At 67.8% G+C, this 57,671-nt stretch carries 40 protein-coding genes and 5 pseudogenes (2 of these 45 cut by a window edge); 27 read left to right on the forward strand and 18 right to left on the reverse strand.

The genetic code is table 11. The annotated features are described in order from the left end of the window. Together KXC43_RS42895 and KXC43_RS42900 are read left to right on the forward strand one after the other, a co-directional pair. A protein-coding gene (locus tag KXC43_RS42895; protein WP_221382025.1) for a serine/threonine-protein kinase crosses the window boundary here: on the forward strand, window positions 1-508 show its 3' end. Its footprint begins 1,277 nt before the window's first position; only the last 508 of its 1,785 coding nucleotides appear in the window; its start codon lies off the left edge, out of view; it ends in the stop codon at window positions 506-508. After that, the gene (locus KXC43_RS42900) at window positions 505-2,679 is read left to right on the forward strand and encodes an AAA family ATPase (protein WP_221382026.1); all 2,175 of its coding nucleotides are present in this window, start codon (window positions 505-507) and stop codon (window positions 2,677-2,679) included. The genes KXC43_RS42895 and KXC43_RS42900 overlap by 4 nt, the downstream gene beginning before the upstream one ends. Window positions 2,680-2,689: 10 nt before the next feature. On the opposite strand, the gene KXC43_RS42905 is transcribed toward KXC43_RS42900, so the two are convergent. From KXC43_RS42905 to KXC43_RS42915, 3 genes are all read right to left on the reverse strand, one after another. Next, window positions 2,690-3,247: a hypothetical protein gene (locus KXC43_RS42905; protein ID WP_221382027.1), complete on the reverse strand. Its 558-nt coding sequence runs from the start codon at window positions 3,245-3,247 to the stop codon at window positions 2,690-2,692. Between the two features lie 13 nt (window positions 3,248-3,260). Beyond that, window positions 3,261-6,791, reverse strand: a complete 3,531-nt coding sequence (locus tag KXC43_RS42910; RefSeq protein WP_221382028.1) for a hypothetical protein — start codon at window positions 6,789-6,791, stop codon at window positions 3,261-3,263. Between the two features lie 935 nt (window positions 6,792-7,726). Then, a complete protein-coding gene (locus tag KXC43_RS42915) occupies window positions 7,727-8,476 on the reverse strand; it encodes an AfsR/SARP family transcriptional regulator (RefSeq protein WP_221382029.1) in 750 nt (249 codons plus the stop codon). A gap of 194 nt (window positions 8,477-8,670) precedes the next feature. Here KXC43_RS42915 and KXC43_RS42920 point away from each other — a divergent pair, with 194 nt between their 5' ends. The 4 genes and pseudogenes from KXC43_RS42920 to fxsT all read left to right on the forward strand — a co-directional run bounded on the left by KXC43_RS42920 (window position 8,671) and on the right by fxsT (window position 15,353). Then, entirely contained in the window at window positions 8,671-9,171 is a 501-nt protein-coding gene (locus tag KXC43_RS42920; RefSeq protein WP_221382030.1) for a hypothetical protein, read from the forward strand. A gap of 37 nt (window positions 9,172-9,208) precedes the next feature. Next, a pseudogene (locus tag KXC43_RS42925) lies at window positions 9,209-9,715 on the forward strand (IS5 family transposase); the annotation flags it as partial. A 383-nt stretch (window positions 9,716-10,098) separates the two neighbouring features. Beyond that, window positions 10,099-11,538, forward strand: coding sequence for a VMAP-C domain-containing protein (locus tag KXC43_RS42930; RefSeq protein ID WP_221382031.1), 1,440 nt, complete (start codon window positions 10,099-10,101; stop codon window positions 11,536-11,538). Further along, window positions 11,466-15,353, forward strand: coding sequence for an FxSxx-COOH system tetratricopeptide repeat protein (gene fxsT, locus KXC43_RS42935; RefSeq protein ID WP_304523168.1), 3,888 nt, complete (start codon window positions 11,466-11,468; stop codon window positions 15,351-15,353). Before KXC43_RS42930 ends, fxsT begins: the two co-directional genes overlap by 73 nt. Before the next feature lie 4 nt (window positions 15,354-15,357). Here fxsT and KXC43_RS42940 read toward each other — a convergent pair whose 3' ends face one another. Next, window positions 15,358-17,175: an HEXXH motif domain-containing protein gene (locus tag KXC43_RS42940; protein ID WP_221382033.1), complete on the reverse strand. Its 1,818-nt coding sequence runs from the start codon at window positions 17,173-17,175 to the stop codon at window positions 15,358-15,360. A gap of 23 nt (window positions 17,176-17,198) precedes the next feature. Beyond that, entirely contained in the window at window positions 17,199-17,375 is a 177-nt protein-coding gene (locus KXC43_RS42945; RefSeq protein WP_221382034.1) for an FxSxx-COOH-like cyclophane-containing RiPP peptide, read from the reverse strand. 137 nt (window positions 17,376-17,512) lie between these two features. Here KXC43_RS42945 and KXC43_RS42950 point away from each other — a divergent pair, with 137 nt between their 5' ends. Next, entirely contained in the window at window positions 17,513-18,568 is a 1,056-nt protein-coding gene (locus KXC43_RS42950; RefSeq protein WP_221382035.1) for an alpha/beta fold hydrolase, read from the forward strand. A gap of 630 nt (window positions 18,569-19,198) precedes the next feature. Here the strand turns inward: KXC43_RS42950 and folP are convergent. Then, window positions 19,199-19,617: pseudogene (folP, locus tag KXC43_RS42955) on the reverse strand (dihydropteroate synthase); the annotation flags it as partial. 393 nt (window positions 19,618-20,010) lie between these two features. Between folP and KXC43_RS42960 the strand changes: the two are divergent. The 3 genes and pseudogenes from KXC43_RS42960 to KXC43_RS53650 all read left to right on the forward strand — a co-directional run. Then, window positions 20,011-20,229: a hypothetical protein gene (locus tag KXC43_RS42960; RefSeq protein ID WP_221382036.1), complete on the forward strand. Its 219-nt coding sequence runs from the start codon at window positions 20,011-20,013 to the stop codon at window positions 20,227-20,229. 147 nt (window positions 20,230-20,376) lie between these two features. Then, window positions 20,377-20,712, forward strand: a pseudogene (locus tag KXC43_RS42965) (hypothetical protein). Between the two features lie 199 nt (window positions 20,713-20,911). Continuing rightward, window positions 20,912-21,181 (forward strand): annotated as a pseudogene (locus KXC43_RS53650) (ATP-binding protein); the annotation flags it as partial. Between the two features lie 472 nt (window positions 21,182-21,653). On the opposite strand, the pseudogene KXC43_RS42970 reads toward KXC43_RS53650, so the two are convergent. Continuing rightward, a pseudogene (locus tag KXC43_RS42970) lies at window positions 21,654-22,745 on the reverse strand (IS630 family transposase). A gap of 513 nt (window positions 22,746-23,258) precedes the next feature. Between KXC43_RS42970 and KXC43_RS42975 the strand changes: the two are divergent. Further along, window positions 23,259-24,350 carry an IS630 family transposase gene (locus tag KXC43_RS42975; RefSeq protein ID WP_308129517.1) on the forward strand — a complete coding sequence of 364 codons (1,092 nt, stop codon included), beginning with the start codon at window positions 23,259-23,261 and terminating at the stop codon, window positions 24,348-24,350. A gap of 804 nt (window positions 24,351-25,154) precedes the next feature. On the opposite strand, the gene KXC43_RS53010 is transcribed toward KXC43_RS42975, so the two are convergent. From KXC43_RS53010 to KXC43_RS42990, 3 genes are all read right to left on the reverse strand, one after another. Next, on the reverse strand, window positions 25,155-32,042 hold the full coding sequence (locus KXC43_RS53010; protein ID WP_221382037.1) for a polymorphic toxin-type HINT domain-containing protein: 6,888 nt from the start codon (window positions 32,040-32,042) through the stop codon (window positions 25,155-25,157). Window positions 32,043-32,088: 46 nt separating this feature from the next. Continuing rightward, entirely contained in the window at window positions 32,089-36,438 is a 4,350-nt protein-coding gene (locus tag KXC43_RS42985; RefSeq protein ID WP_221382038.1) for an NIDO-like domain-containing protein, read from the reverse strand. An 829-nt stretch (window positions 36,439-37,267) separates the two neighbouring features. After that, a protein-coding gene (locus KXC43_RS42990; protein WP_221382070.1) for an IS5 family transposase occupies window positions 37,268-38,061 on the reverse strand; the annotation gives its coding sequence in 2 pieces (ribosomal slippage) (window positions 37,268-37,731 and window positions 37,731-38,061; 795 coding nt in all). Window positions 38,062-38,234: 173 nt separating this feature from the next. On the opposite strand from KXC43_RS42990, the gene KXC43_RS42995 reads away from it, so the two are divergent. The 3 genes from KXC43_RS42995 to KXC43_RS43005 are packed head-to-tail and all read left to right on the forward strand — an operon-like array spanning window position 38,235 to window position 40,239. Then, window positions 38,235-38,936 carry an IS5 family transposase gene (locus tag KXC43_RS42995; protein ID WP_255645790.1) on the forward strand — a complete coding sequence of 234 codons (702 nt, stop codon included), beginning with the start codon at window positions 38,235-38,237 and terminating at the stop codon, window positions 38,934-38,936. Then, window positions 38,897-39,187 (forward strand): AbrB/MazE/SpoVT family DNA-binding domain-containing protein, encoded by a 291-nt coding sequence (locus KXC43_RS43000; RefSeq protein WP_221382039.1) that lies wholly within the window; start codon window positions 38,897-38,899, stop codon window positions 39,185-39,187. Before KXC43_RS42995 ends, KXC43_RS43000 begins: the two co-directional genes overlap by 40 nt. Then, on the forward strand, window positions 39,184-40,239 hold the full coding sequence (locus KXC43_RS43005) for a tyrosine-type recombinase/integrase (RefSeq protein ID WP_255645791.1): 1,056 nt from the start codon (window positions 39,184-39,186) through the stop codon (window positions 40,237-40,239). Before KXC43_RS43000 ends, KXC43_RS43005 begins: the two co-directional genes overlap by 4 nt. An 826-nt stretch (window positions 40,240-41,065) precedes the next feature. Here the strand turns inward: KXC43_RS43005 and KXC43_RS51895 are convergent. The 3 genes from KXC43_RS51895 to KXC43_RS51905 form a co-directional block, all read right to left on the reverse strand. Further along, on the reverse strand, window positions 41,066-41,293 hold the full coding sequence (locus KXC43_RS51895; RefSeq protein ID WP_255645792.1) for a hypothetical protein: 228 nt from the start codon (window positions 41,291-41,293) through the stop codon (window positions 41,066-41,068). Window positions 41,294-41,430: 137 nt separating this feature from the next. Further along, window positions 41,431-42,102 (reverse strand): site-specific integrase, encoded by a 672-nt coding sequence (locus tag KXC43_RS51900; RefSeq protein ID WP_255645793.1) that lies wholly within the window; start codon window positions 42,100-42,102, stop codon window positions 41,431-41,433. Beyond that, window positions 42,095-42,544, reverse strand: a complete 450-nt coding sequence (locus KXC43_RS51905) for a hypothetical protein (RefSeq protein ID WP_255645794.1) — start codon at window positions 42,542-42,544, stop codon at window positions 42,095-42,097. The genes KXC43_RS51900 and KXC43_RS51905 overlap by 8 nt, the downstream gene beginning before the upstream one ends. Window positions 42,545-43,235: 691 nt before the next feature. Here KXC43_RS51905 and KXC43_RS43020 point away from each other — a divergent pair. Then, window positions 43,236-44,027, forward strand: a complete 792-nt coding sequence (locus KXC43_RS43020; protein WP_221382040.1) for an HNH endonuclease — start codon at window positions 43,236-43,238, stop codon at window positions 44,025-44,027. A 409-nt stretch (window positions 44,028-44,436) separates the two neighbouring features. On the opposite strand, the gene KXC43_RS43025 is transcribed toward KXC43_RS43020, so the two are convergent. Then, window positions 44,437-46,671 carry a PEP/pyruvate-binding domain-containing protein gene (locus KXC43_RS43025; RefSeq protein ID WP_221382041.1) on the reverse strand — a complete coding sequence of 745 codons (2,235 nt, stop codon included), beginning with the start codon at window positions 46,669-46,671 and terminating at the stop codon, window positions 44,437-44,439. Window positions 46,672-46,773: 102 nt separating this feature from the next. On the opposite strand from KXC43_RS43025, the gene KXC43_RS43030 reads away from it, so the two are divergent. Beyond that, window positions 46,774-47,112, forward strand: coding sequence for a PadR family transcriptional regulator (locus KXC43_RS43030; protein ID WP_221382073.1), 339 nt, complete (start codon window positions 46,774-46,776; stop codon window positions 47,110-47,112). Beyond that, entirely contained in the window at window positions 47,094-47,774 is a 681-nt protein-coding gene (locus KXC43_RS43035) for a permease prefix domain 1-containing protein (RefSeq protein ID WP_221382042.1), read from the forward strand. Before KXC43_RS43030 ends, KXC43_RS43035 begins: the two co-directional genes overlap by 19 nt. 174 nt (window positions 47,775-47,948) lie before the next feature. Here the strand turns inward: KXC43_RS43035 and KXC43_RS43040 are convergent, their stop codons facing one another. Next, window positions 47,949-48,296, reverse strand: a complete 348-nt coding sequence (locus tag KXC43_RS43040) for an ArsR/SmtB family transcription factor (RefSeq protein ID WP_221382043.1) — start codon at window positions 48,294-48,296, stop codon at window positions 47,949-47,951. A 63-nt stretch (window positions 48,297-48,359) separates the two neighbouring features. Between KXC43_RS43040 and KXC43_RS43045 the strand changes: the two genes are divergently transcribed. The 10 genes from KXC43_RS43045 (at window position 48,360) to KXC43_RS43090 (ending at window position 54,414) form a co-directional block, all read left to right on the forward strand. Further along, the gene (locus KXC43_RS43045; protein WP_221382044.1) at window positions 48,360-49,424 is read left to right on the forward strand and encodes a flavin-containing monooxygenase; all 1,065 of its coding nucleotides are present in this window, start codon (window positions 48,360-48,362) and stop codon (window positions 49,422-49,424) included. A gap of 104 nt (window positions 49,425-49,528) precedes the next feature. Further along, complete coding sequence (locus tag KXC43_RS43050) at window positions 49,529-49,837, forward strand: hypothetical protein (protein WP_255645795.1); 309 nt, start codon at window positions 49,529-49,531, stop codon at window positions 49,835-49,837. Next, complete coding sequence (locus KXC43_RS43055) at window positions 49,834-50,394, forward strand: bleomycin resistance protein (RefSeq protein WP_221382046.1); 561 nt, start codon at window positions 49,834-49,836, stop codon at window positions 50,392-50,394. The genes KXC43_RS43050 and KXC43_RS43055 overlap by 4 nt, the downstream gene beginning before the upstream one ends. 392 nt (window positions 50,395-50,786) lie before the next feature. After that, window positions 50,787-51,602, forward strand: coding sequence for a hypothetical protein (locus KXC43_RS43060; protein ID WP_221382047.1), 816 nt, complete (start codon window positions 50,787-50,789; stop codon window positions 51,600-51,602). Window positions 51,603-51,712: 110 nt separating this feature from the next. Then, a complete protein-coding gene (locus tag KXC43_RS43065) occupies window positions 51,713-52,060 on the forward strand; it encodes a hypothetical protein (protein WP_221382048.1) in 348 nt (115 codons plus the stop codon). Continuing rightward, entirely contained in the window at window positions 52,057-52,929 is an 873-nt protein-coding gene (locus KXC43_RS43070) for a MerR family transcriptional regulator (RefSeq protein WP_221382049.1), read from the forward strand. The genes KXC43_RS43065 and KXC43_RS43070 overlap by 4 nt, the downstream gene beginning before the upstream one ends. Beyond that, complete coding sequence (locus KXC43_RS43075; RefSeq protein WP_221382050.1) at window positions 52,910-53,257, forward strand: rhodanese-like domain-containing protein; 348 nt, start codon at window positions 52,910-52,912, stop codon at window positions 53,255-53,257. Before KXC43_RS43070 ends, KXC43_RS43075 begins: the two co-directional genes overlap by 20 nt. Beyond that, window positions 53,254-53,700 carry a MerR family transcriptional regulator gene (locus KXC43_RS43080; RefSeq protein ID WP_308129518.1) on the forward strand — a complete coding sequence of 149 codons (447 nt, stop codon included), beginning with the start codon at window positions 53,254-53,256 and terminating at the stop codon, window positions 53,698-53,700. Before KXC43_RS43075 ends, KXC43_RS43080 begins: the two co-directional genes overlap by 4 nt. Further along, window positions 53,697-54,017: a mercuric ion transporter MerT gene (gene merT, locus KXC43_RS43085; RefSeq protein ID WP_221382051.1), complete on the forward strand. Its 321-nt coding sequence runs from the start codon at window positions 53,697-53,699 to the stop codon at window positions 54,015-54,017. Before KXC43_RS43080 ends, merT begins: the two co-directional genes overlap by 4 nt. 64 nt (window positions 54,018-54,081) lie before the next feature. Beyond that, window positions 54,082-54,414, forward strand: coding sequence for a YnfA family protein (locus KXC43_RS43090; RefSeq protein WP_221382052.1), 333 nt, complete (start codon window positions 54,082-54,084; stop codon window positions 54,412-54,414). Between the two features lie 79 nt (window positions 54,415-54,493). Here KXC43_RS43090 and KXC43_RS43095 read toward each other — a convergent pair whose 3' ends face one another. The 3 genes in view from KXC43_RS43095 to KXC43_RS43105 are tightly spaced (at most 4 nt apart) and all read right to left on the reverse strand, a layout consistent with a single transcriptional unit that may run on beyond the window. Next, complete coding sequence (locus tag KXC43_RS43095; RefSeq protein WP_221382053.1) at window positions 54,494-56,008, reverse strand: NAD(P)-binding domain-containing protein; 1,515 nt, start codon at window positions 56,006-56,008, stop codon at window positions 54,494-54,496. Further along, the gene (locus tag KXC43_RS43100) at window positions 56,005-57,282 is read right to left on the reverse strand and encodes an MFS transporter (RefSeq protein ID WP_221382054.1); all 1,278 of its coding nucleotides are present in this window, start codon (window positions 57,280-57,282) and stop codon (window positions 56,005-56,007) included. The genes KXC43_RS43095 and KXC43_RS43100 overlap by 4 nt, the downstream gene beginning before the upstream one ends. Window positions 57,283-57,286: 4 nt before the next feature. Further along, window positions 57,287-57,671, reverse strand: the end of a protein-coding gene (locus KXC43_RS43105) for an FAD-dependent oxidoreductase (RefSeq protein ID WP_221382055.1). The gene runs 1,031 nt beyond the window's last position; the window shows 385 of its 1,416 coding nt (coding positions 1,032-1,416); its start codon lies beyond the right edge, outside the window — the gene reads right to left on this strand; it ends in the stop codon at window positions 57,287-57,289.

Here is a 57,671-nt window from a genome sequence, read left to right on the forward strand (position 1 = left end):
GACTGCGGGCACCGGCCGGCAACCCTTCGAGACGCCGGAGCTCCCGTACGCACCGCCGTGCCGTCACGTCACCGTGCCCCACCAGGCCGATGGGTTCGCCACCGTCACGGTCGACCGTACGGGCCGGGTGCTGCCGTTCGCCGTGCCCGGCGCCGCGGCGGCCGACGACCCGGACCTGACCGCCGCCGTGGCCAACGCGCTGGCCGCCCTGGGTGGACCGGCCACCTCCGACCCGGACGGGCTCGGCGTCGACCTGCTCGCGGTGACGGCCCTGCAGGCGTGGGCGCGCTGGCTACCCGGGTTCGCCGCCGCCTCCGTCCCGTTCCTGCTGGCCACGATGGTGCGGCGGCCCGCCGCCGTACGGATCACCGGCGGCAACGTGGACGTGCGTCTGCCGGCCCGGCCGCACGACATCGTGCTGCGGCTGGCCGGATACCTCGACCCGCTCGACACGTACACCGTGCTGGGCGGGCGGACGATCCGGTTCGTAGTGGAGGACGACGGATGAGCGACGAACCGTACGCCACCAGCGCCGAACATCTGGCCGACGAGCTGCGCCGGGTCGAGCTGCTGGTGCGGGCCCAGGTCGAACGCTGGCGCACCGCCCTGGCCGATCTGCGGCCGGCCACCGGCTGGGGCACCGGCATCCTGGACGACGAGGAGCTGGTGAACTATCTGGCGCACTCGTTCACCGAGCCGATGGACGACGACAGCCCGCCCGAGGCCCACGCCCACATGCTGGCGGGCACCGCGATCGCCGCGCAGATCATGATCCGTCGCCCGGCCGACGGCGTCGAGCTGCGCGTGGACCATTTGCACAAGGCGTTCGACCTCAACCGTACGGACCTGGACGTGATCTTGATCTGCCTGCTCGCCGAGTTGGACGCCCGCTACCGGCGGGTGCTGGCGTACCTGGCCGACGAGGAGTGGCGCAAGGTCCCGCCGGTCGGCGTGCTGGCCGAGATCCTGCGCCCCGGGGCCGGCGGGCTGGCGGCGTTCCGGGCCCGGTTCGCGCCGGGGAGCCCGCTGATCCGGCACCGGCTGGTCGCCCTGGGCGAGCCCGCCGAGGGTGGCCTGTCGACCCGGGCGGTGCTGCTGGACGGCCGGATCGCCGCCTACCTGGGCGGCCAGGACCACCTCGACTCCCGCCTGGCCCCGCTGGTGACAGTCGTTCTCCCCAGCCCTTCCACCCCGCCTTCCACTCCGGCCTCACCTACCCCTCCGGCCCCGCCTTTTCCTCAGGCCGGTGACGACGCGTCGGGGCGCGTCGCCATGCTGGTCGAGGTCCTCGGGCGGCATCCCGTCGGCGCGACGGTGGCGCTGCTCGGACCGCCCGGCAGCGGCCGCGGTTTCCTGGCCCGGGCTGTGGCCACCGAGCTGGACGTTCCGCTGCTGCGGGTGGACCTGCGCGCGCAGCCGCCCGATCGCCAACTGGCCCGCGACGTCTATCGGGAGGCCCGGCTGCGCGGCGCCGCCGTGCTGTGGCGGGGCGGCGAGGCCGTGGCCGGCACGTCCGCCGACGACGACCGCCTGTGGGCCGACCTGCTGGCGCGCGCCGCCACCCACACCGCGCCCACTTTTGTCGACCACGCCCAGCCGTGGGACCCGCCGCCGCGGCACGAGGACGCGGGACCGTACCTGCGGATGTCCTGCCCCGCGCCGGATCTGACCGCACGTGAGGCGCACTGGGCCCACCACCTGGACGGCCTCACCTCGGCCGATCCCGCCCAGCTCGCCGCCACCTATCTGCTCGGGCCGGCCCAGATCGCCCAGGCCGTACGGGTCGCGCGCGATCAGGCCGCCCCAGCCGACTCGACCGCGGACGACCTGCGGGAAGCCTGCCGCCGCCTGTCGTCGCGCCGCCTGATGAGCATCGCCAAACCCAGCGGCGCCCCGACCGGCATGACCCTGGCCGAAATCGTCCTGCCCGACGACAAGAAACGGGAGCTGTTCGCGCTGCGCGACCGCATCCGGAACCGGCCCCGGGTGGACCGCCTCCTGGGCCCGGGCGCGAAAGGCACGCGGGGCCTGGTCGCGATGTTCTGCGGTTCCTCCGGCACGGGCAAGACCCTCGCCGCCGGCCTCATCGCCCGCGACTTGGGCCGCGACCTGCTGCGGGTGGACCTGTCCCAAATGGTCAGCAAGTGGGTCGGCGAGACCGAGAAAAACCTGGACCGGGTGTTGGCCGAAGCGCAGGACTCCCCCGCCATCCTGTTCTTCGACGAGGCCGAGGCGGTCTTCGGCAAACGCGGCACGGTGTCGGAGGCCCGGGACCGGTACGCCATGCAGGAGACCAGTTTCCTGCTCCAGCGCATCGAGGAGTACGAGGGCGTGGTCATCCTGGCCACCAACCTGCGCCAGAACCTGGACGAGGCCTTCAGCCGCCGCATCACCACGGTGATCGACTTTCCGTCGGCCGACGAGGACTGCCGCCGCCGCTTGTGGGGTCTGGCGCTGAGCCGCGTCCCCCACGACTTGACCCCGGCCGAAATCGCCACCGCGGCCGAAAGCTATCGCCTGTCCGCCGCCGCCATCTGCGAGGTCGTCGTGACGGCGTCGTTCGTCGCCCTGGCCCGCGACCCCGCCACCACCCACCTGACCACGGAGGACGTAGACGAGGCCGTACGAACCGAACTCCAGCGCCAGGGCCTCCCAGCCGCCCCGGGCCTAAGGCCGTAACAGCACACGTTCAGAACTTGTCAGGCAGCGCCAGCCTCGCCATGTTCTCGCCCACGAGCGTGCGCTGCCATCCCTCAACGGCCCGCCACTCGACCAGCCACAGCAGATACTCAACTGGCCCGATCCCACTCGGCAGCGGAGTGGTCGCGCCGTCCTCGCGCAACACCATCGAGCCGACCTCACCACACGTGTCAAGCAGGCACACCGCGCCCGTCATGTCCTCCGTCGCGATGTCAAACTGCCGGCGCTCGGTCAACAGCTCGGCCACCGGGATCTCATGCTCCTCGTCCCAGCGGTAAAGGCCGAACAGCGAGACGACGCCCGCATATCCGGACAGCAGATCCGGCCCGTCGGGGTGGTAACGCCAGTGCAGGTCGAAGCCGCCGGTCACGCCATAGATCTCGGACACGAAACCGGGTGATCGGTAGGACTCCAGGCCGGGCTGCCGGTGAAGCCAGTCGTCCCAGTCGGCGAAGTCGTCGTCGTCCCAAACCGGGTGTTCGGAAAAGGTCACGTCGAAGCGCTTGTCGCGGTCCATCCGGCCGATCACGTCGCGGAGACCGGTCATGGCGCTCGCCAGGTCATTCGTCGTCGGCATCGCTCTTCTCCCCGATGGTGATCTTCTTGGCCAGGAGAAGGCTGACGATCGACGCTATGCCTTCGTCCAACTTTCCCTCGGTCGGACGCTTGCGGCCCATGTAGACGGCAGTCATCCGATTGACGAAGTCGTCCAGGCCGGCGAAGTCACCGCCGTCGTCGTGTTCGTCCTCGACGGCCATCGCAAACCGCTGGGGCACGTGGCGGTCAAGCAAACCTTGACGCCGCAGATCATTGAGGTCCGGCCTCGCCGTGGCTGCCAGCGGCGGCGGCTTGATGTTGTCCAGACTGAAGCCGGACAGCGGGTCGGCCCTCCTCCACTTCTTGCCCTGGTAGCGCATCGTTCCGCGTTCGATCTCGATCCGGCGAGGGAAATTCTCGACAATGTCGCCTTTGTGAAACTCCACCCGTGCCGAGTAATAGAGCACTTCCTCCTGGGCGATCCTTTCCTTGCTGTCCGACTCGATCTCCTGCTCCATCTCTGCGTTGTGCTTCTTGCGGAGCGGCACAGTGTTGAACGGATCTCCGGGGCCGTGCAGCTTCTCGCTGACGAGGTGACCGGCGACCCAGTAACCCACGCCCCAAACTCCGCGCTTCTTGTTCACCATCATCCGGTCGATCGACACGACGTGGTCCCAGCCGAGCATCCGACCGCGCGGTGCACTGCCTTTCTTACCCTCGTCAGACAACGGCTCGGCGGTGACCTTGGACGCTTTGGCCCCCGACGTGGGCTTGATCTCCGTCTCCGGAAGCTCAATCACACGCAGCGCGATCTGAATGGTCTGTAGCTCCGGCCACAGCGCCTCCTCCCAGCTCTCCGCCTCGTCGTCCTTGGCCTTGAGCTCGGACTTATCTCCCTCCGCCTTCTTGGCCGCGGCCATGGCGGCGCTCGCCGCGGCCAGCGTTACGGCGAGCTTGGTGTCGGCGCTGCCGATGGCGGTCTCGGCGCGCTTCCTGCGCTCGCCCTCCTCGCCCTTGTCCTTGAGTTTCGCGGCCGAGACCCGGTATTCGTCGAGTTTCTGGCGTACCGGACCCTTGTGATCGCTGGCCATCATGATCTCGGGCTTGTCGCCGACCACCTCGATCCACAGTTGGTGGTGTTCGCCCTCGGCCGACCAGCGGACGGTCTCGCCGATCGTCCCGTCGTACTTCTCGCCCTTCGGATCCTTCTTCTTCCGCAGTCCGAGCGATTCGAGCAGCGCCTTGCCCTTCTCGATCAGCCACACCACGGCCTTCTCGACCATGCCGAGCACCCATTCCCGCATGCTCTTGACCTTCTCGGCGACGATCTTGGGTAGGTCGCGGAACCGGGTGTAGTCGGCGATGAACGCGATCACCGGCCGGACCATCCCGGCCAGGGCCTTCTCGACGGCCGCGGCGAAGCCGGTGGTGTTGCCGGCCAGCAGATCCACCACGCCGTCGACCACGGTCTCGATCAGGCTGAAGATCGAGGCGGCGTTCTCGAAGATCCAGCGCAGCACTTTATAGATGGCCTCGATCGCCTGCAGGATGGCGCCGGCCGGATTGAACAGCAGCAGGATCCGCGCGGCGATCTGACTGACGATGGCGCCGGTCATGAACTCCACGGCGCTGCGTATCACCTCGTCCACGATGTTCTTCGGGTCGAGCTTCTCCTTGATCATTTCGACGATGCCATCCGGGCCCTTGTCGATGAAAGTGGACAGCATCGACCAGACCTTCTCGGCCAGGGCGACGTTTTTCGCGCCGACGTGCTTGACCAGGATCTTGCGAATGTTGGCCCAGGTGATGCCCATCAGCTGCAGGAAGAACGTGGCCACGCTGCGCAGCGTCACCTCGGTCGGGATCGCGATGTCCTTCACGTTGCCGAGCAGCCATTGCACGAAGCCGCGCAGCAGATGGCCACCCAGGTGGTCGAAGAACGCGCCGAACCCGTCGGCCAGACCCTTCAACAGGTTGCCGGCGAAGCCCAGCGGGTCGTCGGCGATCTGGCCGGCGACCTTCTTGATCTTCGCGACGACCGCCCAGAACGACGCCGGCGGGATGCCGACCAGTTCCAGCAGCCCGTCGATGATGAACTTGATCGGGTCGTCGAGGAACCGCGTGACCGCGCCGATGATGCGGTCCAGCAGGCTGGACGCCTTGCGACGGGCCTCGGCGATCTCGGCCCGGGCCTCGTCGACGGCCTCGGTCGAGCTGCGCTTCAGATCCTTGACGAACGCGGTTCGGGTCGCCTCGACGTCCTCGTGCAGCCGGTCCAGCTGACCGTCGAACGCGGCCCGCTGCCCGGCCGCCCACTCCTGCAGCGACGCCGGCAGCTCGTCGAAGATCGTCTTGATGTCAGTCCGCGCGGTCTCGATGATCGTGTTGCAGGCCGCGATGATCGTGTTGACCTCGCTCGACAGATCCTCGAGCTGCCGTACGACGCCGTCGGCGAACTTGGTCTCGGCGGTTGTGTAGTCCCGTTCCACCCAGCCCGGCAGTCCGGTGAGGAAGTCGCCGACACCCACGAAGAAGCCACCGACGCCGCTGTGCCGTTTGCTGATCCGGTCGCTGACCACCTTCAGGTCGCTCTTGAAGGCCGTCGAGAGCAGGACCTTGGCGGCGTCCCACTTGGCCATCGCCGTGCTCGGCAGGTCCTTCAGTTGCGGCATGACCTTCGTACGGGCGTCTTTGAAGATTTGGTTGGCACGCTCGGACGCCGCCGCGCGCATCGACTCCTCGGAGCCGACCATGCCGCGCTGCCGAGTCGTGGCGCCGGTCGCCGTGCCGACCCGGGACGTCTCCAGCGCGGTCACCGCCTGCACCTGCAGCGCGGCCATGTCCGCCTCGGCCTTGGCCAGCGATTCGCGCTGCTGGGCCAGGATGCGGGCCGGACCGTCCGCCGCCAACTGGTCGAACTCGCCCTGGGCGGCGCGGGCCTCGGCGACCGGCCCGGTCTGCACGAGCGAGGCCGGCTCGGTGGTCATGCCGGCCGACTTGATCCGCTCGGCGGTGGCGGTCGCGTCCTCGGTCAGCGACACATTCTTGGCCGGTACGGCATCCGGCACGGCCGCCGTGGCCTCGATCGGCGCGGTCGCGACGACGGCGGGCTGCGGCGGCAGCTCCGTGCCCGGCGGCGGCGCGGCCGGCTGCGCCGTCTGCTCCATCGCCTCGTAGCTGCCCTCGACGCGGCTCGTCTCGCCCTGGATGCTCTCGTTGAGCGCGCTCCCGGCCTCCTTCGCCGCCTCCTCCGGTTTGGCCTCGACCAGCGCGTCCTCGTCGGGCGGCCGCTTGGACCGGATGACCTCCCGGATCCGCTTCCCCAGCGCGACGATCTCGGGGCTGGGCGGTTCCCGCACCGCGCCGATCAACTGCTGCTGCGCCTTGGCGACCCCCTCGGCGGGCGGCGGCACGACGGCCTCCCGGGCGTCGCCGACCTGCGCGGCCGCGGGCGGCAACGCACCGTGCGCCCGCGCGGTCCCGGAGGCACGCTTGATGACCGCCTGCGTACGGCGAACCGCCGCCGGCGACGGCCCGGCGGGCGGCTCCGGCATGAGCAGCCCGGCACGTTTCGGCCCGGACGCCGAGGGCCTCTCCCCCTCCGCAGCAGCAGGCCCGGCCATACCCACGCCGGCGTCTCCCCGGCCACCGCGGGCCGGCTTACCGTCTGATCCCTTCGCCGCCGCGCCCGAGGATCGCGCACCGCCACCGGACCGCGCGCTCGGCTTATCAACGGGCTGCACCCCATCACGACCACCAACCAGGGCGCTCGCCGCGATCGCTCCCGAGCCCGCGCCAGCCGTTCCCGCCCCTGCTCCAGCCATTCGCCCGCCCGCACCAGCCGCTCCCACACCCGCGCCAGCCGCACCCGCGCCAGCCGTTCCGGCCACTGCTCCAGCCGTTCGCGCGCCCGCGCCAGCCTTTCCTGCTCCAGCAGCTACCGCACCCGCGCCAGCCGTTCCCGCGCCTGCACCAGCTGTTCCCGACCCTGCACCAGCGGTTCGCGCGCCCGCGCCAGCAGTTCCCGTGCCCGCACCCGCAGCGACAACCCCGGCCCACGAACTCGTCCCCGCAGCCGGGCGGGGAGCCCCACCCGCCGCCGAAAGGGCACCCTTCTCAGCCGCACCCGAGTGAATTGCCCCCGGGCCGGGCTCCGCACGCCTCACAGCAGCAGCGCCGGCGCCGGCGAACCGAGCCGCCCCCGCACCGCCCGACTTGGCCGATGCGATCACCACGCGCGGCACTGGCAGGACGGGCGCGACCCCGGCCCGCCCACTCGCCCTCGAGGCGGCGGCGGGACTAAGGCGTACGGGAGCCCCCGAAGCCCCCGACGACGAGGCCGCGCGCCGGGACCGGGCCTGTGCCCCACCGGTCTGGCGGCGCTGCGGAGCCCGCGCGGCCCGGCCCGGTTCCGGCGCGACCTCCCGGGCCGCCCCGGTCCGCGCCCGGTCGAGCGTCTTCTCGGATCCCACCTACGGCCTCCGCAACGTCAGCGCCGGGCCAGCTCCCGATCGAACGACAACAGCGCGGGGTGCGCGGCGGCAAAGGACGCCGCGGCGCCCGGCCCGAAGGTCTTGTGCAGCAGCCGGCGGTATTGGTCGGCCTGCCAGCGGGCCCGACCCCAGCTGCCTTCTTCGGCGAGGGCGCGGATGAGGGCGATCTGGCTGCGTTCGCGCAGCGGGTCGGTGGCCACCAGGCGCATCGCGTAGTCGATGGCCCGCGTGAAGTTGCCGCCACGGCGCAGGTGGTCGACCAGGGCTTCGAGGAAGCGGATCTGGAGCTGCCCCAGACGCTCGCGTTCCACGATGACCCAGTCCTCGTACCACCCGGGCAGCAGCTCGCGGGACAGCGATTCGGGGCCGAGGCCGGTGGCCGGCGGTGGGCTGCCGTCGAGGAATTCCCAACCGGACTGTTCGAGCACGATTACGTCGACGTGAACATGATCGTTCAGGGCCAAGGTCGAGCCGCTGCACGTGATGACGGGCGGAGATCCGGCGCCGTTCAAACGCCACAGGATCGAACGCAGGTTGGCCGACGCGCGCGCCTCCGCCTTCTGGGGCCACAGCGTCCCGGCGATCACCGCCCGGCGCACCGGCCGGCGGCGGAGCGCCAGCAACGCGATGAGGCGCTGCGCGAGCTCGTTGACCTCGACAGCCGTATGGCCCACGCGCAGGCAGAAACCGTCGAGCAGATCGAGACGGAGGGTCTCCGGGTCGTCGTACGGCACAGATGCGGTCATGAGGCACCTCCCGCGCCGCATTATCCGGCCGATCGCGTTACGCGCCCGTCACCGATGCGTCGCTTTACCGCCCCACTGACCTAGATCCGACACTGCCCCGAGTTGCACCTCCGGCCCGCCGCCAGCGATTCGCACGTGCTGACTTGTCCCCGCGGCGGTGTGGTCGACAGGGTGACGCGGTGTCGTGTTACCCCATGGTCGACCTGGCCGCGATCGCCGAGAACTACGCGCAGTTGACCGGCGTGCTCACCGGTCTTGCCTTCACCGCGCTGGTGCTGATCCTGACCCTGGCCACCTCGCGCGAGCACACAACGAACAACACCGACAACGGAGCGCCGTTGTGCCTGTTCATCGCGTTTTTCGCGTTGCTCCTGGCGACATTGCTGTATTCAGTCATGACTGGTGAAGACATGAGGCAGGCCCGAGGCCGGGCCGCCACCGTCGAACTCATCAACGGCCTCGTCTTAGGCCTGGCGGTCATAGCTCTTCTGCAGGGTGTCTTCCTGCTCATGCGCGACGCCGACATGGATCCCGCCGCCGTGATGCTGGCCCGAATTGTGACGGTAGTCGTCGTCCCGACCGTGGCCATGTACTTCGTGGCGGTCGGCGCCTCCGACACGGTCTCGGCGCGGGCGGCATCGAACGGTCGACGCGACGATCGTACGGGCCCACCAGGACGCTGCCGGGGCTCGTAAAGGGGGCTGAGCCCGGTCGAGTCGCGGGGTAGCGCAAGGAATCGGCCGCTCGCGGGGCGGCCTGACCACCAAACTGCATCTGCTCGCTGAGGGACGCGGCCGGAGTCTGGTCAGCCGGATCACACCGGGTCAGGCTGCCGATACCAAGGAACTGGTGGCGCTGCTCGACGCTGTCAGCGTCGCCCGGCCGGCCGGTAACGGCCGGCCCCGTAAACGTCTCGATCACCTGATTGCGGACAAGGCCTACGGATCGCGCGCCAATCGCCGGTCTCTGCGGGCGCGCCGGATCCCGCACACCATCCCGGAACGCGACGACGTCATTGCGGGGCGGGCCCGCCGGGGTTCCCGCGGCGGGCGGCCACCGATCTTCGACCCGGTCAGGTACAAGGACCGCAACCAGGTCGAGCGGGCCTTCAACCGGCTCAAGCAGTTCCGGGCCGTCGCCACCCGCTACGACAAACTCAAAGACCGCTACCACGCCACGGTCACCATCGCCTCGATCATGATCTGGCTCCGAGCTAAACCCGACCGCGCCCGCGCATGATCCGTCAGATTCGCTCTAGTGTCCGGGCCGCTTCCCGCGGCGCGGACAACCGATGTCGGCGACGGGATGCCGGGCAGTGCGCTTCGATCGGCAGGGCTTCTGATGGCAGAGGCGAACAGTCTGGAAACGCCCGAATGAGGCCTGAGAGGCCCTGATCTTTGACAAGATGGTTCGCGCCCCTGGGGTGCGACGTGGCGCAGTCTCAAACGTCCGACACGCCTTGATAGTGGTTGGAGGTGCCCGTCCAGAACAGGCAGAGGGTAGCCTGATGCGGCCGGGCACACCGGCATCCATCCGTCATACACTCGACCTGTGAGTAGATGAAGACTGAGCAGACCAGCGGTGACCTGGCCCGGCACCGGATCCAAACGGTGCTCGTCGGGGTGCTCGAACGCACCCGGCTCGTACGGACGCAGTCCAGCCGGCAGTTTCTTATCGAGCAGCTCCAGGACCGTGTCGGCCACTTCCCCTTGCGCGAGCACTCCGAGCTTCGGTTGCAGACAGTCGAGCTGGTCCGCGCCTGCAGCAAACTCATCGACGGAGTCCCGGCCCTGGTCGAGGCCGTCGAGTATCTGGAGCCGGGCACCGAGGAGGTCGACCAGCTGCGGCGCCTGCGTGACGAGTGGGAGGCGGCCGACGTCCTGAACGAGGACGACTGGACGACGTTGCGGTCCCTTCTGCAGAATCTGACGCCGACCAACCTCACTGTCCTTTATCAGCGCGCCACCGAGCACCGGTCACCGGGACCGCCCTCGTGGTGTGCCGACGCCTGGCAGGCTTTCGTTCATCTTGCCGGGCAGAATGCCGGGCCGGACGGTCTGCAGCCGAGCATGAACTTCCTGGTGCTGCTCGAGGATCAGGTGGATGAGAAGGCAGCGCGGTGGATCCGGCTGCGGAACGGCCGGCTGGCCACCGGGCAAGGTCTGACCCAGCAACTGGAGGAACGGCGGGCCTATCTCGCGCGCGGGGGCGAGCAACCGACGGCATCCACGGCCTACCTCGTCGTCCAGGTCGAGCCACATCTGGATCCGACCGGCAGCGAAGAGATGTATGCCCTGTCGTACTTCCGTCAGTGGTACGGCGCCGATTCCTGGTATTCACGACGGGGGGAGACCAGTCTGGTTCACCTCCGCGACCTGGAACGCGAGGTGGAGCAGCTAATCGAGCAGATGGAGATCGACTGGTCGGACCGGACGGGCACCGTGTTCGTCGAGTTCGTGCTGCCCTGGGAGTTGCTCAACGTCGGAGTGGATCGCTGGCGCAAGGAGACCGGCTCCGCGCGGCCGATCGCACTGTCGATGGACTATCCGGTGGTGGTCCGCAGCCTTGAACGGCTTCGCACCCAGCGCTGGCATCGCGCCTGGCACCAACGTTGGCGCCAACTCTTGAAGGCTCCCGCGCACAGCAAGGTCTATTGGAGCCATCCCAGCGGGAAAGATTACTTCACGCGGCTCGAGTCCGAACTGAAAGCAGATGACCGTGTTGTCTCGCTCGTGCTGAGCGAGCCGCCGGCGCAGCGGGGCGAGACCGGCCAGCAGGAGATCGAGGCGGCCCTTCGTGCCGGGCTGCCGGTGATCATCTGGCATCGGGGCGACTGCACCAGCGCGGAGTTCCGGGAAGCGGTTACCAGCCTGGTGAGTGATGGTGGTATCGGCCGCCTGCCGCTTCGCGCGAATGAGCTACGGCACGAGGCATTACGACTCGAGCCTGCCCAGCGGGACGGCCACATCGGCCACCATCTGACGATTCTCTGGGACGACCCGCAGCGCAGGCCCGATGCTCTGGGCGCCCCCACCGATCGAGGGATCGGGGAGAGCTGGTGACCAGAGGTGATACCGCGGCCACCTGGCGGGCGATCTCGCAGGCGCTACGGCCGCTGTCCGGGTCCTCTCCCGTCGGTGCAGCCAGGTGGGAGGTGGCCGTGCTGCTCGACGCGGGGCCCTCGATGGCGGTCTGGCAGGACATCGTCGACGGCGTGGTGCAGGTACTCCGCAACCATGAGGACCTCGGCGGCGTCGACGTGGTGCCATTCGACCCCTCCGCAGCGAATCCGGCCGACCCGGTCCAGCCGTTCCTGGGCCCCGGCCGGATCGTCCTCGTATTGACCGACGGCACTGGACCGGCCTGGCATGCGGGGACCATGCTGCCGCTGCTGAGTGCCTGGGGCCGTCAGTCACCGATCGCCATCCTCGACCTGCTCCCGCAACTCCAGTGGTATCGGACCGGGATCCGGCCACGACGGCTACAGATGTGGTTACCCACGACCGGGCCCGCTTCCGCCAATGCCGACTTCTCGTGGGAGATGCACAGTCCGGTACCGGCGGTGTTCGACGAGCCGGTGGGCGACGACCCGGTGCCGGTGCCGGTTCTCGAGCTTGATTCTCGATGGCTGGCAGCCTGGGTCAGTCTGCTCATTGGTGGTGCGTCCCGGCTGCCCGCCCTGCTGGCCACCGACTCTGTGCCGGAGGACGTGGCACTGCCAGGGCCGATGCTGGACGCCAACGCTCGGACGCGGGTCCGTGAGTTCACCGCGTGGGCGACGCCGACTGCCGTCGCGCTGGCCACACAGCTCGCTGCGGCTCCGCTCAACCTGGCGCTGATGCGGTCGGTGCAGCGCGCCCTGATACCGGACTCGCAGACCTCGCATCTGTCCGAGATTCTCAGCAGCGAGCTGCTCTATCCGGTGTCCTCTTCGGGCGGAGTTGCCGAGAGCGCCGGGATCGCCTATGAGTTCCACCAGGGCGTCCGGGAGGAACTGCTCGCGGCCGGACGCCGGGCGGACGCGGTCCGGGTGTTGCGGGTGGTCGGCGATCAGCTGGGGCCGACCATCCCGGTGGTCCGAGGGCTGAGCCGGATGCTCGATGATCCCGACGCCACGCCGATCTGGCCGGTGACTCCGGAGACCGCGCCCTTCGTCCGGGTCGAACAGGCCGTGCTCCACGCTCTTTCCGGGCGTTACCTTGCGCGGGCTCGCCATTTGCACGAAGCGTTGGGCGTCGAGTCGGACGCGCCGCCGGGGAGCGCTGCGGCGAGCGTGTCCTTTGCGACAATGAGTACGGCAGCGGGTACCACTGATCGCACATCCGAAGGAGCAGCCGTGTCGTCGAGCAGGGTGGCGGATGTGACCACGTCACAGCGGACTCCCGCCAGAGCACCTGTCATCTGGGGAAGCGTTCCGCCTCGCAACCCCAACTTCACCGGCCGGGAGACTCTGCTGGCGAACCTGCACGACCAGATGCGGGTCGGCACGACTGCAGTACTGCCCCACGCTCTGCAGGGCATGGGCGGCGTCGGGAAGTCACAGCTCGCAGTGGAATACGTGTATCGCCACCAGGACAAGTACGACGTCATCTGGTGGATTCCGTCCGAGCGTCCGGCTCAGATCGGTAACGCCCTGACCGAGCTTGCCCAGCGGCTGCAGCTACCGGTGGGCCTGGAAGCGAACGCCGCGGTGCCGGCCGTCCGGGAGGCCCTGCGACTCGGCCAGCCGTACGCCAACTGGCTTTTGATCTTCGACAATGCGGAGAGCCCGGAGGCGGTGCAGCGGTACTTCCCCAACGGTGGGCCCGGGCACATCATGGTCACCTCACGCAATCCACAGTGGTCGAGCATCGCTCAGCAGCTCGAGGTGGACGTCTTCGCGCGCCGGGAGAGCGTCGATCTGCTTCGTCGACGTGGCCAGGAACTGACCGACGAGGACGCGACCCGGCTGGCCGAGGCGCTCGGCGACCTCCCGCTGGCATTGGACCAAGCCGCTGCCTGGCGCGCCGAGACCGGAATGCCTGCCGACGAGTACCTCCGTCTTTTCGAACAGAAGCGAACTGAACTCCTCGAGGTGTCGGTGCCGCTGGACTATCAGCTGCCGGTTGCGGCCGCCTGGAACGTCTCACTGGACCGCTTGGCCGACTCCAGCCCGGGCGCCCTCCGGCTGCTCCAGGTCTGCTCCTTCTTCGCCCCGGAGCCCATTCCCCGGACGCTGTTCAGTCGTGGCCGGGCCAGCAACGTGCACCCCGAGCTGGACGAGGTGCGGCGCGACCCGATGCGGCTCAACCGGGCCATTCGCGAGATCAACCGCTACGCTCTAGCGAAAATCGACCACCGGACCAACTCCATCCAGATGCACAGGCTCGTCCAAGCCGTACTGATGGACCGGCTCGACGACGCGGAACAGGCGTCGATGCGGCGCAGCGCGCACCTTCTGCTCGCCGACGGCGACCCTAATGATCCGAATTCCCCGGACAGCTGGCGGGCCTACGCCGATCTGTACCCGCATGCCATGACAGCGCAGGCGTTCCGGTCCACCGACCCCTGGGTGCAACAGCTGATCGACAACCTGTCCCGCTATCTCTATTGGTGGGGCGATCACCGTGCCGCTTACGAGCTGGCCACGCGAGCCTACGAGGCGCGTAGCGAGCAGCTGGGGGCACGGAACCCGTCGACCCTGCGCATGGGCCACTGGATGGGATGGCTGTTGTTCGTTCTCGGCCGGTTCAACGAGGCGGCCCAACTCAACCAGGAGGTGCTCAACGCCTACCGCGAGATCGTGGACGAGGACAATGAGGATCTGCTGCGTGCGCTCGGTGCCGTCGCTGCCGACCGCCGGGTGGCCGGCGACTTCAAGGGAGCGCTGGAACTGGCCGAGGAGGTCTATCAGCGGCACGTGCGGGCACTCGGCCCGGACGACGTGGAGACGATCACCGCGGCCCACAACCTCGCGGTGAGCCTGCGGCTTACCGGCGAGCTGCAGCGGGCGTCCGAGATCGACGAACAGAATCAGCAGCTGCGGATCCAGCTGTACGGCACGGACCATCCGATCACGCTGGAAAGCACCCGTAACCTGATCACCGATCGGTGTGAGCTCGGCGATTACGTCAGCGCTCGAGCCGAGGCGCAGGCGGTTGCTGACCAACTGCGCCACCAGCTGAGCCCGGGCCACCCGCAGACTCTGCGAGCACTGCGGACGCTGGCCGTGGCACTTCGCAAGGCCGGTGACCACGAGGCTGCCCGCTGGATCTCCGAGGAGGTCCGCGAGGGGTTCCTCACCCGTTACGGCGAGAATCACCCTGACACCATCGCGGCTTCGCTGAACCTGTCGAGCGACCTGCGCGAGACCGGCGATCTTGACGGCGCGGCCGAACTCGGTGAGCAGGTGTACGAACGTTATCGGCAGCTGCTGCTCAGCGACAGGCACCCGCACGCCATCGCCGCCAAGCTCAACTGGGCGGTTACCGAACGGCTGCGGGGCAGAGTGACCAAGGCCCGGCAGATGGACGAGGAGGGATTCGCCCAGTTGCGTGAGCAGCTCGGCGACGACCATCCGCTTACGCTGTCCACGGCGCTCAACCTGGCGAGTGACCTGTATGCCCAGGGGGAGTACGCCTTGGCGTACGAGCGGGATACCGACGCCATCGAACGGCTGGCACGGGTTCTGGGGCCGGAGCATCCGACCACTCTCGCCGGCCAGGGCAACCGGGCAATGGACCTGCTGAAGCTGGGTCGGGAGGAGGAATCCGCCGAGGTGCACGCGAGCGCGGTGGCACATTTCCGGCGGCTCCTCGGCGACGATCATCCGGCCACGGCAGCGGCGGTGGATCTCAACCTGCGGGCCAACTGCGACATGGATCCGCTGCCGCTGTAAAAGGTCAGCCCGGCCCTATCCATTCGGCGAGCTGTACCGGGTTGCCGATCTCACCGGTTGATCGGCGCACGGCCCGATGCACCGCTCGCACCAGCTCGGGCCGTTGGCGCAACGCGTCCGCGGCTCGGCCCGGCCCACCTGCCGTCAGCACCAGGCCGAGTCCAGCCCAGGCGCTGGGACTGCTCGGGTCCGTGGTCAGTTCGGCCAGGTATCCCTGGCGGGCCTGGTCCAGCTCACCCGCCACATAGGCGAGGTCGGCGGCTATCGCGCCGGTCACGTGGACGCCGATCGCGGACGGGTCGCGCCGGAGTTGCTCGAATCCGGCCGCATCGGTCAGACGCCAGAGCGTCAGAACGGCCCTGGCGTCGAGCCCGCGGGCGCTGGGGTCGGCGGTGACCATTGGTGGTGGCCCGGCCGGCTCGGGGCGGTCGGCACCAGCCGCCCAGGATGTCGCGAGCGCCGCTACCACGTCCGCCGACTGCCGGAGATGATGCAGCCGCCAGCGGGCCCTGTGATCGGTGACCGCGGCGTCGGCGGCAGCGAGCGGTCGCGCCGGTACGCTTTCGCTCTGCCAGCGGTCCGCGGTGGCGATGAGGCCTTGCACGAGATCCTCACCGACCGCGGTGAGCTGCGGCAGCTCTGCCAGCACCCCCAGGGTGGCGCGAACCTGTTGCCGCCAGCGGGCGAACTCGAAGTGAGCCAGCGCACCGATGCTGTCCGAGGCCCGCTCACGGAAGGTGCGCCAGAACTCGGTGATTCCGGCGAACGCATAGACGCCTTGGAGCAGCCCGCCGAGCGGTCGTGGATCGTTACGCCATGGCGCGTACAGCTTCTGTGCGGGCTCGCCGGTATGCAGGGGCGCCAGGTGCAGCAACGCGCCGAGCTTGATGTGCTGGAACTCGTGCACCATCGTGACCGCAAGCTCGATGGCGTCCTGCGGCTCAGACATGATCATGCTGCCGAAGGCGTCCCCCGCTGATGCACTCATCGTCCGGAACCGCTCCGCCGGCGGCTGCGGCACCAACGAGAAGAGCCCCTGAGCCATTGGCGCCGCGAGAAGGGGGCTCGTCTCGACCAGCAGACGCCAGGCCTGGCTCAGCAGCTCACGCCAGTGGCGCAGCTCCGACCCGTTCAGCAACCGGGGCGGTGTCGGCGTACGAAGGTTGCGGTAGGGATCCAGGCATTCCAGGTGGATCGCGAGGGTCTGCCCGTCCGCCTCGACGCGTACACCGGGCAGCGCCTGCCAGCCGTCTCCGCCGACCAGCACCTCGCCACCCGGTGTGTCGACCACGCCGGATCCGCCGGCGCCGTGAACCTCGGTGTGGCCCCACTGCCCGGTGCCAGGCACCCGCGCGGCGCCGAGTGTCGGCAGCACCGTGAAACCGTCTCGCACCGGCACGGTGATCCGGAAATCGATGCCGGTTCGCAGCGCTGCCGCGGCGGCGAGGGTATGCAGGTAGCCGAGGTCCACCCACAGCGGCACCGGCGAATGAGCGGTCCCGCGAAGACGTCGCAGAACATATCCCGCCCAGACACCCACCTGCGGATGCAGCAACAGGTCGGCGACCTCGGGTGGATCGCGTCGCTCCGCTTCGATGAGCAGTTTCCAGGCGGTCTCGACGGAGGGAAGTGGACGGATGTCGTTCCCGGGCCGGACGATGTCGAGCAGGGCGCGCAGTTGCAGCATGCGCCAGCTGCGCTCGACGGTCAGAAGCTGAGCGACCGAGTCGGCGTCCCCGCCGCCGGAGAAAAGTGCGGTCACGTGCTGCTTGTCCAGCCGGTGGTAGCGGGGCGGCCTGTCCGCGGCGCCGTCATTGCCCATCCAGGAACTCCGACCCAATCAAGTTAGTCAATGCGTTGAGGATTGTAGCCGCTGGTGATGCCTTCGGTGTCGTCGATGCGTCGCAGCAGTCTCCGCATGGTCGGGGCCAGAATCTGGTCGTCGTAGGTGGGTAGATCGGCGAGGGTCACCTCCGTCAGGTCTGCCATGTCCGACTCAATGTCATCGATCGATCGGCTCACTGCCGCCGTCTCCTCACGTCGCTGCTGTTCCGTCGCCCATCATGTCGCACGCGGTAACGATCCTGGAAGCGTTGAGTGAAGGGTGGGTCCAACTTCCGATACCGATGGAACTGGACCGCTTACGGTAAGTTGAGGTCATGAGCGGGAGCCTGCGACTCGTCTTCGTTCACGGGATCCTGTCGTCGGCCGACACCTGGTCACCCTTCCTGAGCCTGATAGAGCAGGACGCCGATCTCGACTTCCTGACGCCCTCCACCTTTTCCTACACGAGCCCGCCGATCTCGCTGAACCCCCTGCGCCGGATACCCGACATCAACGACATCGCAGACAGCCTGCGCACCTACCTGGCCAACGATCTCGCCGATGACACCGGACTCGTGTTGGTCGCACACAGCCAAGGCGGTCTCGTGGTGCAGCGGATGCTCGCCCGGACGCTCGCCGACGGCTGCGGTTCCGAACTGGCCCGGATCCGCCGTATCGTGCTGTTCGCCTGTCCCAACTCCGGCTCCGAGCTCGCTCTGCTGCTGCGTCGTGGACTGCTCGGGTGGCACTCTCAGGAGCGTGATCTGAGACCGCTCAACCGGGACATCACCGAGGCGCACCGGGTGGTGCTCAACCAGGTCATCCATGCCACCTCGGCGTCAGACGGGGCGTGTCCGATCAAGATCATCGCCTACGCCGGGGAGAGCGACGGTGTCGTCACCCCCACGTCGGCGAAGAGCGTCTTTCCCGAGGTGGGCGTGTTGCCTGGTGACCACTTCTCCATCATCAAGCCGGACTCGACCAGCCACCGGTCCTATGCGGCACTGAAACGGCACCTCAAGGAGGCGCGGTTCACAAAGGTTCCCGAGCGAGCACCGCGCCCCGGCCCGTCACCCGTGACTCCGGCGGCACGACCCGCCGCCGATCTGTACCGTGTGCTGGTGGACGGGCTGCTTGGTGTCCCGCGGATGACCGAGCCGGCGTTCCGCGAGCAGATCTACGAGCTTCTGCCACCGGTGATCATCCATCAGATGCGACGTGACAACGCAGCCCGGATCGAGCTCTTCTCCCTTCTGCGCAGCTTCGAGCATTATCGGCACCTGGCTCCGTGGGACTCGCTCGCCATGGCGCTCGAAACGCTCGTCCCAGATCATCCGGCGGTCGCCGATGTGCTGGACAACCTGGCGGGTGCGGGGCTGCGAAAGGCGTGACGGTGCGCCGCTCAGCCCGCATCGAGGCCGTATGTCTCGCCTGATCGCGATCACATCGCTGACCACAGCTTGAATGGCGAGCGATCTCCACTCCGCAGGGCACTACGAACGGGCGTCTCCTTCTCACGTCGAGCAACGGGCGTGATCTTGAGGGTGGCCGCAGTAGTTTGATTTCGGTGCTGGCGACTGTGGCCGAGCGGTATTGCCGGCCGTAGGTCGGCTTTCTCCGTAGTCTCGGCCGGGTGAGCGACGGGTTCTGCTGTCAGGTAACGGAATCGGGCAGTGCGGCGAGGCGATCGAAGGCTCGGACGAGGTAGTCGGTCCAATGCCGGTCAGGGCGAGCTCGAGCCGATCAAGCACCCTTCCATGCGGGATGATCTTGACCGTCCTTCTGTCATGCAGTGGCCTTCGTTCGGGGTTGCCAAGGCGGGCGACAGAGAATGCGTTCAGGGCTACGCCGAGCACTTCGGGACTGCCTCACCGGAGACTGAAGACCGCGTCGCAAAATTTACGCGGAGTAACGAGCCTAAGCAGACTTGCGTGCATGACTACTTGATGCAAGGAGGGCTCGGACGGTCCGGCGACTGAGGTAACGGCGATGTCCTTCGGCTGCCGCCGACCTGCCGTTCATCGGCGTGCTCCGTCATGCGGCCGCCAGTGCATCAGGATCCAGGGGCAGCCGACCTCGGCCGCGACCCGGGCCATGCCCCGGTCGGCCAGCCCGCCCGACACGTCGTTGATCACGGAGGCGCCGGCTTCGAGGGTGGCCCGGGACACCGCGGCGCGGGTGGTGTCGATGCTCAGCGGCACACCGGCCCGGGCCAGCCGCTCGATGACAGGGACGACCCGTGCGATCTCGGTGTCGGCGTCGACCCGCTGGGCGCCCGGGCGGGTCGATTCGCCACCCACGTCCACAATGTCGCCGTCGGCCCGTGCAACTCGATCCCGTGCCGGACGGCGGCTTCCGCGTCCGTGTATTTCCCGCCGTCCGAGAAGGAATCGGGGGTGACGTTCAGGATGCCCATCACGACCGGGTGATCCGTCTGCATCACTGCGCGCCCCGCGACCAGCGCATCCGTCGGCTCCGTCGTCACGGACCGAGGGTACGGCGGGCAGAGTTGTCGCACGTGCGTACGAAGACCCGTAACTCAATTTCACGCACGCCATCACCTTGCGTAACGTTTCGGACGCTTGTAGCCAAGAAGGGCGGTCCGTACTCTTCGGAACTAGGCATCATGTGCAGGAACCGAGGGAAGCAGACGAGCATGGCGGCGTCCGGACGGCTCACTCGACGCGAAGCGTGGGAAGTAGCACGATATGGGCAAGCCAAGTTCGGGTTCTCGGGTGGCTGCACAACTGCATAGATCTTCTCCTCTCAGCCGGGCGGCATGTCGCCTACGGCCGTGGCCAGCAGCCAGCCGGCCTGAGAGAAGGGAGAACCGGTGGACAGTGATGGACACCGGCGTCCGTCGATCGTGGTCCGTACCTACAACGGGCGGCATCGACGGTCGAGTGACACGCGATGGGCTGCCATGGCCGGGCTGGGGAAAGGCATCAGCTTCACCGCTCGGCTGATCTTGGCGGCAGAAGTGCTGGACAAGCACGATGCCCTCGCCACATTGGCGAGGGCGATCGCGTGGATCGGTGACACGATCTTTTAGCTGGCGAGCCCGATCGTGACCACCGGGGCACGGAGGCCTGTCGTGATGGCAGGTCTCCGTGTGCCTCTGTCAGCATGGCGCGATGCCGTCCGTGCGTCAACTGATTCGCCCAAAACGGGCGTCGCCCCGGATCACCCTTCAGCTGGGATGCGGCTGCCGACCGACGACGACATCTACCGGGCGCGCCTCGTCTACCTGGGCTCTCCGGGCTACACCCTGCCCGTCCACCTGCCGTACGCGCAGTACGTCATGTTCGTGCACTACCTGCTGACCTTCGAGTTCGATCCATTTCCGGCCTGAGAGATCGCGCTCGCCATGGTCACCACGTCGTACGTGTTCCGCCATGTCGACCCCGACCGCCCGGCCCGGGTCGTCATCCGGACCGCACTCACCGAATGGCGCCGCACGCGCGAGCCGGCGGTCGAGCAACGCGACCCGAGACTTGTCGCCACTCGTATCCGGGTTCGGGAGGAGTTGGTATGACCAGTTCATTCGCATGCTTCCACGGGGGCGGCGCGTGACCAGGCCCGATGTCGACATCGACTCGCCGTTCCTCGATCTCTTCGGCGGGCGGCACTCCTGCCGCGATGAGATCGCCCGCAGCAGGCCGGGCCGGTGGCGGCGTACGCCCAGCAGACCCCGTCGGCCGAGGCGCCCCTGCCCGTGCCGGCCCTGATCGGTCCGTACGGCGGCAACGTGCCGCCGCCCTGTCTTCCTCGACCTGCACTTCCCGATGGAGGTGCGTGAACGCTTCGGCCCGGTGTCACGTGGTCGGCCCCGGCGTCAGCATGCCGACGCTGATGGACGCGCTCGGCTATCTGAACGCGCGCTGTGGCGTCCAGGTGACCCGTCGGGCCACGCGCCCGGCTCTGCTGATGCCGGAATTGCGCCCGCACCCCCGGTGCGAAACCCCGCAGACTCCGAGCAGGGTCTGCCCGCGCCGTATCCGCTGGCCTCGCTGTCCCGGTAGACACGTCGTTGTCCTCGCGGCTCCGGTCCGCGTCGATGGTCGCGTATACAAGGGTGCGTGCGACGTGTCGTACGGCGAAGGCCCGCTCGAGCACCTCAACATGACGCCGATGATCGGCAAGGCGACGCTCTCGGCCATTACTCCGTGTCATCGTACGTAACGTCACGCTGAGTCACTTTGTGTTACTCTGGAGGGCACATCGCAGCGCTGCGATTTTTGCTATCGACCACACGAAGCCGGCTCGCGGTCGGCGCGCTCGCTGCCTTTCTGTTTCTTCGTGGCCTGACGTCGCCGTCGCCCGCCCATGCCGACGAACCCAAGCCACATGTCACACCAACTTCGACCACGTCGAGCCCGACGTTCTGGCAGAAATGCAGGCGCAGGCCAAACTCGCGCCAGCGAGCAACGTGCTCAGCGAGGCCGGGTTCGAGACGGCCTCCGGCTTCGCCGGCATCTAGTGTCCTGAGTCGTTAATGCGGGTGCAGTAGCGTTTGACGGATTCGAGGATCTGGTCGGCGGTCTTGGTCCAGACGTAGGGCCGGGGGTCGTCGTTTCAGGTCCCGATCCAGTCGCGGATGTCTTTGTTCAGAGCGCGGACGCTGCGATGGGTGCCGCGTTGCAGCTTCTTCGTGGTCAGTTCACCGAACCAGCGTTCGACCAGGTTGAGCCAGGAACTGCTGGTCGGGGTGAAGTGCAGAACGAAACGTGGATGCGTTTGCAGCCAGCGTTTGATGACCGGGGTCTTGTGAGTGGACGCGTTGTCCAGCACCACGTGCACGTCCAGATCGGCGGGGACCTCGTCGTCGAGGGTCTGCAGGAACTTCTTGAACTCAATCGCCCGGTGCCGGGCATGCAACCTGCCGATGACCTTGCCGGTGGTCAGATCCAGTGCCGCGTAAAGGCTGGACGTGCCGGCCCGCACATAGTCGTGGCTGGCCCGCTGTGGCGTGCCGGGCATCATCGGCAGCACCGGTGCGGTGCGGTCCAACGCTTGGATCTGTGACTTCTCGTCGACACACAGCACGACGGCGCGTTCCGGCGGATCGAGATACAGGCCGACGACGTCGCGGACCTTGTCGATGAACTGCGGGTCCTTTGACAACGTCCACGTGTCTTGGCGGTGCGGCTGCAGCCCGAACGCTCGCCAGATCCGGGAGACCGCCGTCTGCGACAGGCCGACCTCGGCGGCCATCGACCGGGTCGACCAATGCGTCGCATCCTTTGGCGTGGACTCCAACGTCGTCGCGATCACGCGTTCCACGTCCGCGTCCGCGATCGTGCGGGGCCGGCCCGGCCGCGGCTCGTCCAGCAACCCGTCGAGCCGGTCGACAGCGAACCGGTTACGCCACTTCGTGACCATGTTGCGCGAGAACCCGAGTTCCTCGGCGATCTGACCGTTCGCGGCCCCGGCCGCGTCAGCGCACGCCAGCACGACCCGTGACCGGGCAGCCAAAGCCTGAGCCGAGGTCGGCCGACGCGACCACGCTTGCAACTGCTCCCGCTCGTCATCAGTGAGCGTGATAGGCACCGCTACCGGGTTAGGCAGGACCTAACCCCTACCCACACTGCCACCGATTTAACGACTCAGTACACTAGTCGTCGGTGCCGTCTGTACTCCGACGGCCGCGGACCTGGTGTCATGGCTGCGGACGGGCTCGGTCAACCCCAGGTACCGGCCCTGATTTCGGCGTTGCTGCAAGCGCCCGGCTGCCCGGGAGTTGCCCTGCTGGCCATCGGTCTCGCCCGAAACTGCGCCCGGCCAGCATCGCGGGATAGCAACTGATCAGCCTGCTGCTCCGCGAAGCAGGTGGGCCAGTGCCACCGGCCGAGGCCACGATGCTGAGCTGGATGACCGAAGTCCGGTTCGGCAGGCCCACGGTCGCGCAGATCCGGATGCGTGAAGACCCGCGCTCATCTTACCTGCTCTCGAAGCTTTCGAGTTTCGCACTTCGGTGCCGTGCTAGTGCCCCGTCTTTGAACGTTGGCCGTGTAATCCGTCGGTTCTGGCGACGTTTCGGGCAGGCTGTCCCTGTCGCTGTTGTGTGGGAGGTGGTGCCGGGTGGGCCGACGCCCGGAAGTGTTCGTGCGAGCGCTGTCGATGGCCGAAGGTCAGCGGCTGCAGAAGATCACGCGGACCGCGAAACATCCGGTCAAGCTGCGGCGGGCGATCGTCGTTCTGATGTCGGCCCAGGGCCAGCCGGCACCTGACATCGCGCATCTGCTCAAGGCCACCGACGACTACGTCCGTGATGTGATCCACGCGTTCAACGAACGGGGGTTCGACGCGCTGGACCCAAAATGGAGCGGGGGCACACCGAACAAGATCAGTGAACAGACCCGAGACTGGATCTGCGTGATCGCCCGGTGTGACCCCCGATTCCTGGGCCGGCCGTTCTCCGGCTGGTCGCTTTCCAAGCTGCGCGACTACCTGATCGAGGCCGGGCACGTCGAGACGATCAGCATCGAGACCGTCCGGCGGATCCTGCATGAACGCGGCGTCACCTGGCAGACGTCGAAGACCTGGAAAGCCAGCAACGACCCCGACTTCACGTCGAAGATGCGAACGATCCTCGACCTCTACGACCACCCACCGGCCGGCGGCCGGGTCGTCTGCGTCGACGAGTTCGGGCCGCTGAACCTGCAACCCCGGCCCGGCAAAGCCTGGAAACCGCAAGGCCAACCGGTCCGGCTCCGGGCGACCTACCACCGCGACGCAGGTGTCCGGCACATGATCGCCAGCCTCGACCTGGCCACCGGGAAGATCCACTACCGGATCCGGGATCGCAAACGCTCGGGCGAGTTCCTCGACTTCCTCAAAAGCCTGCGCCGCCGCTGGCCAGACCAGACACTGCACCTGATCCTGGACAACTTCTCCCCGCACAAACACCCCACCGTCCGGGCCTGGTGCCAGGCCAACCAGGTTGAGCTGGTGTTCCTGCCGACCTACAGCTCCTGGCTGAACTGGATCGAAGCCGAGTTCGCCGCTCTGCGCTACTTCGCCCTCAACGGCACCGACCACCGCTCCCACGCTGAGCAAGACACCGCGATCGGTGACTACATCCGCTGGCACAACCAGCGCGCCCGACCAAAGACCGGATACGCCACCAACTCAAAGATCCGCCACCCCGATTACCCATTCAAGGCCGCGTGACGAGGCACTAGGTAGCAACGGTCCGATGGTGGTTGCCGACAACACAGGGGTGCGCAAGACGATCCTCGCCGGATGCTTGCACGGCTACGCGCCGGTAACCGCCTGCGCCGGCCCGCCGGACGCAACGAAACGAACCGTCCAGTCGACAAGCCCGATAAGAGGAGTCGCAGTCGCAGACCCTGGGCCCATAAACACCCGCACCGTCATGGAAGGAACGACACACATGTGCCGCCATCCTGCACAGAGGCCGGTAAGAGAAAGGCCCAACCTGCGTTTCCGCAGCCCAGTCCCTTCCTTGTTCGATGGGCTGATGGTGTCCGAACCTCGGCCCTCGATCCGCGGGTGATTACGAAGGCGCTATCGCGCACGCCGTAACAGGTCCACCCCGCCCTCCCCCATAACAAGAGGGTGCGCAATCCTGACCCAGTGGGCCTGACTATCAAGCGATTTCAGTAGCGCTTGGGTCGTTCGGGCGCTAATTTGCACCGCTTGACGGGGAGCCAGGCCAGCGGCTGCCACCACCTCGCGTAGGTCGGCGGCCACGTAGGAAGAGTTCTCGGGCGTCGGACGACTCACGCTGACGATCACGTTTCCCTCGTCCAAGGTGATCGAGTAATCAAAACCGGAGCCATCGTATTCCACGCTCGGAGCCAGCCAATTTGACGCAACAGGCCCCACCGCCCCGAACTCTTGCACCAGGAATTCGAATCGAGCACTTACCTCTTCGGCAAATGAGATTCGCTTGCCGCGCCCCATCCTGCATCAACTCCCAGATTTCTTATTACAATTTATCTCAGGAGGTCTTTACGGTTTTTTCGTAGCACGCCAGAAACCGTCGACAGTCTCTTCAATACTAAAGCCCTTTCCGCTTAGGTAATTCAGCTCTCGCCCAAACACGTTCCCTCCGGAGAAGCGCTTGCTGAACGGGTCTGACACGAACTTGATTTCGTCGCCCCGATCGATCGCGTCGTCGATAAAACGTTTGTTGCGTGTCCAGTTCCAACGACCTGTCCCCTTACCCCAGGCAATCTCACCCTTAAGCGTGTAACCGCTTCTCATTGCTCCGCGAACATTGAGTACATTGAAATCTTGAGTCGGGTTGGCTTTGACATGTGTTCTGATATCCCGGCTTGTTCCCAGAAGCGTGGTCCCACAGTTATGGACAAGGATCGGAGTCTCGCCGGCAAGTACATAGTACGTGTGGGTGGCGTCGACGGTGAGGTCGTACATCGTGCTGACGCCGGTGTAGGTCTTGACGGCGGCCACTGTGCGGGTGGTGCGGATCGAATTCAGCTTGTCGCCGGGGTTCAGGTCGCCGGCATCGGTCCACTTCTGTTTGCTGCTGTTCCAAATGGGATGATGCCGGGTTGTCTGAATTACGTTGCGGGCGCCGTTGTTCTCGATCGTCAGGTCGGTGAGGGCGGTGTCCTGGTGGACGTGGACCTTCGTGACAGTCCGGACGTAGCGTTTGCCGCTGATCGGGTCAGTGGCGACGACCTTGTCACCGATCTTGACTGCAGCGATCGGCTTGGCCGTGCCGTCGGCCATCAGGACCAGCGTTGCCGCGGCAAAGCTGTGCGTTGGACAGCTCGCCGACGGCGCTCTCGCCGCGCCTTCGTCTGCGGCACCGGCGGCCGATTTAGCGGCTGACTTGCTGAACCCGCCGCGGGTCAAGCCGCTAGCGATGCTGCTGGCTTCTTTTTTCACTGCTGCTGTGCCTGCGTTGGCGGCGGCTTTCGCACCGGCACCGGAGGCCAAGGATCTGATGCCTGCTTTGACGCCTTGGCCGGCGATGGAGGTGACGCCGCCGGTGAATCCACCGATCACAGCACCGAGGGCGCCGTTCTTGGCTAGCCCGCCCCAGCTGAAGTTGCCCTTGTGCTCGACTTTCGTTTCGATCGCGTACTGGACCATGCTGGCGACCGCGCCGGCTGCGGCGCCGCAGGCGACTGCGCCGACCCCGGTGATGCCGATAGCGGCTCCACAGCCGATGCCGACGGCAGCTCCGACAACGCCTCCGATGACTGCGGCTTTGTTGTCGTCGAGCCAGTTACCGGACTTGCACAGCCAGTTGCATTTCTTCTTCTTCTTTGTCGGTTCCGAGGGCGGGGGCGGATCTTCCTGGGGTTTCGGTGATTCGGTGTGGCCGCCTTCGGGACGGGTACCGCCGCCGCCGGGTTCTCTGGCGATCAGGCCGGAAGGGTCGGAGTGGACGATCGGGCTGTTGACCGCGTAGGCGTAGCCCTCGAACGACTGCGGATCAGAAGCGTTGAACAGCGGGTCGATCGAGATGAACCGGCCCAAGGCTGGGTCATACTCGCGGGCGCCGAGATGCGTCAGTCCGGTCAAGTCTGCGGTGCCACCGACGAAACCTTTGGTGTTTCCCCAGGCTGCTGCAGTCCCGCGGGGTGCGCCGAAGGGGGTTTGTCGGCGGATGGTTTCGGCGAGGGTTTTCTCGTCGACCATCACGTTCTGGGTGCCTTGGTGGTCGTTGAACAGCCAGGTGACGCCTTGAGCGGTGCGCTGGGCGACCGTGCTGTCGCCGAATTCGTAGTAGCGGGTGCAGCTGGTCTTGGCGGTGCTGTTGGTGTACCGCAGTTCTTGGTTGCCGAGGTAGAGGGTGCGGCCGGTGGTGTCGCGGCTGATCAGCCGGTTGCCGTCGGCGTCGTAGAGGTACGTGGTGCTGCCGGCGGCGTCGGTGACCGATTGCAGGTGGCCTTCGGCGTCCCATTGCAGGGTTTGGGTGCCGTTAGGCCCGGGTCGGGTTTTGGTGTTGCCGGCGCCGTCGTAGCTGTAGGTGGCTGTTTTCGTGCCGGTGTTGTCGATGGTGGTGGCGCTGCGCAGGATGTGCGGTTGGCCGGTGGTCGGCTCGTTCGCGGTGGTGTCGGCGTAGCGGTAGTTGGTGGTGACGTCGCCCTTGGCGGTGTTGTGGTCGACCAGCTTCGAGCGGGCACCGCCGGGAGTGTATGTGTAGGTGTGCCAGTACGGTGCGACCCCGCCGAGCCCGGCGTTGGTCGGCGACGGTTCGCAGTCGTTCTGGGCGGGCGTCCATGCCTCTTGCAGCCGTTGGTATCGGTCGTAGGTGAAGCATTGGATGTCGGTGTAGTTGCCGCCGGTGGGGGTGTCGGCGATTTTGGTGACGTTGCCGGCGTCGTCGTAGGTGTAGTGCTGGTCGGTGACGGTGTTAGGGGCTAGGCCGTCACGGTGGACGCTGATCTGGTTGAGCCGGCCGGTGGTCTGGTCGGTTTCGAGTGAGACGTAGGCGGGTTTGCCGACGCCGCTGTAGAGGCCGGTGTACAGCTTGTACTGGGTGGTGTGCGCGAGGGCGTCGTATTGGGCGTTGGAGACGATGCTGCTCTGGGCCTGGGTGCCGTAGTTGTTGGTCAGGGTGAGCGGCTGGTCCTGGTTGGTGTAGGTGTAGCGGACCGTTTCCTGCAGCAGGTCACCACTGGCCGGATAGGTGACGGCGCTGATGCTGCCGTCGGGGTTGTAGCCGGTGTCGTACTCGTAGGTGCCCCCGATGCCGGGCTCGCTGTCCGCGATCGTGACTTTGCTGGTGGTGGGCCGGTATTGCTGGTCGTACACCCGGGTGGCGGTGATGTATTCCTTGCCGGAGTCGATCCGGGTGGCCTGGAACGGCTGGCCCTTGACCTTGGTGGTGGTGCCGTAGAAGAGGGCGCTGTCGTAGTCCCATTGGGCGAGTTGCCCGCCCGCGACGGGACTGCTGCCTTTCCACAGCGCGATTTTGCGGTCCAGGTCGTCGTACTTGTATGTGAGCCACTGCTGGTTGGCGTTACGGGTGCCGGTGACCCGGCCGAGGTCGTCGTAGGTAGTGAGACTTTCCCCGCCGTCAGGATCGAGGCTGCTGGTTTTGCGGCCCCGCAGGTCGTAGGTGTAGGTCCATTTGTGCTTGTCGGGGCCGGTGACCGAGGCGAGCAGGCCTTTGCTGTTGTACGCGTAGTCGGTCTGGGCGTAGTCGGTGCCGGTGGGGGTGCGGGTCGGGTACTGGCGCAGCTGGATGGTGCGTCCGCGGGCATCGACCCAACTGGAGGTTCCGGTAGCGCCCTGCGGTGGGGTGACGTCGGTGTGGTCGCCGCCGTAGGCGGTGGTGGTGCGCCACTTCTCGACGCTCTTGGGTTGGAAGATGGAGGCGGTGGGGCGTCCGGCCCGGTCGTAGACGGTGGCGGTCTGGTTCGGTACGTCCTGCTGGGTCAGTGGTTTGGCCAGATCAGTGCCGGGGGTGCCGGTCTTGTCCCAGTAGGCGCCGTAGCTCAGCGATTCGCGGCCGGCGGTGTCGTAGAAGGTGTCGCTGAGGATGCGCCCGCCGGAGGGCGACATGGTCTGGGTTTGCCGGGTGCGGAGCAGGCCGTCGTAGAGGGTGTAGGACTTGGTGACCCCGCCCTCGGGGTTGAGGTGCTTGGTGGTCACCGCGTTCACGCCGTTGGTGCGGATCAGGTAGTCGTAGCCGATGTCCGGGTCGGCGTTCGGGCTGGGAGTACGGCCTGGATTCCAGACTTTGGTGAGTCGGCCGAGGCCGTCGTACTCGAGTTCGGTACGCAGCAGGTTGACGTCGATGGTGGCGGTGGCCAGTCCCCAGGCGGGTTCGACGATGGCCGTGGTGGTCCAGCCCAGCGGGTTGGTGTCGATGGTCTGGACCACCGGTCCGGTCGTGCTCGGGGTGTAGCTGGTCTTTGAGATCCGGCCCAGGGTGTCGGAGGACTCGAGGGAGCGTCCGAGCTCGTCGTAGCTGGTCTCGGTGAGTTTGGTGTAGGTGGGGCTGCCGCCGTTGTAGGCGCTCATCTGTTCGGTCTTGGTGAGGTCGCCGAGGCTGGGGGCGACGCCGTAACCATGTTTGTCGTAGTAGCTGCGGGCGTCGCCGATCACTTGGGTGTCGGTTAGTCCACCGCCGGTTGCTGTGGCGCAGTCGACCGCGAACGTTTCTAGCCGGTGGGGCAGGTTGAGCAGCCACGCTGTGGTGTTGCGCGGTTCGAAGGTGGTCTTGGTGCACTGTTCGTCGCCAGTGACGGCTTCGTCGCCGTAATCGTCCTCGCGAACGGTCATCCCGTAGTCGTCGAAGGTGCTCTTGGTGTACGTGGTTCGCGTCCACGGGGCGTGGTCGAGGGTGACCCGGGACCGGGTCCCCTGGGTCTGGACGAACCGGGCATGCGTGGTGACGTCACCGATTTTGCGGGTCGCCGTGGGTTCCGACTGCCATGGGTCCTGGAGCATGCCGGAGACCTCGGCGCCGCCTCTACCGAGAAGGACCCGGCTTTCGCGGACCATGCCGGCGTAGACGTCGAGGTCGGGCGTCGAGCCACCTTGCGAGTCCGGGACCGACGCGGGGCGGGTGCTGTCCTTGCTCAGGTAGTCGCCGTGCATGCCGCGGAAGTAGGTGGATTCGGTGTAGGTCTGCTCGCCGGGGTCGCCGACGGTGACGCCGACCTTTTGGTAGCCGCGCCACACGTTCCATGTTTTGGCGTCGTCGGGGATCAGGCCGTCGTCGTCGGCGTAGTGCCAGGCCGGGGTGCCGAGATAGTCGTAGTGGCGCAGCACGCGGGGGGCGCCGCCGGTGCGGTCGGTCTCGGTGACGTCGTTGACGACGTACTTGTTGAAGTAGTCGGTCTGTTTGGGGAATCCGGGTGGCGCCCAGCGCACCGGGTAGCAGCGCATGGTGTTGTTCTTGGCGTCGGTGGGCACCGCCGTCCCGGCCTTGCAGTCGGACTCGAGGTAGTCGACATGGATGACGGCGCCGGTCTCGGTGTTGATGTCGGTCAGGCGGCGCCAGTTCATCGCCGGTGCGTTGTCGACGGCGTCGACCCGGTTGGGGTAATTGCGGCCGGCGAAGGTCACGTCGGGCAGGCTGGTCGGGGTGGCGCCGACCAGTCCGTCGTGCTGCACCTTGTCGAGCCACAGCCCGGCGCGGGTGGTGTCTTCCGGGTCGGGGAAGGAGTGGCTCAGAGTCCACTTCTCGACGTCGCGGAACTTCCCGGTGAGCGCGGCGTAGGTGCTGGTCGTGATGGTGGTGAGCCGCCGGGTGGTCCAGAACGACGGCATCCACACGTCACAGCTGGTGGCCGAGCAGCTCAGGTCCCACGGGGTGTCCGGCCATTGCGGGTCATCATGGGTGGTGCAGTCGGACAGGCACCGGTCGACGTAGGTGAAGTCGACGCGGGCGGCGCCGTGGCCGGTGAAGACGGTGTCTTTGCCGGTGGTCAGGTTGGGTTCGACGCGGGTGCCGTAGACGATGTGGTCGACCTGACCGCTACGGGTGTACGGCTGGATCTTGTCGGTGGCGATCGACTTGTAGTTGTTGGTGGCAGTCTCGTACCAGTACGACATGGTGTTGCCGTGCGGGTCGACGACGTAGTCGAGGTTCCACCGCCAGGCGCGTTTGCACATGGACGCGGCGAAGGTGGTCTCGTTGCAGGGTTCGCCTTTGTGGTTGCCGAAGACCGGGACGGTCCATGCCGAGTCGGTGGTGGCGCCGCTGGTCCAGCCGGGCAGCTTGTTACGGCCGAACCAGTACTGGGTGCCGTTGGTGGAGGTGACGACCCACCACTCCCCCTCGGCGGCGCCGTTGTCGGCACCGGTCCGTCGTTCGATCTTCGACCCGTCGTCGTTGCGCAGGTGCCACCGGTTCGATTCACCGGCTTCCTTGATCAGCTCACCGCCGCTGCCGTTGAGGCTCATGGTGGCGTTGTTGGTGACCCAGCACTGGTCGTCGGCGTTCTTGACGGTGGTACCGGAATTGTTGCCGCCGTCGGTGTCGTCGCTGCACGGCTTGAACCGGCGTTCAATGAAGCCACCGACGCCCATCTCGAAGCCCTCACCGATCTCGGAGGGCTGGTTGTTCGACGCCGCCATCCGCCCATCGACCGATTGAGACGAGTAAGCAAGTTCGACGGTGGGTTCCGGCCCACCCATCGCCGGAGGCACCCGCATCGGGAACGACCAGGAGAAGTTGCCCGACGCGCCGCCAGCACTCCAGGTTCCCGACGACTTGAGAGTGGTCGCGCCGAAGTTACCGGTGGACCCGGACGGCGCGCCGCTTAGCGCCAGCAATTGTGAGCTGCCGGTGAGGCTTACCTCCGCCGACACCTGTTTGGTCTTGGCGTTGTTGCGGGTCGGCAGCGGGGTGCCGGCGCATTGCGGTTTCTGCGGGGTGCTCAGCGCGCAGTCGGGCAGCTTGACCAGCTGAAGCCGGTTGGCCCAGTCACCCCCGAAGGCGGTGGCGAACGGACGGTAGTCGACGGTGACCGCAGCCGGGGCTGTGGTGGTGGCGCCGTCGGCGCGGCTCGCCGTGAACAGCAGGCCGCGCACGCCGGCGCGGGCGGACGCCTCCTGGTCCAGGACGTCGACCTGCATCGTGGCCGGCGCTGCGGCAGCGCGGGTGGCGGTGCCGGTCGCCGCTTTCAGCATGAAAGTGGTGCCGGTTGCGCCGAGCGCGACGTGCTGGCGGCCGGCGGCCGGCCACACGGGTGCGGGTCGGGCACTGGCTTGCCGGGAGGTGTCGCTGGCTGGGGGGAGGGCGGCGACGGTGGTGACGGGAACGGCGGGTTTTTCGGCCGGTTTGGGTGGGGTGTAGGGGTCGGCCTTCTCGGCCCAGGCCGGTTGTTGCGACATGGTGACGGTGAGCGTGGCCGTCACCGCCAACGCCAACGCCTTGGTGAGGCGGGACGAGGGGTGTTTCACCGAGGACCTCCACAAGGTTCGGGGCGAGGCTGGGCGCGGGGTCATATCAAGACGCAGGGGGCGGGGAGAAGGTGACGGTCTTACCGGCGCGAAGGCCTTTGCCGTCCTCGTAGTACTGAACCGAGTTGTATTCGGTGCCCCAGTAGTAGATTTCGGCGTCCTTGCTGGTGGCGGCCCGGTCGGGCAGGTTGCGGGCGTTGGCGGTGATCGAGCTGTTCTCGTCGAGGATCAGCTGCAGGTCGGTGCGGTCGGGCAGACCGGTCAGGGCGACGTTGCGCCATTCGATGACCAGTTGCCGGTTCGGTGCGCTGCCCAGGCTCTTGGTGTGCACCGTTGTCTGGTCGTCGACGATGGGGTCGGCGGCGGGCCAGATCTGCATACCACCGCCAACGGCCGGGTCGGCGGGGTCGGCGGGGTCGGCGGGGTCGCTGAAGGAGATGGCACCCCAGTTCTGCACGGTGACGCCGGTGAAGGCGTGGCCGTAGAAGGAGACCGGGAACGGCAGCGGGATCGGTTTTTCGTAGCCGTCGCCGAAGTCAACAGCGGTGTCGGCGGGGATCCAGCTGGCGGTGCTGAGCGCGCACCGGTTGCCGAAGGTGTCAGTGGCGGTTTCGAGGCCCCGCTCGGCGGTGATGTTCCCGTCGATATTGAAGCCGGGGTCTTCGAAGTCGTTGCAGCCTAGTGCCGCATAGAAGTTGTAGTCGCCGTTCTCGACCTCACCGAAGTCGAAGAAGCCACCTTCGTCGGCTGTCGTGGCGCGCTCTTCGAGCCACACGCGGGCGCCGGCCTGGGGGCTACCGCCCGGGTCGAGGATGAACCCGTTCAGAGAGCCGGTGATGCTGGCGATCGGCTCGTCCGGGGCGGCGAAGGTGACGGCGGTACCGGAGGTCAGAGCGGGCTCTTGGAAGACGTACTGCGGGCCGTAGTTGCCTCCGGGGCTGGTGATGCCGACGGCAGTGTCGGAGCCCTTGGCCCGGTCGTCAGTCAGGCCGGCGTAGTTGAAGGTGACGTCACCGTCGGGGGCCAGCGAAACCTCGAAGCTGACCCGGCTGGAGGTGCCGGCGATCAGGGCGTTGCGCCATTCCACGACGAACCGCTGGTCGGTGCCGGAACCGGTCGCCGTCGTCCACACGCTGGCCGAAGCGTCGACGGTGAGGTCGCTCAGGAACGGCGCGAGCGCGGCGGTCGGCGCGTTGTGCCGGTCGGGCAGGCTCACCCCGTTGTACTGGTCGCGGCCGGCGGGGTCCTTGAACGAGACGAACCCATTGGTGGACACCCACAGGTTGCTATAGGTGCTGCCGTAGTACGGGACGGTGAACGGTAGCTGCGGTATCTGCACGATTTGGTCGTCACCGGTCAGCGGGAGCCGGGTGGTGCCCTGCACGAAGGGTGCGGTGGCGGTGTGGCAGACGTAGCCGAAGGTGTCGGCCTCCGGCGCAATCATCAGATCCCGCTTGGTGTCGCCGTCGATGAGGATGTCGCGTTCGGCTCTCGCGGAGGCGCATCCGACGTCACCGTTGTCGGCGGCCAGATTGTAGGTGTTCTCCTCGATCCCGGTGAAGCTGTACTCGCCTTTGGCGTTAGTGGTCCGGCTCAGATCGCCGGGTGTCAGCGTGACCGTGATACCTGCGAGAGGCTCGCCGGTGATGCCGTCGGTGACCTCGCCCGTGAGCGCGACCGGTGTCTCCACGAACACCTCATGGGTAGTGATCGTCGAGGTGAGCCCGGCGGCGTCGAGGGCCTGGATGAACAGGTCGGTGGGGCCGGTATCGGTTGCCGAGACCGGGATGGACAGCGTCTTGGCGCCGCCAGGATCGATGGTCACCTGCTGCGCCTGGCCGGTGGCACCCAACTGGTAACGCACGGCGGTGACCGTGGTGTCACCGCCGGCGTCGACGGTCACCGACAAGTTGCGCCCCGCATAGACCTTGTTGCCCGTGGTTGCTGGGAAGGTGACCAGCGGCGCGTTCGGGCGCTTCAGGTTGGTGAACTCCATCTCGCTGGTGTTGACCACCCGCCCGTACACGCGGACGTCGTCGATCGCACCGGCGAAGTAGCCGGCCGCGGCACCGGCCTGCATGCCCCGTCCGATCGTCACCGGTTTGGCCGAGTCGAACGCGGCGGTCGCGGTGGCCGTGGCAGTCTGCAGGGTGCCATTGACATACAGCCGCATGGCGCCGGTGGTGCTGTCGTAGGTGGCCATCAGCCGGGTCCAGGCGCCTGCGGTTGCGGTGGCGTTCGACAGGACCACCGCGGTGGCCGGGGCGTCGACGTCGGTGGAGGCAACCGCGAATCGCCACTTCTTGTCGGCGATGCTGTAGCTGAGCAGGAACGGTGAGGTGCGGGTGCCGTTCTGCGCCACGATCACCCGCTGACCGGTTCCCGTCGTGCTATCCAACCGGACCGTGGCGGCCAGGGTGAAGCTCTGGTTCGGGTGCAGCGTGACGGTCTGCCCGGCCGAGTTGGTGGTCGTGATCGGGCCCGCGGTCGCCGCGAACGTACTCGTGCCGTTCGCTTTCAGCGCCACGCCGACCTTGCCCCGTCCGGGTTCGAAAGCGGCGCCGGTGAGGGTCGCGGTGTTGCCGTGCTCGGCATCGTCCGCGCCGGTGTTGTCGTCGAAGCTCCACCGGGCGGCCGGGCCGGCCCCGGCAGCGACCAGGAACGAATAGGTCTGCGGGTCGGAGAAGTTACCGGCCTTGTCCTTGGCCCATACCCGCAGGGTGTAAGCCCGGTCGGTTTTCGGGGTCACGCAGATCCGCACGGACCGGTCGCTGGCCGGAGCCGGGGCCTGCCCGGGCCCGGAACACGTCGTTGTCGGCGCAGCGCTCGTCACAGGGGCAGCGACCTGCGTGGCGGAGGCCGCGGACACCCCCGGGTCGAGCGAGTACGCGTACCCCGCGAAGTCCGACGGGATCGTGGCCGGCGGTTTCAACGTGAACGCGCCGGTGACACCGGCCCCGCCGTGCACCTGACCGTCTGACGGGTAGGCCGCCGAGACAGGTTTGCCCGGCGTGCCGGGTGCGGTCACGTCGACGGTGAACTCGCAGTGCGCGGGCTGGCTCGTATCAACACCGTCGCTGGCGAACGACTGCAACGCGTACGTGGTGCCGTCCGCCAAGCGCCCGGCAGGGATCTTCACCACCGCGTTGTTGCCGTGAACGATGGAACCCTGAGAGACCACGTTCGTGCCGCTGCGACCGGTGCCGACCTTCCACCAGTAGAACGTGCCCTTGAGCTGACGGCCGGTGCCGTCCGGGTCGGTCAGCTTGGCCACGACTGTCGGGGTCAGCGTCCGCGAATACTCGCGGGTGGCACCCGTCTTGCACGGCCGCTCGCCGATACTCAGCACCTTGGGCGGGTCCGGGTACGAGTTGTATTCGACGGTCAGCTTCGCGGTGCCGGCATCGAATTTCTTCCAGCTGCCCACGCTGGACTCGTTCGACACCCGCAACCCCAGCGTCAACGTGCTCGAGGTACCCCCGGCCGCTTTTCGCACAGCGGTGGTCATTCCCCATTCGGTATGCCGCCGCTGTCGGTCGTAGGCCTGGCTGGTGGCTGACGCAACCACAGGTCCCCAACTCGAGGCGTTGTTTGACCACTTGGTGGCCGAACTGATTGCACCGGTGACCCGCACCTCAGTCGCGGTAGCGGTACCGTTGTATGAATACAGGGTGTCCATCGACAGGATTGCCCTGGTGATGTGCTTCTTCATCACGGTGCCGAGCCCGAACGAGAACAACGATCGGTAGATCATCGTCTGCGGGGTCGTGGTGTATCCGACCTTCGCGCATTGAGCCGACTCGTGCGGCTTCGGGCAATCCGAACGGTCGAAACTCCAGTACGACTGATCAGGGAACCGACTGTTGATCATCGTCCACGCCGAGCGAGTGATCGCCCGGCTGGCGTAGACCGGAAAAGTCGTCGCTGTACTGTGCAGCATCGCCGCATCCGGACGGACGATCAGCTGCTTACCGTCGAGCTCGACCGGCATCACTGCCGTTCGCCGGCCGGGGCCTTCCCGGGGCGACGCGTTGCTGGGCCCGGACTTGCGCGCATCCTGCCCGGGTTTGCTCGAGTCCCACATCATGGGCGCGCCTGATGCGAACAGCAGCCTGCCGCCGGTCTTGACCGCGGTCAGCTCCCCCGCGGCGCTTTGGCGTAGCTCGAGACCTTTGGTCTCGGAGGAGAATCGGACCGTTGACAGGTCCGGGTTCTTGGCCGCCTTGGCGTTCTTGACGACCAGGACCTCGGAGAAGCCCTCGACCTGCGCGGTCAGCACCAGGTCGACGCCGGGCAGCACCTCCCGGTAGGTGGCAGTAGCGCCGGCAACCACCGGGGGCGGCAGGGTTCCGGGCCAGGTGAGGCTGAGCTCGGCGGCCTCCGCGCCGATAGTCACCGCTGCGCTGTTCCCTCCCCCGGAGAACGACACGTCCAGAGCCGCCGCGGCCGGCTCGAACCGGCCGCTACCGTCGGATCGCAGCGTCGCGTCCGGCTTTATCCAGCGTCCCGCGGGATCTTTTACTCGCTGGACGACGGCTGCCGTCTCAGCCGTCAGCGTCCCGCTTGCGTTGGCGAAGACCTGCGTCCGCTCGTCGCGCGCCGAGGCAACTTCGACTCTCCCGTGACAGGCTGCGGCGGCCTGCACGGCGGCGGCTTCGTCGGGAGCATTGGTCGGACAGGGTGTCGGTGGTGCCGCCGACACTGGGCCGGTGGCCACGAAGACGCTGGCCGTAGAGGCCATCAAGACAGCCAATCCGGCTGCCTGGACCCGATTTTGGGCGTGTTTGAACCACGCGCGACCACGCGACATCGACGCCTGCCCCCGTTCGAGTGATGATCAGGCCACGAAGGGTAAGCAGACTGAGTGATCGCTGTAAATAAAGGTGAACATGAATGTTGCTTGCCTTAGATCAAGTCATAATGCGCAAGCCACCCAACCAGCACCGATGCGGACATGTGTGGCCTAGGTCACACATGGCAGCGCGTCCACACTGCCGGTGCGCCACCCGTCAGCGGCGGCCCGGATGCAGGCACCGACCCGCCGAGGCCATGGTTGCCCTCAACGATCAGGATCAACCAACCGCCTACAGCCGCAGCTCGGCCGTCCGCGCGAGAAGAACGGCAATGCCGCCCGCGAACGATAACGGCACTTGCACGCGGCATGACGAAAGTACTGCCTGACGCTCGGGGCCCACGGCGAAAGTGCCCGAGGACGCTTAGAACTCCTAACTCTTTGAGTGGTGCAGGCGGCGCCAGCAGATCAGGGCGCAGCCGAGTTTGAGCAGGGCTTCGTGGATGTCGTCGCGGATCTCCCAGCGGATCCGCAAACGGCGGAACCAGTGCAGCAAGGCGAAGCTCTGCTCCACGACCCAGCGCAGCTTGCCCAGCCCGGAGCCGTGCTCGGTGCCACGGCGGGCAATCACCGGAGTGATGCCGAGGTCCCGGACCAGGGCGCGGTACTTGTCGTGGTCGTAGCCGCGGTCGGCGTAAACCTTCGGTGCCCGGCTGCGGGGCCGTCCGCGTCTGCCGCGGATCGGCGGGATTGCTTGCAGCAATGGGATGAGTTGGGTGACATCGTTGCGGTTACCGCCGGTCAGCAGCACCGCCAACGGGACACCGCCGGCGTCGGTGATTAAGTGGTGCTTGGAGCCCAGCCGGCCGCGGTCTACTGGACTCCGGCCGGTTTTGGGCCGCCCTTGAGCGCCCGGACATGACTGGAATCGACCACCGCCCGCGACAGATCCAGCTTCCCGGCGGCGCGGAGTTCGGCGAGCAGGACTTCGTGCAGGCGTTGCCAGACACCGGCGTTGTTCCAGTCGCGCAAGCGTCGCCAGCAGGTCATGCCGCAGCCGAAGCCCAGCTCGTTGGGCAGCCATTCCCAGCGGATGCCGGTGAACAAGACGAACAAGATGCCGCACAACACTTTGCGGTCATCGACAGGCCGGCGACCAGGACCCGAACGAGCCGGCTGCTTCGGTAGCAGCGGCTCGATCCGGGCCCAGAGGTCGTCATCGACCAGCCAGGGCTGGGGTCGCGCTTCCTCATGTCACCGACAACGGCCGACCAAAAGATCAAGTCATGCCGATGCACCCGATTGAGTTAGGAGTTCTTAGAGGGCGTCTGATCCTCTAAGGGGATAGTTCACGTTTGTGCACGTCATCGGGCCTGGACGCTCGTTGGTCCGGCATGGGGATGGAGCGACGTCCATATCGGTCGGATCTGTCGGATGCCCGGTGGGCGTTGATCGAACCGGTCCTGACACGGTGGCGGTCGGGGAGAACCGGCCTGGGGATCCACCAGCCGACCCATGATTTGCGGGAGATCGTGAACGCGATCTTCTATGTCACGCGCACCGGCATCGCGTGGGAGTATCTGCCGCACGACTTCCCGCCGGCGAAGACGGTCTACGACTACTACGCCAAGTGGGAGAAGGACGGCACCACGCAACAGATCCACGATCTGCTCCGTCATCGGCTCCGCGAAGCGCATGGCCGTGACCGCCTCCCGAGCGCCGCGGTCATCGACACGCAAAGCGTCAAAACCTCCTGCAACGTAAGGGAATCCGAGCAAGGCATCGACGCCGCGAAGAAGATCAAGGGACGCAAGCGGCACATCGTCACCGACACTCTCGGGCTATTGCTGGCCGTCGTGGTCACCGCCGCGTCCGTGTCGGACACCGCCGCCGGCAAGGACCTGCTCGGCGTCGTGGCGGCCGAGCATCCCCGGGTCAGCAAGGTGTGGGTCGACGGCGGTTATCAAGCTGCTGCCTGGCGGTACGGAGCTCAGCACGGCATCGACGTCGACGTGGTCACCCGTGCTCGAGCGGAGAAAGGCTTCCGGGTCCTGCCACGCCGATGGGACGGCTGGCGGACCGGTCCCCGATCATCGCCCTAGGCTGGCGGGCCTGCCAACCGGTCGCCCTGACCATCGGCGACGAACACCTCGTCGTCGACCGGGCGGTCGACGGCAGGCGCAAGCTCACCGGGCAAGGCTTCCTGCGACTGCCCGCCGCGATCCGGCACCACTATCGCATCCGGACCGGCGACCGGTTGCTCGTTGCCGCCTGCCCCGACGCTGATCGCGTGATCATCTGTACGCACGCGTTTCTCGACGCCATGCTCGACGAGATCGTGGGTAGACGATGACGGACCCGACGCCGCGTTCGGGCGGGCCGGACGGTGACGAGCTGCAGGCCCTGCGGCTCCTGCTCGATCGGCTCGGCGTCAGTCCTGCGCAACTGCTCGGGCAGACAGTGCGAACGGCGACGAAGATGCCGACGTTCGACGAGTACATCCCGCACGTGTCAGCGGCCGTCAGCGAAGGCAGCCGCCGGCTATACGGCACTTACTGGCGGAAGATCAGCCAGGAATGGGGTGGCCGGCGACTCGACGAGCCGACACCGTCGCAGATCAAACAGCTGTCCGAACGGACCCGCCACACCGTCGTCCATCGGCGCAATGCTCGAGGTGGACGGGGCGCCGCCGAGCACCTCATCTCCGCGATCCGATGCCTCTACCAACATGCGGTCGCCGACCGGCTGATCGACGCCGCGGACAACCCAGCGATGCGGGTGGCCAAACCACGCCGCCTGGCCAGCACCCGCCGGGCTCTGCCCGAGCACCGGCTGACCGAGATCATCAATACTGCCGCCACCACGGGCGACGACCCTGACCTCGACACACTCATCCTGCGGCTGCATCTGGAGACCGGATGCCGCAGGGGCGGTGCGCTTGCTCTGCGGCGAGGCGACCTCGATCCCGCCCAGTGCCTGATCCAGCTGCGCGAGAAGGGAGAGACCATCCGGTGGCAGCCGGTCTCCCCCACCCTCATGCAGGCTCTCCTTGAGCACGCCGAACATCGTGGCGGCGGCGACCAGGTCCTGCGCTACCGCACCGGCCGGCCCATCACCCGCCGTCGCTACGACTACCTGTGGCAGCGCCTCGGCAAACACCTCAGCTGGGTCGCCACCCAGCAGGTCAGCATTCACTGGCTGCGCCACACGACGCTGACCTGGGTCGAACGCCATCACGGATACGCCGTCGCCCGCGCCTACGCCGGGCACAACAGCGGCCGCGACATCGGCGTCACGGCCACCTACGTCCGAGCCGACCTGCACGAGGTAGCGCACGCTCTTGCCGAGCTCACCGGCGAACCGCATCCCCTCGCACCACCCACACCACCGGCGACGGCCGGGTAGATCGGCACCGGTTCGCCAGCGGTGACCTATCGCGGCCGGGTGGTGCCGGGATACGTCTGGCGGCCGGTCCGGCCAGCGTCCGCCACGGTTTGACCTGTTCGAGGTCAGCCATTCGACGCCGTCTTGGCGCAGGTAGTGCTCGATGGTGCCGATGGCCGCCCAGTCCTTGAAGATTTCGCCGCAACGCAGCGTCCGGTACTGCACCTTCGCGCTCTTCTGAACGACCTCTACCCGCCACCGGCCGTCAGCGGTCGCCATGGCGTGCAGGATCTTCACGGTGCCGGCGGTCGTGCCTGATCAGGACGCTGTTCAGTAGTCCCTTGCCTTACACCCTCACGTCATTCACCAAGCCGGCGACCGTGGGCATCGGCGCCCGGTCACCCTCTCTGATCGTCACCCGACACTTCGCCAACCAAGCAGGGCAAGCCCGCGGCGGCTGCAGCCGCCGACGCGGCCGCTGACCCACCAGCCGGCCGCCTCTCGAAGCAGGTGATCATCACGCCGGACACTCCGAGAACTCTGGACAACGGGGTGCTCGACGCGCTCCGACCGGCCTGCAGCAACCGAGCCCAGCGCTCAGAGCAACTCGGTCGCCCCGGTAGGCCAAGGCATCAACCCGGCATCGCGACGCGAAATACACGCCTGTAGTTCGCTCGATCATCTTGCCGCGCAACTGGCCGGACGGCACCGTTGACAGTGGCCGGGCCGCCCGGGCCGCGGAAGCAATGCGTCACTGAAGGTCATACGCACCCACCGGCGGGCGGCCCAGCACACTGCTCGAACTGAGACGCCGACCCGCACGGGACAGCGCCGCCGCAACCAGGACTCACCCCACGGCAGATCCCAGCGGATGCGGCTCCCCGGCCAGCGCCGACAACGCGTCCGCCAGCTCCTGCATACTCGCCCGCACATACCCGGCCGTGGCACCGACGTCGCCGCTGGTGGTTTCCGCATGCCCGGCGTAAGCGCGCGCCACCGCATAGCCGAAGTTGCGCTCGACCCAGGTCAGCGTCGTGTGCCGCAACCAGTGCGTACTGATCTGCTGGGTCGCCACCCACGGCAACCGCATCCCCAGCCGCGCTCACAAATGGTCGTACCGGCGGTAACTGATCGGCCGGCCACCGCGGTAACACAGGAGCCGGCCGGTAGGCGCCGCTCCACGCTGCTCGGCATGCGCCAGCAGATGCTGCATCAGCGTCGGTGACACAGGCTGCCACCGGGGAACGTGCCACCCTTCTCCCTGAGCAGAATCAGGCACTGCTCCGCGTCGAGATCAACCGGGCGCAAACCGAGCGCGCCGCCACGACGGCACGCCGTCTCCACATGCAACCGGATCAGCAGTCCGTCGAGTTCCGGATCATCGCCACTACTCACCGCCACCTCGTAGATCGCCGACAGACGGCTGTCAGGCAGCGCCCGGCGGGTCGACGCCAGCCGTTTCGGCTTGGCGATCTTCAACGCCGGGTTCTGCGCCTCGGTCATGAAACCGTCGGCGGTGGCCCGTCGATACAGGCACCGCAAGGCGGAAATGACATGCTCCTCGGCGCTGCGCCCGCCACGGCCGTTGCGCCGCTGCACCCGGTTCGCCTTCACATCAGCAATCAGCGTGCGTATCTCCGACGCGGTGACCTGATCGATGCGCCGGGTCCCCCACCGCTCGACCGCCCGGTTCCAATAGGTGCCATAGGCCTTACGCAACCCTGGCGTCACCGACGCCGACACCAGCGGCACGTACTCGGCGAACGTCGGCGCCGCCGGACGCACCGGCGCACCGGTCGCCAGATCATCCGGTGAGATCCCCATCCGCTCCAGCAGCAACCGGGCCGCCTCGAGGGTGGACCGGTCGCTCGTCGGCTCACCCATCGACGTCGCTTCCCCACACCGCGTCGAAGACCTGGGCGACCACGTCGTCCAGCACCGCCGGCGGGTACACCAGCAGAAGACCACCCTCGGGATATGCGGCGAGCAGCACCCGGCTACCGGCCGCCAGATCGCACCACCGGCGAGCCGCGACCGGCAGATGCAGGAACCGCTGCGAGGACACCCGGAAGACACCGCGCTCATCGGCGAACACCCCGATCAGCCCACGGCTGACCCGGATGTCGAGGCGCTGCTGCGGTGTCCAGCCCAGCGCCTGCATGATCGCCCGGTCCGCGATGCGCCCTCCGGCATCGAGGGTGGACAGGCCGTAGATCGCCGACCCGGTCCGCTTCGCCGGCAGGTGCAGCAGCGTCAGCGTCGTACGGGTGACCGGCGCACCTCGCTGCTGGCCGTGGCTTGATGCACGCTCTCGTGCAATGAGCATCGGTGCCGGGGCCGCCGGAGACGACACATGGGTCATGGCAGCCACCGCCACACCGGGTTGACCGGTTCTGACCATGCCGAGGGTGAGTGATGTGCGTGGTCAGGAATACCTGACCACCAGTACGTTAGATAACGCACGGATGCGAGGATTTTGTGTCCGGAGATCGACACAAAACAATACCCATCCCATCCTGTCTACCATCATTCCACTCCAATAGCTTCACCGGAACCCCGCTCGGTCAGCTTCACCCGAGCGGGGTTCTCTCTGCCTGGGTTCGCGCGCCAGCCGCCCAACGAGCGGCTCGCGGCTAGATGTGCGCGCCGGTTCAGGAACTCGACGGTTGTCAGGTTTGGTCGCCCAGGCACACCCCTCCAGTCGCGAGCGGGCCACGACGTGGCTCGTCGGTTACGAGGCCGACACGGTCGCCGAGGTGTCCACGCCCCAACAGGGTCGTGCTCGCTTCCGCCGACACCGTGCCGACGGCCCCGGTCGCGTCGGCCGCGGTCGACCGGGTCCGCGCGTCGGCCGAGACCTACCGACTCGCTCCACGCGGGCGGCGAAAGGCGCTGGGGCGAGTCGGTAGCCTGGGAAAATGCCGCAGCGCGCACCCGACTCGATCTCCATCAAGCTGCCCGACGGCCGACGTCTCGACGCGACGAACGAGACGCCAGGGCCGGTCGAGGGCGGGGAGTTGGAACTGGTCGAGGTACTGATTGCGCGGCGCTTCGACGCGTGCCCGATCTGCGGGGACCCAGCAGCGACGGAAAGAGAGCACGTGCCGCCTGGCAGTCTCGGCGGCAAGGTGATGACCTGGACCTGCAATCGGTGCAACAACGGCTTCGGAAGCAGAGTCGAAGTCGACCTCCTCGACTGGTACGAGGGCGCGGTCACGACGTGGTTCGCGTCAGAAACCGTGCGCGGTAAGCGCAAGACCGGCCGGCTGCTGGTGCGCTGGACCACCAACGGCGAATACGTACTCCTGCCGGCCGGCAAGTCGGACGAGATCTACGCCGAGATCCTGGCCGCCGGCAACGTCGAGATGGAGTACGACACTCCGGAGCACCGGCGGTGGTCGATTGCTTTGCTCAAGTGCGTCTACCTCGCCCTCTGCATCAAATTCGGCGTCATCAAGGGCGAATGGGCAGATCAGGTCCGCGCCGACCTGCTGGCAGCCCGGGACGCACCCAGCCGAGCCGACGTGCCACCCAGCAAGATCGCCCAGCGTCTCCACGTTTGGCGCGGCTTCGCACCAGAGCCGATCACCTCGGATCCGGTCGTCACCGGCATCATCCACGGGCCAGACGGTCCGATGGAGGGCGTGCTCCTCGCCGGGCGGCTATTCGTCTCCTGGTCGCCGGCCAACGACAACCAGGCCGTCACGCCGGCTGAGACGGGTCGACGCGTTACGACCCTGCGGGTCGGCAAGCCGATGTCGAGTGTCGTGACCGCCGTCATGCCGGAGCCGCGCACTCCGACCGGCTGACCCTGCGTCCGCGCTCAGGCTTTCCAGATCTCATTCCCAGCAAGAGTCATCCGGAAGCAGCTCCATCAAGCGGGCGAAGCTCACGTCGACGACGCGATGCCTTCGGCACTGTTCCCATTGCCTTCGATGCGCCATCGTCAACGTGCTCATGCCGAACGGGTCGACCACCGTTCGGGCGCGTAGCCTCTCGCCCGCACGGTCGAGTTGTCTCGCCGCGCCCGAGGACAGACCGCGGCACCAGCCGACATCGTTGACAAATTCAGGTGGCGGTGGGACGTAGTCCAATCAGTCGGGCTTCCTTGTTCTCGAGCGGAATCCTCCGGCGAAACAGCGCTCCTGCCACGTCGAGCCTAGGTAGAACCACCCGACCATGGCCGCTGCCTCCTGATTACACATGCCCGGAAGGCAGCTACTGCGGGGTCACGGTTCCGGCCGTGCCGTCGACAGTGACTGACTGCCCATTTCGTAGCCGGGTCGTGGCGCCCCCGGTACCGCAAACGGCGGGGATGCCGTATTCGCGGGCGATCAGGGACGCGTGTGCGGCAAGGGTTCCGCCATCCGTGACGACGGCCGCAGCGCGCGCGAACAGCGGCGTCCATGCCGGAAGGGTCGCCCTGGCCACCAGGACCTCGCCTTCACGGAAGGTGTCGAAGTCGTCCGGGCTGTTCACGATGCGGACCGGACCGGTGGCCCGCCCCGCCGATGCCGGATGTCCCTCGATCACCCCGGCGACCACCTCATGTGAGCCGCGAGCCCGCTGCACCGACCGGTCGATGACGTCTCCGATCAGGCGGGCCGGCGAGCCGAGAGTCAACGGGGCGGCCAGTCCACGCTGACGGTGCCACTGTTGCCGACGCTCTTCGACAGCGCTCAGCCCTGCCGGCTCGGGGTCAGTGGCCAGGCGCGCCTCTACCTCGTCGCGGGTGCAGGAGAACACGTCCCCCGGCTGGCGGAAGTGTCCGGCCGACGCCAGGTGTTCGCCGAGGCGGCGTACGCACGTCCGCAACACTGGCCAGGCGAGGGTGAAGTCGCGAGCCTGCTCTTCCCGGATGATCGCGTACCGCTGGTTGACCAGTAACAGCTGCTCATATTCGGCCAGTAGGCGTGGCCTGTGACTGAGTGCGGCCCGGCATGCCTGCTCGGCGGCGGCACGCTGTTCAACCAGTTGGGCGTGACGATGACTGGTGCCAGCGGTCGTCGCGGCGCCTGGCAGTTCGGCGGCTGTCGGGTGGTACCAGTCGGCGCTCTGCACCGCATGGCCGACGCCCGTCACCTCGATGCCGGACAACCCTCGCAGCAAGACTTGGGCACCGCCGCGGGCGTCGGGCAGCACGTCCGCGAGATGCCGACGGGCGAAGCGGGTCAGGCAGGCTTCCATCTTCCACGCCGATCCGCCCACGATCGCCAGATACCAGAAATGGATCCCGGCCTCTCGGCCGAGCACGTCGATCAGACCCGCCAAACGATCAGGCGAAGCCGTGGCAACCTCGGCCTCGGCGTCAGCGACCAGCCGGCGGTACGCGGGCAGCTGCACATCGCGCCAGTGACGGCCAAGGCCCGACAACACGGCCCGGTCGGCGGCTGCCGGATTCCGGCCGACGCGGACCAGCGCGTTGTACAACACTTTTACCGCGTGACCGCGTCCCTGCCACAGCACGCCGGCGAGCAGCTTCGGAGAGGGCACCGGGGTGGCGTTGTAGTACCAGCCGTGGACCAACGCGTACCGGAACGGCACCCGGACTCCGACGCTGGCTTGCATGCCGTCGAGGAAACCGTCTTCCAAGACCGGCAGCAGCCAGGTGCCGAACAACGGCGTCACCGCCTCCGGCAACCATTCGCCGAGGCGGAAGTTACGCATCCACAACCCCGGGCCGGGCGGTACCCATGACACCGTCTCGGGCACGGCAGTCATCGGCCGAGCCTGCAGCAACCACAACCGACCGCTCCGGTCGATGGCCCACTCGACATCCTGTGGTCGCGCGTAACGGTCGGCGACCTGCCGGGCGAGGTCAGCGACCGCGTGTGCCTGCTCGGCGGTCAGCGCCGCCTCACCGCGACGCACCGGCCTGGTCATCGTGGTGCCGTCGGCGACGATCGTCCACTCCTCGCCGACGGCTTCGCCGGACACCAGCGCGTCACCCAGCCCGCGCACGGCGGTGACGACCGTCTGGTCACGGTTGCCGGTGATCGGGTGGGCGGTGAACGCCACTCCAGCCGCCGCCGGCTCGACCATCATCTGCACGAGGACTGCCATGGCGGAGGCACGCCCGCCGTGGCGCCGGTGGTAGGCCGACACGCGCCCGGCGGTGGCGGCGGCGAAGCATCGGCGTACCGCGTCGGCCAGGCCGTCGACGGGAACGTCGAGGTAGCTCTCGTAGAGGCCGGCGTAAGACGCGTCGGACAGGTCCTCGGCCGCGGCCGACGACCGCACGGCGAAGCGTGTCGCCCCCAGCCTGCGGGCGGCTTCGGCGACGGACGTCTCCCAACCGTCGACGTCGAGGGCCGCGGCGGTCACGACGATCCCTCGCGGAACCGGCAGCCCTTCGGTGGCCAGTTCGCCGAGCACCTGCGCCTTGCCGCCCACCAGATCGCGTGCGGCGGCACCAGCATCGGCCAGGTCCAGCACGGCGTGGAAGGCAGCCATCCCACTCACCTCATATGTAGCAACGCAAAGTATTGTGATACTACGCTTGGCGTGCCGTACTGGGAACCCAGGGATTCGCGGAGGGTGACACGCATGCTGCCGATGCGGCCGGAGCTGCTCAAAGGACACCTCGACGCGCTGCTGCTGGCAGTGCTCGAGCACGGGCCTCGACACGGGTACGCGGTCATCGAGACGTTGCGCACCGACAGCGGCGGAGCCCTCGACCTGCCCACCGGCACCGTGTATCCAGCGCTGCACCGGCTCGAGCGCGCCGGGCTGATCGCGAGCAACTGGGAAACCGTCGGCGGGCGCCGTCGACGCGGCTACCACCTCACCCCCGCCGGCGAAGCCGTGCTGGGCGAACAGCGCGCCGTCTGGGACCAGTTCGCCACCGCCGTCACCGCCGTCCTCGCGAGGCGACCATGGCCGGCCACGGCCTGAACCCGTCCACCGGATCTCGGACACCCGTCGCCACCTACCTCGACGACTTGGGCACGAAGCTGCCCGGGCCGCGCCGACATCGCAGCCAGATTCTCGTCGAACTGCGCGACGGACTCGACGTGGCCACCGACGCGCATCTCGCCGCCGGGATGACCACCGAGCGGGCGCAGGCGGCGGCAGTAGCCCAGTTCGGCAGCCCGCAAGAGGTCGCAGACGCCTTCGCGGGCGAGCTGACCACCACCTACGCAAGGCGCGTCGTCGCCACCTACATCGCCACCGGGCCGCTCGTCGGAATCTGGTGGCTTCTGCTGCTGCACCCGAATCCGTGGCAGACAGGCCCGATCGCCATCATCGCCGCGATTCCCGTTCTCCCGCTGATCGCCATCGCGATCGTCGTCGCAGGCGGCACCCTCGCCACCACCGGACGCCTGATGCGCTGGCTACCGGAGACGTCACCGCGGGGAGCCGCGGCCGCCACGATGGCGGTCGCCGGGGTAAGCGTCGCCGCCGACCTGACGATGATCGGACTGGTCACCGTCTCGGCAACGACATCGGCCTTGCTCGCCATCGTGGCCGTCGCCACCAGCGTGACCCGCATCGCCTGCAGCACAGCAGTTCTGCACCAGGCGACGAGGATGAGTCGATACCGCCATGCCGAGTGACAACACGTCTCATGCCCGCAGCCCTCCGACTGCCGACGAGTCGCCAGCCGTAGGCCTTCCCCACTCCCCTCTCCCCCATGAGGGCCCGGCGCGCAAGCGACGCTCGTCCCGCAGATTCAGTGCCGCACCCGCACGGTGGGCCAGCCTGCGCGCCAGGACAGTCAGTCGCGTGGGCTACGCCAACTCGGTGCCCGGCTCGCAGCTCGAGGGCTGGTCGTCACCCGCGGGCGGGCAGCAACAGGCGAGATAGCTCTGCAGGTCCGCGAGGCGGGTGGCGATGGCGGTCGGGTCGGCGCGGTAGCGGACGAGTTTGCCGTCGCGGGCGGATCGGACGAGTCCGCCCCGCTTGAGGATGGCGAGTTGTTCCGAGGCGGTGGATTGGCCGAGGGCGCAGGCTTCAGCGACTTCGCCGACGGTGAGCTGGGCGCCGCCGGCGAACAGCAACATGATCTGCTGGCGCGTCTCGCTGGCGAGAGCTTTGAGGAAATCCTGGGTCGGCCCGCCGACGGTTGGTGTGCTCATCGCGCTCCAGTCTCCCTCACACCATCATTTCGTCTTTTCGCGATTTGACGATACATCGCTGCGATGAGTGACGCTGATGTCGTGGTGCTCGGCGGTGGCCAGGCCGGCCTGGCCACCGCGCATGCCGCTCGTTCCCGTGGCCTGGCCGCGATCGTGCTAGACGCTTCGCCGACGCCGGGCGGATCGTGGCCCCAGTACTACGACAGCCTGCGGCTGTTCTCCCCGGCCCGCTTCTCGTCGCTGCCGGGCCTGCCGTTTCCCGGCGCGCCGGACCGGTACCCGCTGCGCGACGAGGTGGTGGCCTACCTCGCCGCATACACGAGGTGGCTTGACCCTGATGTGCGGTACGGCCGGCGAGTGGATCAGGTGACCCGTACGGGAAAGCGATTCTCTGTCTCCTCGACGGACGGCACTGTGGTGTCGGCGCGGCTGGTGGTCGCAGCGAGTGGCGGTTTCGGGTCGCCGTATCGGCCCGCGCTGTCCGGGCTGGACGGCTTCTCGGCAAGGGTGTTGCATGCGGCGGACTATCGAGGGCCGGCGCCGTTCGCCGGCACCCGGGTGGTGGTGGTCGGTGGGGGCAATTCGGCGGTGCAGATCGCGGTGGAGCTGGCCGGGCAGGCTCGGGTGACGCTCGCTACCCGACGGCCGTTGCGGTGGCAGCCGCAGCGGTACCTCGGCCGCGATTTCCATTGGTGGCTGACTCGTACCGGCTTGGATACGTGGCGGTGGGGGCCGCGACTGTTCGGTGGGACGGTGCCCGTGATCGATGACGGCCGGTACCGAGCGGCGGTCAGCTCGGGCCGGCCGGACCGGCGTACATTGCTCGAGCGCCTGGACGGAGATGCGGTGGTGTGGGCCGACGGGAGCCGCGAGCGCATCGACGCGCTGATCCTGGCCACCGGGTATCGTCCCGAGCTGTCTTATCTGGCTGGTACCGGCGCCCTCGACGGAGCGGGTCGGCCGTTGCATGAGGCTGGACTGTCGCGCACGGTGCCGGGACTGGGGTACGTGGGCCTCGAGCGGCAGCGCAGCTTCGCCTCGGCCACCCTGCGCGGGGTCGGCCGCGACGCCGGGCATGTGCTCGGACTGCTCACAGGAGTGTCGGCCGGTTCGGCGGCGATGCGATGAGTGCGCGGCTACTCGGCTTTGTGCGGGTGTTTCCGGGGTCGACTGCCGGCCTTGTCGGTGGCCTACCGGAACCCGGTGGCAAGGAGCAGGATGGGGATGTGCAGGTGACGTTGTGGTACTTCGCGGACTGCCCGAACTGGCGCGTCGGTGAGCAGCGGCTACAGCAGGCACTCGACCTGATCGGTGATGGCGATGCGGATGTGCGCCTCGTGCCGGTCACGACAGAGGCCGAGGCGGCCACGGTTGAGTTCGCGGGGTCACCAACGTTCACCGTTGATGGGGTTGATCTGTTTGACCCTCCACCATCTGTTGGAGCGTTGACGTGCCGGGTGTATCGGACAGCGGACGGAATCTCCGGCGTGCCCGACGTTGATGACTTGATGGCTGTTCTCACCGAAAAGGTGAGGTCATGACCCGTTCCGCTGAAGTGGTTGACACCGACATGCGCAGTTGCGGCTGCTGCGGCCGGCAATTCCCTGCCCAACGAGTAGCTGAACTCGGCGTCACCCCCGGCGTGTATATCTGCGCCGGCTGTGCGTTATGGGCCGCCCGCCGTGCAGGTCTGCTGTCCGCGCTCCGGCAGATCCGGATCCGGGCCGTCCTTCCCCGCTTCCCGGGGCGGGCAAAGGCGCCGTACACCGCCAAGGCGGCGATTCCCATCCTGCCCAGCGGCGACCTCGACCGCACAGAAGCGTTCTACGCCCGAGCCGGGTTCGCCGACGCCGGACGTCACGACGACTACCTTCTGCTGCACAACGGCGGTGTCGAAGTCCACTTTGCCCGCCACGACACCGTTACTCCCAGCACGTGCTTCCTGCACGTCACCGACGCCATGAAGATGTGGAAGCAACTGCGCGACCAAGGCGTGGAAGGCGTCGGCGACATCAAAGATCAGGACTATGGGCTCCGGGAGTTCGTCCTCACGGACCCCGATGGCAATAGCGTCCGGATCGGCAGCCCTCGACCCTGACGCGGGTTGGCTCAGCCAGGCGCCGGGTCCATCGGCGTTCGTCGTCATGAGGTGCGGCCACCACGGCTTTTTGCGGCGACCTGGCGCCTCGGTACGTCGGTGGCTTTCGCTGCCGAATCATTGGTCCCGCCGACGCACGTGCACGCCTGAAACGTTGGTGTTCAGCGGCATTACCCAGCCGGTCCTTGGCTTTCGCCCCATCTCGCACGCCGTATCAAGACTTTGACGCCTGCACCGCCGCCGCCCACCGAACCGTGTAGAAGTTGCGCCCGGAAGGGCTCCAACGGCCCGGCTCGTCCAGCGCCGTTTCGCCCAAAAGACGCCGATCCGCTCAGTGCCGTCACCTGCCTCGGTGCAAACCTCACCCTGCCGACAGAGACCTGAGGAGTCGTATGAGTGTTCTTTTCGTCGGTGTGCTGCTGGTTGCCTCGATGACGGCGGTCGGCACAGCGGTCACCGTCGCCGATTTCCGGGCCCTGGTGGGTCGGCGGCTGGTGCTGGGGATCGCGGTGGCGGTCAACGTGCTCGTGGTGCCGGGGATTGCCGTGACAGCGTGTGCCATCGCGGGAACGTCGGTACCGGCCACGGTCGGGATCGTGCTGGCGGCTGCGGCGCCCGGCGGTGGGACGGGCGCCTTGCTGACGTTGCACGCTCGTGGTGATCTCGCGGTCAGCGCCGTCCTGCAGGCGGTGCTGGCCCCGCTCGGGTTGGCGAGCGTTCCGTTGTGGGCACAGGTATCTGGCCACGACGTTGTGCCGTCGGGCTGGGCGGGTGCCGGGCTGGTCGTGGGTGGCCTGGCCGGGCAGGTGGTGCCGTTGGCGGCCGGCATGTGGCTGCGGCATCGCGACGGGCGGCGCGCGGACCGGGTGCATGCGGTGGCGAGACGGGTCGCGGATCTGTTGCTGGTCGGCCTCGTGGTGTATTTCGCCGTGACGGCCGGCGGTCAGTTGCCTGACCTGGGGTGGCCACCGATCGCGGTGATGGCATTGGTCGTGCTGGTCTGTCTGTCGGTCACCGCGATTCCGTTGGGCCAGTCGCCGGAGCGGCGCGCGGTCGGTATGACCACCGCCGTACGCAATCTGTCGCTGGCCTTGTTCTTCGCCGCGCCGATGGGCGGCACGGTGGTCGTGGCGTTGCTGGCTTACGGCTTGTTGATGTACGTGATGTCCGTGCCGGTGGCGGTGCGGCTCGGGCGGACGGCGGCCTGAACGAGCGCAGCCAATTCGATCCGGCCCTTGCATCCGGTACCTGGGTACAGGCTTACCGTCGTGGGGACGGCGTCGGTGTGACGCCGAACCTCTGCTGCGAGGAGCCTGCGATGCCCATCGTCGTTCCTGATGTCTGCACACTGCCTACGGTCGAGCGGCCACTACGGCTGGCCGAGTTCGATGCCCTGTTCGCCACCGCCGTCCGCCAGGTCGACACCGTCGAGCCGACCCAGGCCCGGATGCGACTGACCGGCCCGGCCGGGCTGTCAGCGACGGTACGAGACCTGACCGCCCGCGAGACCGAATGCTGCTCGTTCTTCACCTTCACGGTGACGCCCGAGCCCGCTGATGACGGCGAGAAGCTGATCCTCGACGTAAGAGTCCCAGCACAGTACGCCGATGTGCTTCGATCCCTTGTCGAGCGGGCCGGCGCAACCATGGCAGGACAAAAGTCATGACCGGGGCACTGCTGGACCTTGCCGAGCTGGCCGTCCGCGCCGAGGTGCCCGTCGAGCGGTTACGGCACTACGCCGAGGCCGGGCTGTTGCCGCCGGCCCGCCGCGACGGTGACCTGTTCGGCTACCTGCCCGGGGAGGTGAGCGCCGCGCGGATGCTGGCTGGTGCCGACGGTCTCGGCCTCGACACCGGCACGCTGGCCATGCTGGCCGCCACCTGGCGGGACAGCGACTGTGGCCGCACTCAGCAGCAGCTGGCGGCCGCGGTCACCGCCCGGCTCAATCAGGTGCAAGCCGATATCGCCGCACAGACTGGGCAGGCCGTCGAAGCCGGTCCGGGCACCACCCGCTGGGCGACGAAGCTCGGTCAGAGCGTGTCGCTGGCCGAGGACGCGGCCCGGCTTCAGGCGGTGTCGGCCGCCCTGACGACGGCAAAGCACGACGAGCCGTGCGGGGATGACTGTGGCTGTACCTCCGCGCTGGCCGCGGCGGGCACGACCTACCACTTCCCGCACGAGGCCACCTCCGGTGAGGCGGCATTGGCCTGTGACCTGGTCGCTGACGGCGGTGACGCACATCATCGGATCGGCGTGTGGCAGCAGGTCCTCACCCGCGTCGAACGCCGCGACCCGCTGCCGGACACACCGGACGGGGTGCAACTGCGGTTTCCGTTCGACGTCGAGCTCGCCGGCACCCTGGCCGGGCTCGCCGCTGCGGAGTACCGGTGCTGCTCGTTCGGCAGCTACACCCTCGTCATCGACGGCACCGGCCTGCGCCTGGAGGTCCGCATGCCCGGCGAAGCCGCCGGCATGCTCGCCGCAGTCGTCGGCCTGCCCGACGGGGAGGCCAGTGATGCAGCGAATCAGCCGTGACGACCTGCGCGCCCTGCTCGCCGCCGACAGCGTCACCCTCATCGAGGCGCTACCCGCAGCGCACTACACCGCCGAGTACCTGCCGGGCGCAGTGAACCTGCGCGGTGATCTCACCGCCGGGCTGGTCGCCCAGTTGGCTCCGGACCCGGCTCGGACCGTGGTCACCTACTGCGCGGGCCCGTCGTGCGGCCGGTCCAAGGTCGCCGCCGCCGCATTCGGTCGGCTCGGCTACCGCGACGTGCGTGTCTACGAGGGCGGCAAGACTGACTGGGCCGCGTCGGGGCTGCCTTTTGAAGGCGACCGGGCCGTTGCGGGAGCGGCCCGGTGAGCGCGGCGGAGCAAGCCGGACTGCGCACCGGCGAGGTCGCCGAACAGGCCGGCGTCAACATCCAGACGCTGCGCTACTACGAACGCCGGGGCCTGCTGGCCGAACCGCACCGGTCGAACGGTGGGCACCGGCTCTACCCGCCGGACACGGTCGCCCTGCTCAACGTGATCAAGGCAGCGCAGCGGCTCGGGTTCACCCTCGACGAGGTCGCCGACCTGCTCGACGCGGGCCGCCGCCGCCACCCGAGCCCGGACCTGCGCGAGCGGGCCATCGGCAAGATCGCCGAGATCGACCAGAAGATCGCCGACCTCACCACCATCCGCGCCTCGCTCACCGAGGTCGTCGATGCCCGCTGCGACAGCCTCACCAACTGCACCTGCGCCGACTGCCCGATCCCGTACCTGACCATTGGCACCACCAGACCCTCCGGAGACCGAGCGTGAGCCAGCCCTTGCCGTCACCCTCCTCCACCGGCCACTCCGAGCTGGGGATCGACAACGCGCCACCGCGGCGCAGCAAGGTCACCGGCGGGCTCGCCGCGCTGGCCTGCGCCGCCTGCTGCGCCCTGCCGCTCCTCATCGCCGCGGGCGTGCTCACCGGCGCCGGCGCGGCGATCCTGGAGCGGACCCTGCTCGCCGTCGCGGCCGGCCTGGCCGTGCTCGCGCTGAGCATGTGGTGGCTCCACCGCCGCCGCAACGCCCGACGCACCGCCGCGGCGGGCACCGGGTGCGGTTGTGGCGGCGCAGGGTGCGGCGGCTGAACCGCAGCCGACGCAGCACAGCCCCTACCAGTTCCGCGCCCCACCGATGTGCTGCGATACGCCCATGACGATCATCCGATCCATCCTGCTGTTCGTCGCCGCCGCCATCGCCGAGATCGGCGGCGCCTGGCTCATCTGGCAAGGCATCCGCGAACACAAAGGCCTGCTCTGGATCGGCGCCGGCATCGCCGCCCTCGGCGCCTACGGATTCGTCGCCACCCTCCAACCGGACGCCAACTTCGGCCGGATCCTCGCCGCCTACGGCGGCATCTTCGTCGCCGGCTCCCTCGCCTGGGGCGTCGTCGTCGACAAGTTCCGCCCCGACCGCTACGACCTGATCGGTGCCGCCATCTGCCTGATCGGCGTCGTGGTGATCATGTACGCGCCCCGACGTTGATGTGCACTGCGCCTCGCTTCGAGGATCACGAAGCGGCGCCCGGCCGCCGCGCCCAGCTGCATGCCGGCATGGAGGTGTGTCAGCAGCAGCGTCCGGCGGCGGAGGGGGTGAGGCTGATCAGTCCGGCGACGCTGGGCAGGGCGCCGGGCTCATCGTTGAAGGCGGCGATCTGCAGGGCGGTCCGGGGGTCCAGGCCGATTTGGGCGGCGGCGGCGCGTACGGCCTCGCTGGCGCCGGCAGCGGTGGGCAACAGGGCGATCGTGGCGGTCGCGAGAGCGGTGGGCACGTCGGGGTCGACGCCGAAACGGGCGGCGATGTCACGGGAGGCCTGTTCGGCGCCGAGTCCCGTGCTGCACACGCCGGTGTCGGGGAGGTCGAGCTGGATTTCTTCGGCGTCGTCGAAGTCGCCGACCAGAGCGGCGGCGATCGAGCGGACCTGTTCGTAGCCGACGGTCATGAGGAACGTCGGGGCCCGTCCGTAGGACTTCATGCCGACGGCGTAGTAGTTCGGTTCGGGGTGAGTGAGCTCGGCGTAGCCGTGGGGCGTGATGGCGCTGCGGGAGTTCTCGTTCGGGTCGATGAGTTCGGCGAGGGTACGGGTGCAGCCCAGGATCGGGTCGAGGTCGAGGCGCAGTTCGCCGGCGATGCTGTGGTCGGGCCGGAAGCCGGTGGCGGCCACGACCCGCTCGGTGGTGACAGTGCGCCCGTCGATGGCGGTCAGCTGAAGGCCCGTGCCGGCCCGGGTGACGGTGTGCACGCCGAAGCCTTCGAGCAGGGTGACGTGGCCGGTCTCGAGCAGGGTTCGCAGGCCGTTACCCAGCGCACCGCGGTCGGGTAGCTGGTCGGTGTCATCCTCACCGAGGGCAGCTGCGGCGGTGCCACGCAGCGCCCACGTGATTCGGGTGCCGGTCGTGGTTTCGGCCAGGCGGGAAAGAGTCAGCAGTGTGTTGGCGGCGGAGTGCCCGGAGCCGACCACAAGGGTGTGCCGGCCGGCGTGTGTGTCGTGGTCGGTGCCGAGTACGTCGGGCAGGGCGTGGTCGATGAGGTCGGTGAGGTCGTGTTCGCCGTGGGCGGGCAGGCCGTTGACGCCGAGCGGGTTCGGGGTGTTCCAGGTGCCGGAGGCGTCAATGACGGCGCTGGCGAGCAGATCTTCGCCGTCGGCCAGACGCAACACGAACGGCAGGTCGGCGCGTCCGTCGGTGCGGACCTTGTCGAGGCTGGTGCGGCTGATCGCGACCACCCGGGTGTCGCAGCGCAGGCGGCCGGTGATCGCGGCTGTCTTGGCCAGGGGTTGCAGATAGTTCTCGACCAGTTGCCCGCCGGTGGGCACAGTGTCGTCATCGGGTGCGGCCCAGCCGGCAGTGTCGAGCAGGCGGCGTGCGGCGGGGTCAATGTTGTACCGCCACGGGCTGAACAGCGACACGTGCGCCCAGGCGCGGACCGACGCGGCAACGGCGCTGCCGGCCTCGAGGATGAGGAACGGCACCTCCCGCTCGTGCAGGTGCGCGGCGGCGGCCAGGCCGACGGGGCCGGCGCCGATCACCACGACCGGAAGGTCCTGCGGCGCGGTCGCGTCGAGAATGTCGCTGCTCATGAAGGTGTCTCCTGGACGTCGGTAGTTTCCGGTCGATAGCGGGGGTAGGCGCTGGTGGCCCACAGGGTCCCGGCGGCGAGCGCGCACAATGCCGCGGTGGTGACCAGGACGCTGGTGTAGCTGCCGGAGCGGGCGTGCAGTGCAGCCGCGGCGAGCGGGGTGCCGGCTTTGGCGATGGTCATGGGCACCACGATGGTGCCGGCGATGGTGGCGTACCGGCGGGTGTCGTAGCGGTCGGCGAGCAGCACCGGTTTGGCGATGGCGGAAACGCCGAAGCCGAGCCCGAACCCGATGACGGCGGCGATGACCGCGATGGCGTTGCGTCCGATGAACGGCAGCAGGCCGATCGCCAGGGCCTGGACGGCGAAGATGACGGCGACCACGGAACTGGTGCGGTAGCGGCGTTGCAGTCCGGTGGTGGCCAGACGTCCGGCCACCGACAGGATCCCGAACAGCCCGGCGGTGCCGGCGGCGAAGGTGGCCGTATGTCCCCAGCTCGTCAGCGCGGCGATCAGGTGCACAGTCACGATGCTGATGGCTGCCATGTTGGTGGTGAAGCTGACCGTCAGGAGCCAGAAGACCCGATCGGTGAAGACGGCCCGCAGGCGTACGGCAGGCTGCTTTGCTTCTCGGGAAGTCTGTAGATGGCGGGGAGCAGCTCGCAGGACGATGGCGTGCAGCGGTGTGGTCAGCAAGGCCTGAATGGTGGCGAGCACGAGCAGGGCGGTACGCCAGCCGTGCTGGTCGACCAGCCACCCGGTCAGCGGCAGGAAAATCGTGCTCGCGAAGCCGGCCACGACAGTCAACGCCAGCAACGCCGAGGACCGGCGGCCCGGGGTGTGCCAGGCGATGATGACCGCGAACGCCGCCTCGTACAGACAGGCGGCCGACGCGATGCCGATGCCGATCTGCACCGCGTACAACTGGCCGAGGGTCTGCACCTGCGACCACGCCACCAGCAGCAATGTGCCGACCAGCGAACCCGCAGTCATCAGCGCCCGGCCCCCGTGACGGTCGAGCCACCGCCCGACCGGAACGGCCAGAGCGGCCGAGGCCAGCACCGAAGCGGTGAAAGTGCCGGTAACCGCCGTAGTGGACGTCTTCAGATCGGCGGCGAGCGGCACCAGGAAGACGGCGAAGGCGTAGTAGAGGGTGCCGTAGCCGACCGTCTGAGTGACCGCGAGCGCGGCGACGATGCCCTTGGCCCGGCCGGAGTCGCGTTCGCGGTGGCCGCCGGCTGTGGAGCCGACGGCCACCGTAGGAGGAGATGTCACTGCGTCAGCTGCAGCAGCCGGACTGCTCGTCGTTGCCGGACGGCACCGTGATCACCGCGAGCGGAGTACGGAGCAGCCCACCCGAGACGCCGGTCGCGAGACCCCGGCCAACCGACACCGGTTCGACCGCGGCGGGGGCGCCGCAGCAACCGCCGCCGGCGTCGATGGTGTCGCTGTCAAGGTCCTGGCTGCTGTTGCAGACCCCGGTCTCGGGCAGGTCCAGCTGCACGTCGCGGGCGGCCGCCCAGTCGCCGTCGAGGGCCGCGACCACGGAGCGGGCCTGCTCGTAGCCGGTGGCGAGCAGGAACGTGGGTGCGCGGCCGTACGACTTGACGCCGATGGCGTAGTAGCCCGGCTCCGGGTGAGTGAGTTCGTCGGCGCCGTGCGGC

The sequence above is a fragment of the Paractinoplanes polyasparticus genome (assembly GCF_019710575.1).
Lineage (GTDB): Bacteria > Actinomycetota > Actinomycetes > Mycobacteriales > Micromonosporaceae > Actinoplanes > Actinoplanes polyasparticus.

Coding starts and splice junctions, on each gene's coding strand:
- KXC43_RS42900 (WP_221382026.1), top strand. CDS start 505: ATGAGCGACGAACCGTACGCCACCAGCGCCGAACATCTGGCCGACGAG.
- KXC43_RS42905 (WP_221382027.1), bottom strand. CDS start 3,247: ATGACCGGTCTCCGCGACGTGATCGGCCGGATGGACCGCGACAAGCGC.
- KXC43_RS42910 (WP_221382028.1), bottom strand. CDS start 6,791: ATGCCGGAGCCGCCCGCCGGGCCGTCGCCGGCGGCGGTTCGCCGTACG.
- KXC43_RS42915 (WP_221382029.1), bottom strand. CDS start 8,476: ATGACCGCATCTGTGCCGTACGACGACCCGGAGACCCTCCGTCTCGAT.
- KXC43_RS42920 (WP_221382030.1), top strand. CDS start 8,671: ATGGTCGACCTGGCCGCGATCGCCGAGAACTACGCGCAGTTGACCGGC.
- KXC43_RS42940 (WP_221382033.1), bottom strand. CDS start 17,175: ATGGGCAATGACGGCGCCGCGGACAGGCCGCCCCGCTACCACCGGCTG.
- KXC43_RS42950 (WP_221382035.1), top strand. CDS start 17,513: ATGAGCGGGAGCCTGCGACTCGTCTTCGTTCACGGGATCCTGTCGTCG.
- KXC43_RS42995 (WP_255645790.1), top strand. CDS start 38,235: ATGGAGCGACGTCCATATCGGTCGGATCTGTCGGATGCCCGGTGGGCG.
- KXC43_RS43000 (WP_221382039.1), top strand. CDS start 38,897: ATGGGACGGCTGGCGGACCGGTCCCCGATCATCGCCCTAGGCTGGCGG.
- KXC43_RS43005 (WP_255645791.1), top strand. CDS start 39,184: ATGACGGACCCGACGCCGCGTTCGGGCGGGCCGGACGGTGACGAGCTG.
- KXC43_RS51900 (WP_255645793.1), bottom strand. CDS start 42,102: ATGGGTGAGCCGACGAGCGACCGGTCCACCCTCGAGGCGGCCCGGTTG.
- KXC43_RS51905 (WP_255645794.1), bottom strand. CDS start 42,544: ATGCTCATTGCACGAGAGCGTGCATCAAGCCACGGCCAGCAGCGAGGT.
- KXC43_RS43025 (WP_221382041.1), bottom strand. CDS start 46,671: ATGGCTGCCTTCCACGCCGTGCTGGACCTGGCCGATGCTGGTGCCGCC.
- KXC43_RS43030 (WP_221382073.1), top strand. CDS start 46,774: ATGCGGCCGGAGCTGCTCAAAGGACACCTCGACGCGCTGCTGCTGGCA.
- KXC43_RS43035 (WP_221382042.1), top strand. CDS start 47,094: ATGGCCGGCCACGGCCTGAACCCGTCCACCGGATCTCGGACACCCGTC.
- KXC43_RS43040 (WP_221382043.1), bottom strand. CDS start 48,296: ATGAGCACACCAACCGTCGGCGGGCCGACCCAGGATTTCCTCAAAGCT.
- KXC43_RS43045 (WP_221382044.1), top strand. CDS start 48,360: ATGAGTGACGCTGATGTCGTGGTGCTCGGCGGTGGCCAGGCCGGCCTG.
- KXC43_RS43055 (WP_221382046.1), top strand. CDS start 49,834: ATGACCCGTTCCGCTGAAGTGGTTGACACCGACATGCGCAGTTGCGGC.
- KXC43_RS43060 (WP_221382047.1), top strand. CDS start 50,787: ATGAGTGTTCTTTTCGTCGGTGTGCTGCTGGTTGCCTCGATGACGGCG.
- KXC43_RS43065 (WP_221382048.1), top strand. CDS start 51,713: ATGCCCATCGTCGTTCCTGATGTCTGCACACTGCCTACGGTCGAGCGG.
- KXC43_RS43070 (WP_221382049.1), top strand. CDS start 52,057: ATGACCGGGGCACTGCTGGACCTTGCCGAGCTGGCCGTCCGCGCCGAG.
- KXC43_RS43075 (WP_221382050.1), top strand. CDS start 52,910: ATGCAGCGAATCAGCCGTGACGACCTGCGCGCCCTGCTCGCCGCCGAC.
- KXC43_RS43090 (WP_221382052.1), top strand. CDS start 54,082: ATGACGATCATCCGATCCATCCTGCTGTTCGTCGCCGCCGCCATCGCC.
- KXC43_RS43095 (WP_221382053.1), bottom strand. CDS start 56,008: ATGAGCAGCGACATTCTCGACGCGACCGCGCCGCAGGACCTTCCGGTC.